This is a genomic window from Paraburkholderia megapolitana, from assembly GCF_007556815.1.
Taxonomy (GTDB): Bacteria; Pseudomonadota; Gammaproteobacteria; order Burkholderiales; family Burkholderiaceae; genus Paraburkholderia; species Paraburkholderia megapolitana.
Genome location: NZ_CP041744.1, coordinates 57,672 through 114,623, shown reverse-complemented (window position 1 = coordinate 114,623; position 56,952 = coordinate 57,672). Strand labels below are relative to the sequence as shown.

Here is a 56,952-nt window from a genome sequence, read left to right as displayed (position 1 = left end):
ATATGAAGCGAAAGGAGGACCGTCGCAGTTTGCATCGACGCGTCATCCTGTACTTGGGGAAGCGACAGTCCATCCCCAGGTAACGAGGGTGCCAGCTCAGGCGTGACAGGTGAGACGGGCTCGACAGCCGGCGCCGGATCCAGCTTCCCAAAATACACACTCATCTCACGCCGCATGCGCTGCTGCTCGGCGGTGACATAAACCGTCGTCGTCTGCACCGATGCGTGCCCCATCAGCCGCTGCGTTACATCCAGCGGCACACCGCTGGCCACCGTCTGGGTGCCGAACGTGTGACGGAACGCGTGCGGCGATGTACGGGTCAGCTGTACGCGCTGAGACTCCGACAGATCCGGCATCTGTTTGAGCAACTCGCGCGTCATCCATGCGATGAGCCCACGTGCGCCACGCACCGAATAGCCGCCATGTTCGCTGCTACGATCGGCGGCGCCATCCGCGGGTTCGTGTTCGCCGTCGGCGCCCTCCTCCGCTGCCGGGCCGAATTTTCGTTGTGCGCGCGGCGTCGGCGGAATCACCAGCGGCGCAATGAGCGCACGGGTCGAACTCGCGTCACCGAAATCCTCGCCGCGGTCGGCCCAGTGCGCGGCGATCGCGGCCACGCACGCCGCGCTCGCGGGCACGATGCGCTCCTTGTCCCCCTTGCCGATGACTCCCAGCTGCCAGCTGGCCGCCATGTCCCCATCGGCCGGCAGATGCTGCAGGAAATCGCGTGTCGCTGCAGCTGCCTCGGCGACACGCAGCCCGGAGTCACCCATCAGCAGCTGCAGTGCGTGCGCGGCCCGCCAGCGCGGCGCATCCGGTCCGTCGCCTTCGCACTGACCGGAAACGAACACACGGGTGCTTGCCCACAAGGTCGCCGGAAGCGCGCGCTCGATCTTCATCGCCGTCGCACGTTTGACAGGTCGAGGGTCACGCACCGCGCGCCATGGGTTGCCGGCGAGATACCGCACGTCGACGAACCAGTCGAACGCCGCGCGCAGTGCGCGGGTCGCGTAGCGCTGCGACGAGAGGGACAGCCCGCCCGGTGCGAATGGCCGCCAGCGTCCGGAAGCGCGCGAGACCGGCGGACCCTTGAAGTCTTCACCAGGCGACGCCAGAAACGCCTTGTACGCCTCGCAGTCCTCGACGTTCAGCGACGCAAGCGCGGTGCCGCGCACGGTGACGGACCACAGCAGCAGCCGTTCGAGTTCCCGCGTGTAGGCGAGCAAGGTCGATCGCTGCTCAACGTACCGGTTCAGGTAGGCGCGGATCGCGTCGATATCGTGCTTCGCGTGCAGGTAGCAGAGCCCTGACGCGCGGTTGGTGCCGGTAGCGCCCGACAGGGCTAGCGGCAGGTCGACGCGCTCCAGCGGCGCCAGCGCGGCCCGGGCCAGGCCGTTGGACACGGTGCCGGCCGGCACGAGCGTCACACGTGAGGTCGCCGGCGCGGCCTGAATGACCAGCGGATCCACATCATTGACGTCGCTGGCGACGGTCACGCCGAGGCTCGCTTCGTGCCGGCGCAGCCAGACGACCAGCACGCGGGCCCGCAGCAGTCCGATGCGTGGCACCGAGCGCCACCAGCTGCCGCCGCGCCGGTTGCAGAACGCAATCAGGTCGCCCAGCGTTGCGATGCCTTCCGCGATGAGGCGCTTCGCCACCAGCGGCCGGAACCACAGGCCGACCGCGTGAGTGACCGCCGGCGCTGCCGCGGCGAGCCGCGCGGCGTCCTCGACCATGCGTAGCGATACACGCGTGAGCTTCGCGCTCCCGTGCTGGCGGATCGAGACTTTCAGGTGCTCCGCCAGCACGGACGAACCGTTCAGCATCGCGAGGTGGACCAGGTCGTCGCGCATCGTGCGCAGATAGCGTTCGAGTGCGGCCGGATCGTCCTCGTAGGGCGTGGTGTCCGGATCGAAGTAGAGCCTGGCAATAGTGGGTAACTGGATGCGCTGCACATACGCGCGCAGCGCAGCGAAATCCGTGCGTGTGTAGGTTCGCGGCGGTGGCAGCTCAAGTTGCTGGGCCCGGTTGCTCATGTCGATATCGTTCCTTGCCCTGCTCCCTGCACCGCTGCGGGAAGCGGTGAGCGGGCACCCGCTGCTGTCACGCGCTGCACCCGCTCCCATGCGTCCAGATAGCGATGCATCCGCACACGGGCCAGCTGCGCATCGTGCTCGATCAGCAACCGGGCGATCGCGGCGTGCTCGTCATCCTGCAGGGTCCACGCCTCACCCTGTGCCGCGCGCGCGAGGCACGCGTCGAGCGCCATTTCTGCGTGCTGCAGGAGCGCCAGCCCGTCGTCCGGAGCATCCGGTACATTCGGGTCGCGCAGGAAATACGACAGGTGCACCACGCCCGTGAGGCAGGCGAGCTGCTCGACATCGCCGCGGCTGCTGGACAGTGCCGCGAGCGCGAGATGGTGCTGCAACTGCAGGCGGCGCACGTGTTCCGTTGAAAGCGGCAGCAACATCGCCTTCGGCATCGCCGGGCGGCCGCTACGGATTTTCAGGGGACGGGCCATCGTTACGGTTCCTCCGGATCACTTGCGGGCAAGACGCCCAGGTCTTCCAGCAACCGGATCTGTATCTCGACCAGCTCGAGCAGCTTCGTGTCCCGCGCACCCCAGCGCAGCATGTACAGCAGGACGTCCAGCGGAACCCCCTCCTCGCACCCGCCCAGGACTGCGTCGATTCCCTCGAGCAGGTACCCGATCAATTCCTCGTCCCGCCCGACCAGGTCCGTATTCCGCCTGAAAGTCACGAAGCAGTGACGGACCGCGTACAACGTATCGGATTCCGCAGGCGTCACGATGGTGAGTGCTTCGCTGAGTGGTCCCAGGGCCGGTCACGAAACGCGCCCCAGTGCGGTGACACCTCCACCGCCTCAAGCAGACTGAGTGCGGTAATGCCTTGCCGGGTCAGGGCGGCGACAGGTGCCGGTCCGCGCGCGCCGATCAGCCTCGCCAGGAACGACAACGCCGGCAGACGACCAAGCGAGCGCGCCCAGACCACAAAACCGATGTTGACCAGCATGTCGACGGTCGCCTCATGATGATGACGAACCACAGGCCGGTCGCGGACCAGGCGCAGGCTCGCAAGCACCTCGGCGTGGGAAGGAGTGAACGGGACCCCGTGTGATGTCAACATGGTGCAGTTTCAGTCTCGCTGGCCAGTGGGTGTCTTCGCACCGGGTGTGAGCGTGACGCCCCCATCCCACTCGAGCGTGACGGCCGCACCGCATGATTGGCAGGTATCAGGCTTACCGTCGTATGAGTCGTCGGCACGGTGCGTCTCGCCGCGATGCCCGCAGTGTGTACACCGATAGACGTACAGAACTTTCGATTCTGGTTCCACTATTCACTCCCCTTTTTTTCGCTCCGACCAAACGAACGCGGACCGTCATTGCCAGCGCGGGACGCCGCGCGCCGGCACTCTTCAAAACCCGTATGCATCGTCGCCCCAGCGCCGCAGCACCTGCGAATCGTGTGCTGGCAGCACGATCAGCACTCAAGGCCTAGCACGGTCGACAGGGCGCTGAGTACTACGGCAACAGCTGTGAGTCTGGCCGCAATCTTGTTCAGTCGGCCGACCTCCTGGTTCGCGCGCAGTTGCGCAGCCAGCCACGCAAATTGCTGACCCTCCGGGTCGCCTGACATCACCCCATCAGGATCTCCGTTCAGCGGATCGATTGGCACTTTCGTAGATTTTTGCCAGTACGCGGCCGCAGCCACGCCAAAGAACAGCCCGCCTATCGCGAACACAAGGGCCAGGTTTTTCATCGTCAGCATCGGTTGTCTCCATTCTGATCGGCGTGCGCCGTGGTTGCTCTGCGTCCGTCACAGGCACATCGCCGGCGACAGGAGATGTCTGTCACCAGGTGGGATGCAGCATCATCCGTCGCCTGCACCTGCAGAGGATGCATGCCGCGAGCCAGTCAGCCGCCGTTCAGCACCTGCCCGCCCTGGACGAGTCCCGCCTGCCACACGCGCCACTCGTCCGCCGAAAACACGTGCGGCTCGATCGTGCCGTCGGCGAGATGCACCTCGTAGTGCTGGTACTCGCCCTGCTCGTTCGCCATGCGGCGCACCAGTTTTTTGACGGCGATGAAGTCGTAGTGATCGCCCATGCGTCGTTTCCAGAACATGACTGCCCCCGCAGTGTGTGGTGCCAGCCGTGTGGCCGGTCAGTGATCAGAAACTTTTCTCTCGCTTCCGCTTAGCGAGCAGGCCTGTTGTCCGCGAACCGTGCCTTCCGGGGCGGTTAAGTCACCACCGTTTCAGGTCAGTCAAGGCGATCAGCCGCTCCGCATCGCCCTCCTCCTGGGAGCCACTCGTGATCGCCTGCCAGCCCTTGTAGATGCCGACGGCCCACTGCGCGAACAGGTCGCGACGCGCCCGCTCGCGGCCGTAACCGGCTTCCATCAGGGCCGCGATCTCCGCTGCGGCGGTGTCGGTAATCTCGCGGTAGCTCCAGACTCGGTCGCTCATGGAAGTCCTCGTGGCGTCATGGGTGCGGCGCTGCGCGGGATACACGGTCGCGTCGGCGGGTAGATGCGCGGGTAAACCCTTAAATTAACCAGGTTAAAGTGTGGCGTAAAGTGGTCTACCCCTATTCTATGGCATTAATCGTAATGCCGCTAATAAGACTTAGCGGCATTGCATAAATTAGGGTCAAATCATCAGGGGCGAAAAAAAGCCCGGCGACGAACGTCTGCCGGGACTCAACTTCTACGCCGGGGACGACGCAGAGAGACCAGACTTCATTTTACCCTGCCCTGCCGGCCGCGGGGATGCGCGGAGCATGTTCACGAGATAGAGGCTCATCGGTCTACCTGGGCTGCTCAGTCTTCGAGCGCCCAGGCGATCACGTCGGGATCCAGTTCGAAGCCTTCGTCGATCAGCTCGCGGAAGAACGCCTTGTTTTCCGCCTCCTCTTCCTCGAGCGACGGGCGGCCCTGCGCCTTGCGTACGGCCGCCATGGTGGCCATATCGGCGTGCAGCTCCGAGGACAGCGCCGCGAGTTCGAGCGCCACCAGATGACCCGCTTCTGCAGCGATGTCCTTGTCGAAGAAATTTTTCATGACGAAGCTATCGGCGCCTGGTCCGGAAACTTGAGGCCGGCATTGCAGCGACCGTCCTGTGTCGAGCGCGACGGTCAGACCGTGATGACGGCGCCCGGTGCAATGCGCGCCGGCGCCACAGCTACGGGGAGGACGATCTCCCGAAACGGCTGTGGGGCCAGCGGTGGTGGGAACGGATAGGGCTGGGGCGGAAGGCCGGCCAGCACTGCAGGCGTGGCTGGATCGAGCACTTCGTGCAGTCCGCTCCGGCCGTTTCCCAGGCTGGCGAAGTGCGGCTCGATGAGTTGCCAGCCACGATCGTCCTGCGACTCGTAACGACGGTAGATCCAGTAGCAGATGCTGTCTGCGAGCTGGATGAGCCGCGATGCTTTCGAGTCGAGAAACATGGGCACCTCCGCAAAATTGCGGAGTCGTCCATTCCCATGACCAAGGTGCTTGAAGGTGCGGTGCAGGGCCTGCATGTTCGCCTCTTCCAGGGCCTGCTTGCGGTCAAGCACAAGGATCCCGCGCGCCTGCTCGCCGCGCTTCTGGTACTTGTAGGCCAGAAAGTCGTCAACCTTGGTGGCCAGCACCTCGAAACAATAGGGAAGGATGTCGGCCGTCCGGAGCATCTGGCTTTTCTCGATGACCGCGGCAAAGACACTGGCCTTGATCTGTGGCCCCTCGAGGAGGCGAAGGACGTCCGCCGCGCCCTGCGCACGGTCGGCCGGACTGAACTGCTCCCAGCCCTCCTTGCGGTTGCGCATTGGCGCCGCGTGCAGCTCCAGATACTGGCCGCCGACCTGCTGCTGGTACCGGTCGGCGATTGCATCCATTTCGCGCTCGAGCCAGTGAGTCTGCCTCTCGAACACGGTAACGCCACCGAGGACAAAAAATTTCGTGGTCTTGTCCCCCGGCGTGCCCGACTCATCGAGATACGACAGATACATATCCTTCTCCGGCAGCACAATTGAAAACGGGCCGCATAGAGCGGCCCGTCGAATTCGGTAAGCCAGGTGGAACAATCGTCCAACACGCTGAAGAGGTCAGCGCTCCCGACTCACGGGTAATAGTAACAAATGCAAGAAAAGGAGTAAACCTTCTACCGACATCGCTCGCGCACGGGTAGCCGTTACATCCTTTCCGCCCCTCTCTCTATAGACAAACCGGCGCGCATTCGCGCGCTCTTGGTGGGCCGAGAGCACATTCAGTATATAACCTTCCCTTTTTGCGAGCGTAGGGTGTCGATATCCGGCACGCCCCTTTCCTCGTACCATATGCGCCGATCCTTTACTCAACGACGGAAAAATCAATGAGGCGATTTGTGTTTTTTGCCGCGTGTCTCACGGTAGGTAGTATCGCGGTCGGCATCTGTGGCTGTAGCTCAAAATCCGACGCGACTAGCGATAACTTCGCAAAAGTGATCGATAGCGACCTGTTGGCCAAGAACGTGTATCTGTGCTCACCCGATCTGGCGTTTCCGGTCAAAGATGGTCAAAACCTGAGAGCGCTGTGGCCCGACACCTTCGCTGCCCTTGAGGCTCTTGAGCACGCCGGTAAGGTCAAATCGGAAATGGTGCCGGCTGCTGACAGTGGGGACGCACTGGACAAGTCTGGCCGAGTGAGGTCATGGACCCCGGTCGACGAAAGAGATCCCCTCTTCGTTCACCACATGGAGCCCAATCTGGGCGCCTCGGGCAAACATCTCGTTGGCCAATACTGCTATGGAAAGAAGCGAGTAGAGAAAGTCGTGAAATGGGAGGGGCCCGGTGAAATGGGTGGGTCGACGATCGCGATCGTGTACTACACCTACAGACTGGACAACCTGCAATCGTGGGCACTGGATCCCGCTTTGAAAGGCGAGTCTCGCCAGGTTCGCAGTCAGGTCGACGGTCAAGGCAAGACGCTCCTCACCGTTCCGTTAGTTCTGACCAGCGAAGGGTGGGAAGTGCAGGGGGGCTGACTTTCCTTTGTGCCGATGCCGCGCTCCCGCCTCATTGGCCCAGTGGGCTCAGATGTTTCTCGAAAATTGCTGCTGCGGAAATCGAGCCGTTCAAAACGGACAATGGCGTCGCGCGTGAGATAGCCGAACGCTGTGGGGCGCAGGGTCAAATTTCCGTTCGGCCCTCGCTCATTCAGAAGGCCCCAAGCAAGTGCTCCCTATACCTCTTCGGTCAAGTCCATCGTCACGAACTCCGGCAGCGACCATCCTCTTCGCCACCTATCCCTTGGCGTTATATAGGCTGGCGAGGGTCACGCAGTGAGTCATGGTTCCTTAGACATTCCATGGAACTCGCTGATCCGTGGTCTCACTTCATGTCGCCTTTTGGGGGCGTGGCGACTCAAAGTCGCACTTCAAGTCGCTTTTCTCGAAACGGGTTATCGCCATTTCCGTGCAAGATCTGGCGGTTTGGCCGCATCAATCCGTATTGGTCACTCGTTTGCGTAACCACCGACCATCCTGAAATGAGGCAATGGCCGGGCTTTGTGCAAGCAGTTCTGCGCGCAGCGGCTGACAGACTTTGGGCGAGAAGGACGACAACCATAGGGGGCAGCGAGGCGGAGTTGAATATAGCGATAGCAGTGTCCCTAATAGGGACATTTTCCCGGTCCGCTCACCTTGGTGTCGAAACCATAGGGCGCGTCTCAAGAGTGTCCCTACCAGGGACATTCTTCGCGTCGATAAAAAAACGCCCGCGCGAGGCGGGCATGACAGACTAGCTGGGACGCTTCTCAATCGTCCTCTGTGAAAAGCTTCGTGATCAGTGTCCGGATCTCCCTTTCTTTGTCCTGACTGAGCATTCCCGCTTTGATCTTCACCGTGAAACCCTGCGCATCTTTGGTTATCGACCCAGCCTGATTCTTGCCGGCAAAAATCTTTTCAATGTTCCGATCGCTGAGTACCCCGGCTTTGCCTCCGCTCTCGATCCCACGTTTGATCGCCTTTGCCAGCTTCGTTTGATCGAGTTCTCCCGCGACCACTTCCGACCACAAAGCCCTTGCGATCTCTATTGCTTGATCGTCCCGGTCTCGTAACACTGACACAACGTCCTCAGCCGCGTTAGCGCCGAGCAGACGCGGCTGACTGTCCAAGTCTCTGAGCACAAACTCCGGTAAGCCAGCGAACGCTAAATAACGGTACAGTTCCGATCGAGATATCCCCAGCGATTCAGCCATTCGCTTGCGATTGGGGAACTCTTTCTCCGTCTCACGGATAGACCGCGAGATTTCATAATCAGTAAGATCGTCCCGCACCACGTTTTCCACTAGAGCCAGCATCGCCATATCAGCATCGGAAAGTTCGGCGAGCACGACCTTGATCGTGTCCTTCCCGATCATCTTGTGGGCCCGCCAACGACGTTCGCCCGCTACGATCTGATACCCTGCTTCAGCCAAACGCACCACAATAGGTTGGATCAAGCCGGCCTCTCGAATCGACTCCGAAAGCTCGGTCAGCTTCGCCTCGTTGAAGACACGACGAGGTTGCCACGGATTCGGTACGATGTCCGCAACCGGCAATTCCGACGATGCGCCACCTTTCTCTAACTCCGCAATTCGCTTCTGCGCAGAAGCAAGGGCCGCAGCCATGCCCGGCGCGGTGCGAGGCGTTGCCGGCTTCTCCGAATGAGCCTCCAGCGGAATGTCTTTCGCCGCACGCAATTCCGCGGTCTGACTCATCATCCGTTCTCGCAGATTGCTCATGCTTCCGCCCTCCATTGCGACACGAACTGATCGTCGATCCACTTACAGTACTCCGTCAACGGTTGTTTCACACGCGCCAGAGTCTTTGCCACGCCGTCCGCACGCGAAAGATCAAAGACGGTCGAGAACGCAAGCGCTCCATTGCTCATCACAGAGCTGGCCGGGATCTCAACCGTGGAGAGCCAGTCAGCATATGCCCTTTGCGCCCAAGATCTGACCACAGGGGCCGAGGACGTTGTGGCGTAATCGACCTTCGAAAGCAGCACAGAAATGAATTCGTAGGTTTTGTCGAGTTCATGTTCAACAAAGCCTGCCGCTATCTCTGAGAACAGCGACCAGAAGGACACCGACGAAATGAAGTCGAGGCTCTCAGGGACTAACGGCATCACCATCGCGTCTGCAGCCATCAGCCCGTTGAGTGTCAGGTAGGAGAGCGACGGTGCGGTGTCCAAGATGATGTAATCGTACTGCGCGCGCAGAGGCTCAATCCCCCGACGCAAGATCGACCAGAACTCATACTTCGGATTATCCTTCTGCGCTGTCGGCAAATGAAATTCCGCGTCGTGGAGGTAGTTGTGCGCCGGGATAACGTCAAGCCCGTCCCAATAGGTGCTCTGTACCTTGGAACTCAACCCTCCCTCTAGCGTCGGCTCGTAAATGAAGGGGAGCACCGTGTCTTCCCATGTCACGTCCTTTTCTGCATAGAGACCACAAAGCTCCGACAAAGACGCTTGCGGGTCCAGGTCGATCACAAGAACTCGCCGCCCCCGAAGGCTCAAACCTTGCCCAATGCACATCGTGGTTGTCGTCTTGCACGAGCCTCCTTTGAAGTTCGCGGTAATCAACACCCGACCCCGGTGACGGCCCTGCCCTGACACAAGTGCGGTTTGATAAATGCTCGAAGCCTGCTTCACCCAGTTGCGGGCCTCTGCAAGAGTAAAAATTCGTGCGCGCCCCGTGCCATGGGCCTGACCAGGCGGCAAGTCGCCGCCTTCCTTCGTTGCCAAATAGTTAATTTTCTGGCGATCGACGCCACACATCTCGCTCAGTTCACCGATCGTGAAGACAGGTGAAGTTTTGCGTGGGCGCGGTGCTAAGATCTGGTCGCGAAGCTCGTCTGTCATGACAGACAGGCGATTGGCGAACTCTCCAAGCTCAGAGAGCTTCACGTGCCGCTCAACAGCTGGCAACTCGCTCATTTTCATTCGAAGGCTCCTTTCGGATTCAACGGTGAGGTCATTTTTCCATACTCACGGTATGTTTCTACGGTTTTGAGGCATTCCAACCACGAACCGTAGAATACTCTTCAGACCTTCGAATGACCACTCAAATGCTGCACGGATTGGTATTTCAGTGTTTACGCACAACACCCGAGACATATCAATGACTTAGCACATGGCGAAAGGCCATCAATTAGAGGTGCCTTTGAAAGGTGAGGCGAATTGTGTTGGCTTCGGCAGCACGTATGACCCTTGAGACGTTCTATTTCGCACAATTCGCCTCACCATAGAAAAGCCATCGCAGTCCTTTCCTGTCCGCCTGTCGAGCCTGATTCAACGCTGCCAACCTCGGTCAAACTCACACATAGCCGTCGGCAGGATAACTGCGCGTTCAAATTTGTCTTCTTGCTCCACTGGGTTCGTTTGTTTTTTAAGAACAAAAATCAACCACGAACAAACCAACAGCGATAGAAAACATGTTAAAAATCAACGTGTTGAACCCAAATGGTGAGGTGTGCTGTGTTGGAGGTGCTGTGAATTGAGCGTAAAAGTGAGCCGTTATCCCCGGCAAGGTGAGGAAAATGGGCGACTTTGGTGAGGCGTTTGGGCGGAAGGTGAGGGAAATTGGCGACAGGTGAGGTGAATTGTGCGACGGCTGGTTCGGAAAGGTGAGGTTCCTTGTGTTGACAGTTCACCTACTGCTAGTTATGGTACCGCCAACCGACACAAACGGATTTAACGCTCGGAGGCTGCATGGCGGAAGCAGGGCAAATGGCAACGTCGCAGCAACTGGCGTTGGCCCTCTTCGAAGACGCCGACGGCGAAGGGTTATCCGTCGACAATTCTCGTTCTGACGTTGGCTTTGCGCGCAACAACATTCTAATCCGCATCGTTGACCTCGGCGTGGCCGCGCGACGCCTGATAGACGCGGCATACTTCATAGTGGCTTCCGATGTCGCTCAGCGTGATCTCTACGACGTAGAACTGGACTACTTCAAATGGCTGATGCGGTACTCAAGCCGGAACAACACGCATCTCGAACAGGTGATCACTGAAGCCCAAAAAGCGTTGATTCAAGCGACCTCAACTACCGACGCAGGTGATGATCGTCCTTTTGGGTCCACACAGTTGATCGGTCGAATCTCGTACCAGGGTGGACGGTTCCAGTTTCGAGTGCCGCCGGATCTCATTGGGCTAATACGCGGTCCGGGCAAGTCGCACTGGTTGAGCCTACGCATAACGTCAATGTTCACGCTGTCCTATGCGCGCGTGATGTATGACCATCTGTTGCCCTTCGCAGAGGACGGCCAGACAGATTGGATCCCGCTCGACGAGCTACGGGGATGGCAGGGCGAGATGGGCGCAAACGCGCAAGTGTTCAAGTATTTCAAACGTGATTGGCTCGATCCGGCCGTGAATCAGATCAACGAGGTCTCGGACGTAAGTATCAAGTACGAGACGCGTACGATGCAGGGTTCGCGCAAAATTGGCGGCCTTCGATTTCGCATCGTTCGGAAAGACCTTGCCGAGCGAGTCCTGCACACACACGAGCATGCGCAGGCGATATACCAGACTTTGAAGCACGAGATAGGTCTTTCTACGGAACAGTTCAATCTGATCGCGAATGACCGCGAGACCTACACTGACGCTCGGCTCGAGCAGGCGATCGATCGGACGCGACTGAGTCTTAAGCTGGGCAAAATTACAAAGAGTCCGGCCGGTTTTTATATGCAAGCGCTCAAGCAAGGGTGGGTCGTCTCTGAAGCCGAGCGCGAGATGATGCAGGTTCAGCAGGGCCTCGCGCTTCGCGAGAAGCAGGAGGAGGACACCAAGGCGGCAGCGGAAACACGTATGGCGCTGCAGACGGCCGCGTTGGAGGTGAATGCCAACGAGCGTCTTCGAGGTGAAATGCGCCGTGGCTGGGAAGCATATGAAACCGCCACGCCCGAGCAGCGCGACGACTGGCGCCGCCTCTACAAGAAAACGCCCGCGGGAAAGCTAACCCTCCGAAGGCTGAACATTGATCCGATGGCAGATCTGACAGCTATCACGTTTGAACAGTACCCGGAACTGAGAGACGCGTTCGCGGGCTACGTGTTTGCGCAAACGAAGCAGACGGCGAACAAAGGCGGCGGAGAGGCCACGCGTTAGGCTGGTGTCGGCGCCCAAGATTACCCGCGGGAACGCTGCGCTAATTTCCGATGAATACAATGCGGCTCCGCCGCCGGAGAGGATGACGGATCGCACGTTCGTCAGTCGCCCGACGTTGTTCTGCATTTCCTTCACGACGCGCGCCACGAGTGGCCTCGACTGCTCCAGGTACGGTGCGAGACCGATGTTCCTGCCATAGAAGAATGGTGCTCGCTTGCGCATGGTCTTGTCGATACGTTCGATGTCGTCGACCTGTTCGCCTTCATCGCGGGCGATCAGGCCGGCGATACGCTGGTAGATTTGCGAACCGCCACCAGGTACCCCGTCGCTGCGCCTGTCGTCCATCGAGAACCCGTTAACGTCTAGCCAGTCGGTCGTGAAGTAGCCGACATCGACCACGAGGTGGGCACTGTCGCGACCGAACTCGTTTTGACGGTTGGTCGACGCCAGAATCAATGACCTCAGCGGTTGCGGAACGACCACGACTTTTTCCACCGTGCCGCATGTTCCATGCCGCGCCGAAGCACATCGCGCGCATCCTCGAAGTGATCACGGGCAAGACAGTTCAACCCGTGCACAAACATCCCAAGGGAATTCTTGTCAGGCAATGGGCCTCGTCGTTGCCGCGACTGTACGCGCTGTTGGCGTTGCTAAAAGTTTTCCGCATGGCGCTAAACGAATCCGCGAATCTCTGGATAAATTGCAAAGACGTGGGAATTTCGTTGGTCGCGAATTTGCTTCAGCAAAACGAGGTGATCGGTTCGGTCGGTGATGCGAAGCACTAGTTGTAGCTGACCGAAGACCAGCATGGCGCGGCGGCGGACAACTGGTGCAAGGTCGGCACGACAAGGCGGTCAATCGCCTGATGTGCGAGCTACCTGGGCCTACGGCAACAGCTAATGTATTCAAGGGAGAAGTAATGGTTGCAATCGTCAGCGGCAATAGTCTTGGTCTGAGCTCCTTGTCTACGCTGGGTCAACGCGGACAACTGGGCACGGCAGGGCAGGGTGGCTCGACAATTTCCACAGAATTGGAGGATGCGCAAATCGTTGATCGGCAAGGATTTTTAGAAACAAACCGCCAGATTTTGCACGATTCGGACGATTACCCCATCAACCGGATGACGGTCTTAACCTGAAAAGCTGCGCTAAAACACGGGTATTTTCCGGACCGGATCAAAGTGATCAGTAAGACCTGCGCCTGGACCCACGTTGCCCGTCAGAGCTGCATCCGTTTGCGTAGCATCCGGCAGGCGGCCAGTCATTACGTCGCGCACGCCATGACTGTCCCTGTGTCCAAAAAGCATCGAATCCCGCCCAGTTGACCCGACCCTGCCCGACACCGTGTTATCCAGCATCAATCTTTTCGACTGACCGAAAGCGCGTCGCGCCGGTTTTCCTTGCCTCGCCGAGGCATCGAAGAGCGCCAGACGTCGTGTGGAAGTCTCGTTGGGCGTTAATTTTCCGGAAAGAGGAATGCTGAAGCTGCTGTAAAAAATGTCCTGACATCGTCGACCAGGTTGCTCATGTTGTGCCTCATCGTCTATCTCACCACCATGTTCTTCTTCGTGGCGGCCTTTCCTAGATGAACTGCACCCCAAACGTTGGTAAGCGCGAATTTCGACACACTTGAGATTCTCGGCTCGAACCTCGAAGTCGCTCAGAACGGCATTTCGTCGAAGTGAAGCGTTGCGTGCTGACGTTTGACACTCTTCAGCCAGCTCTTGAGTGTCCTGATCTCTTCGAACACCAGCAGGTCTTGTTTCAGGTCGCGTACGCTTTGCTGAATTCCTGCGATGTCACCGGCGAGATTGCGTACGACGGTGTCAGGAGAGATGTCGATGAATGGTGGAATTCCATAGGCGTGCCTGAATCGCGCTTCGACATGCAGGATTTCCTGATCCAGTTCGCCGAGTTGCTCCTTCAGGATCACTTTATAGTGCTTCAGCCGGTCTTCGCTGATATTGTTGATCGCGCTCTGATCGATGTGTTCAAGTTCGAGCTGCAATTCCAGCAGTTGCAGCAGATTGTTGTTGCCATAAGCCTGGTTGGCCCGCTGCATCAGCGCGGTCTTGCGCTGGCGCTCGTGGGGATCCGGTTCACGATCGGGATGAAGGGCACTGGCAAGTTTGCGATAGACCTCGCGGATGGACTGGCTTAGCTGCTCCTGCTCCTGCTCCTGCCGCGCCTGCGCGGCGAGCTGCCTGGCCGACTTTTTCCGTTTGGCACGGCGCTCCTCTCGCGCCTGATTTTCGGCAGCTTCCCGCGCCTGTTGCTCTTCCATTTTCGCGTGCGCGCGCTGCAACAGATCTTCCGGTGAGCTCATGTCGATATCGTCGCCCAGCTCCGCACCGAGCATCGCCTCCAGCGCAGACTTCATGTCCTCAAGTTCGGCCGCCGCTTCGCTGTCGAAGTCGGATTGACTATGCCGGTTGTAAATGGCCTTCAGTTGCGCATCGTCCTGCTCTTCGATCAGATCGCCCGCCAGGCCGGTAATCAGCACCGAGATCGTGCGGCGTTCGGATTTCGTCAATCCTTTCTGGTCGAAGGCCTGCTCAAGGCAATGAACCATCTTTACCTGCAAATCCGTGCAGATCTTCTCGAGTGGAAGGAACTCGTCGGTATATTTTTTCTGGAAGACTGGCCCGACCACCTCCCACGCACCGAGATGGTGACGCCGCTTTTCAATCTGCCGGATGAGTGCGTTGAATGCCTTCTGGCCTTTCGACAGGCTGGTCTTGTTGTGGGCCGGGGCGATGCTCACGGACCTGCGGTTCGTCCTGGTCATGGGATGGTTTTCTCCGATTACTGCGCGAAGCGACGCAAGGCGATATTTTAACCAGGCTCCCGGACCTGCTCCCACTGCAGACAAACCCACACACCGTCGCGCTATTACGCGCCGACATCTGCGACGCGAGCGGCGATGATGACTTCACAGGGGTAAGCGTGGACGCACCGCGAAGTTGTCGCAACGACGACGCCCGAAGCATGCAGGGGGCACGCGCAGGGTCTTGAGCAGTGCACTTTCCTGTATCAGGGCGTGTTCGTCGAATCCTGCGGCTTCGCGTCCCGCAGGGGTTTCTGTGGGTTGAAGTTGAACGGCAAGAGATCGCTGACGTCCGCGTCGGGAGCACGCTGCGGCAATTCGGTCAGCACATGCAGCAGGTACGCGTATGGCTCGACGCCGCAGGCGCGGCACGTCAACATCAGGCTGTACACCATCGCGCTTGCTTTCGCGCCAGCAACCGTGTCAGCGAACAGCCATGCAGACCTGCCTGTACAGAATGGTCTGATGTCACGCTCGATAACATTATTGTCAACGGGGGCACGCCCGTCGCTCACGTAGCGACAGAGATACATCCACTGGTTGCGTGTGTATGAGATCGCCTTGCCCAGCAGGCTTTCTGGCAGAACCTGCGGCGCCTGTTCGTCCAGCCACTTTCTGAACGCTTCGAGTAGCGGCACGCTGTGCTGCTGGCGCAGCCGGTAAGTGTAGTCAACGCGCGTCTCGCCTTCGGGCAGATCGGCTTTGGCCAGCGCCTCGACCTGATACAGCGCCTTGAAGTATTCCAGTGCCTGCGCGGCACGGCCGCCGGGTTTCTTCATGCCCTTGAGCGCGTCGACGAAGGCCCGACGGGCGTGAGCCAGGCAGCCGAAGTGCGTCGGGCCTTCGAGCGTGCGCCAGGCGGCGTATCCGTCCGTCATCAGCAGGCCTTCATAGCCGTCGAGGAACGCTTGAGGATATTCCTGCCTCCGCCCCGGCTGGTAGTCGAACAGCACGACTGGCTGCGCACTGTCTTCGGCACTGCGGTAGACCCACATATACGATGTGCTCTGTGCGGCCTTGCCGGGCTCCTTGAGCACCTGCACCGTTGTCTCGTCGCCATGGATCAATGGCTGCGACAGCAGCGTCCTGCGCAGTGCGTCGTACAGCCGGCGGTAATGCAGCTCTGCGGGCCGGATGATCCAGTTCGCCAGCGTGCCGCGTCCGACTTCGATGTCCGCACGCGCGAGCGCGTGAGCCATCCGGTACAGCGGCGTACCATCGACGTACTTGCCTGCGGTGACGGTGGCGATCATCGCCGCACTGGCATTGCTGCCCGGTAACGGCTGCGCGGGCATCGATGCGGTGATCACCGGCGTACGCTCAGCATGGCGTTCGCAGTGACGGCACGCGTACTTGAAGCGCACGTGCTGCAGCACGGACGCTTTCACCTCGATATGCAACTGTTCGCTGACCTCTTCGCCCATGCGGTGAAGTGCGTGTGCGCAGCACGGGCAGACCTTCTGGTCTTCGGGCAGGTCGTATTCGATGCGCTGACGTGGCAGGTGCGCCGGCAGCGGTTTGCGTCCGGGCCTGTTTCGTGCCGGCCCGGGTACATCTGGCAGGCCAGTATCGGGCAGCGCGACCGTGTCATCGGCATCGCCGGCGTCATCGTCGTCCGTGGCGGCAATCTGTTCGGCTTCGTCGAAGACGCGATCCCCGAGCTTCTCGCTGCTCGGCGCGAAGCGCTTGCTCTGCGCCAGGCGGAACTGCTCCTCCAGCTGGGCAACCCGTTCGCCCAGCTGCCGGTTGCGTGTCTCGAGTTCACGGATATAGGCCTGAGCGGCCGGCGGCAATCGGGAGAAATCGTCTTCGTTCATGCTCCCAGGATAGCGAAGGACTGCGTGCGATGGGTTTACGGGAATTTGTAACCGTTCACCTGCCCGTTGTTTTACCGGGAACGCCCCGGCGTTCAACTCGCGTGGCGGTACCGCCGTGATGGATGGCGGCGCACTGCGTCGACGTCAATGCCCTCAAGGAGCCAATGTAGTTGTTCGGTCGTCAACTCGATCACCGCCTGTGGCCGGCGTGGCCAGACGAAGTGGTCCTGCTCAAGGCGCCGCAGCATCAGCCAGAAGCCGGTGCGCTCGTAGAACAGCAACTTGACCCGGTTGCGCCTGCGATTGTGGAAGGCAAACACGGCACGCGCAAACGGGTCGAGTTGCATGGACTGCTCGACCAGTGCCACCAGGCTGTTGATGCCGGCCCGGAAGTCGATCGGCTCACGATGCAGGAAGACCTTCAGGTCCGCCTCGAACCGGAACATCAGCACGCTCCCAGTGCGGCAATCATCGCGCTCACGAGAGCGGCATCGTGTCCTGAACATTCGAGCTCAAGCTTCACGCCGTTGGGCAATCTGGCCGACAGTCGCGCACCCTGCGTCGCCGGTGACGACAGGTCAGCGCGATCCAGTTCAGGCGTGGGCCGCGCAACAGGTGCCGTCGCCGGGACCGGCGCCGCGTCATCGATCGCGACGACCGGCACGAAAGCCGGGAATCCGACCGCGGAGTTGACTCTCGCGCAGGCAGTTTGCTGTTCGCGCAGCCGAACCCATTTGCGCAACTGGTTGGCGTTCACCCCAGCCTTCAGCGCGAGGCCAGACAGCGATGCACCTGGCTGCAGGCAGGCGTCGACCAGTCGCCGCTTGCCTGCCGGGTCGAAACTGCGCTTGCCGCCGACACCAACACGTGTCACCCGCAAGGGCAAAAAGGTCAGGTCATTCTCGGTCATGGATTGCGTCCGCAAATTTGGGGTTGCGGACGCAATCGTGGACCTTCTCAGGCACGGAAGCTAGGTGGGCGAAAACTCGCGCTTACAAACGTTGGACATGGATTCAACCTTTGGGGTGGTTCGGGTGTACCGCATTTTTGTTAGTGTGGCCGAGCGATCCGCATTCAGAAATTCATTCGAATCACCAACCGCGCAATGAACCACGCGACACGCAGCACGTACCAGAAGCCGGTTGCCCACACGAGTCCGACCCAGGCGATCAGCAGGAAGACCCCGGCCGTATCCGTCGACCACGGCGCAATCTTGACACCCACGATCAGCGAGCAGACAAACAGCACACACAGCAGTGCACGCTGGACCAGAAATGGCAGCGCATGGAAACGGCGGTACCACGGAAGGATAGCTTCGAGCATCGGTTACTCCTTTCGGCCTTTCAGAAACTCGAACAGCCAGTCGCCACAGTACCAACCTGCCGCGCAACATGCACCGAAGGCAAGGACCCCGATCGCGTAGTGAAGCATGACATTGATCACATCGCTCCCGGGTGTGAGCAGCGCATCAAACAACCTGTGCATTTCCATCTTTTTCTCCTGTTTCGCATTCGGGTCGGGGCGCGAGGCTCAACACCCTGGATGCTGTGATTCATCTTCGCAGGTACGCAGTAAAGTCAAGTTCCCACCGTCCTTAATCGAGAAAACCGCCCAGCTGGTCCGCGAGCGCGTCCGGGGATATGCCAAGCTCTCCGGTAGAAGCGTCCGGCACTTCGAGAATGTGGACATCGTTTGGAGTCGGGATGGTTTGACCGGAGCTGTGGCGCGGATCCAGCGCGACCATGGCCGTTCCATGCGCAGTCTGCATACGCTGCAGCAGGGTGGCTTCCGCGAGTGACCGTAGTTGCATTGCCCGGGCGCGTGGCGAACTGAATGGTGCGAGTGCAGCAAACAGCAGCGGCGATACAAGCGGATTGACGATGACGGTCATCCGGATTTTCTCGTCCATGGCTTCACCCGTTGCGGCGATCGCGGGCAACGCTTGCCTCACCCACGGCGAGGAAGCCACGTGCGTTGGCAAGACACGGTGAATCGATGACCTCAATGAGTACCCGCGGGAACGCTGCACGAATCTCCGATGCATACAGTGCGGCTCCGCCGCCGGAGAGGATGACGGATCGCACGTTCGTCAGTCGCCCGACGTTGTTCTGCATTTCTTTCACGACGCGCGCCACGAGCGGCCTTGACTGCTCCAGGTACGGTGCGAGATCGATGTTCCTGCCATAGAAGAAGAATGGCGCTCGCTCGCGCATGGCCTTGTCGATACGTTCGATGTCGTCGACCTGTTCGCCTTCATCGCGGGCGATCAGGCCGGCGATACGCTGGTAGATCTGCGATGCGCCACCAGGTACCCCGTCGCTGCGCCTGTCGTCCATCGAGAATCCGTTTGCGTATAGCCAGTCGGTCGTGAAGTAGCCGACATCGACCACGAGGTGGGCGCTGTCGCGGCCGAACTCGTTCTGGCGGTTGGCGGACGCCAGAATCAGCGACCCCAGCGGTTGCGGAACGACGACGACCTTTTCCACCGTGATGTTGCCTTGCCCGAAATCGAGGGTTCCGCAGAAGCGCTCTTTCAGCGCGGCCTCATACCGTTTCAGATTGTGCACGGGCAGGCCGAGCACGAGGCGCTCGATGCGTGTCACACCAGAGAAATGCAGGGCACCGGCCAGCAGCGCCGCGTAATTGTCCGAGAGCCCGAAATCGTCGGTGAGTGCGCGACCTGTGTTGCCGTAGGCAGCCGTCAGCGACACGTCGGGACCGACTTCGTAATCAATCCGGTCGATGGTGATGCTCACGACCTTCCGTGCGGCGAGCACATGTTCGCCGTACGTCGACAGCGCGCGGCTCGCCGCGAGTGGTGCGAGGGATGGGAACATGCCCGTGGCGATCGTGCCGCTCGCTGCTCGCCATGCGTATTTCGTGTTGCCGTAGCCGACGTCGACGGCGAAGACCGGGGTTTTCAAGTTTGATTCCTCCAGGTGTGGACCGGAAAAGGCAAAGTCACACTTCAAGTTCACCATTCAGGTTCACTGGTCAGGTGAGACGTTGCCATGCGTCGTCAGTCACATGCGAAGTGCGACTTTGACCCGGTCCAGTCTATCGACGGCATTTCGAAGTCAAGTCCTGAAAGCGGGGCACTTAAGGCGAGCTTTTGGTGCTTTCACACTGGCGCGAGTGACTATTCTGGATAGACCTACCGCGTCACAGACGCATCGAACCGAGGGCCCATGGCCCTTCGTCCCTTCTGATTCTGGCCCACTGCGGCCACATTTCATGAAACTGATCGCGCCACACGCTGACGCGGTCTTTTTTTCAATCAGATCAAGTCCACACCGATCCAGACTGAGGATGGTGGACAGTGCGACATCCATACGATTGGCGGGTGTCCGCCGCTATGTTTGCTAATGAGAGGGTGTGGAGACCGGACAACCGGACACTCCGCGCAGCCTCAACGGCAATGGACGCGTTCCTTCAGCACACGACGCTGGGTGCGCTCGCGAAGCCCGATACACCGCGGCTGAGTCGAGCGTGCTTTGGAACGGGGGAGTGGATGCGGACCGGCATAGACCGGCTTCCGCGGCTCCCTGAACGGAAGAGATAACGGTAGGCGCAGCCGTAACCACAAATGCGCAACAGAAATTACCCGGCAGGTCCATACCGCACGTCATGCGACGCGCGGCGACGACGCGAGAGCGTCGGGCCGGCGAGGGTAGCCGCGAAACTGCGGTGGTAGCAGTCGATGCCAGTGGGGCCGCGCGAAGCGCCCTGCGACGGGATCGATTACGCAGTGGGCAGGACAGTCGGAGCGCACATCTTCCGTGTGCCGGGCTGATCAGATTGAATCGCTAAAGGCAGGAAGTCAGGACCCCACGCCGGGGGTAACCGGCGATGTCGCCTGGTAAGCGGCGTGAAGCAGTACAGAAGGGGTCCATGTGGTGGACCACGCGGAGCGCGCCAGGTAGGGGCGTGCGCCAGCGACGGACCGGGCTGTCGATCCCGGTGATACAGGACATGGAAACGAAGGGTAACGGACGATGGCGATGGTATTGAACGTAAGGGAACTGGTACGCGGATACGGGTTACCCCCGGCATTGACCGATGCGTTGCTCCGCATCTTTGACAGGCACGTGCAGGAGATACACAGCCGGACTCGGCTTAGTGTGAAGTCGCTGTCTGCGCTGACGCAGGAACGACGGACCGGAGCGCTCTGCAAGGCATTTGTCGAATTGCGGCGTGGCGGATTCGAGATCCAGTCTCCGTGGTCTCTCAAGGAGAAGCATGTGAGATGGCTGGTGCAGCATTGGGTGTCGCTCGGTCAGGGAGGAGGCACGATCGAGAACAAGCTGACTTACCTTCGCGCGCTAGCGTCATGGATAGGGAAGAAGGATCTCGTCGGCACACTGGCCGACTACGTTGACCGGAAAGAGAAAGGACTTGTACGCTCGTATGTGGCGATCGAGGACAAGTCGTGGATCGGTCACGGCATCACGGCCGCACAGAAGATTGAAGAGATCGGCCAGACGTGTCCCTATGTTGCGGTTCAGCTCAAACTGCAGGCAGCATTCGGTCTGCGCGTGCTGGAAAGCTTCATGCTGCGTCCGCTCGAGGCGGCGCGCAATCCGCAGACACTGGGCATTGACCGCGGCACAAAGGGCGGCCGCCCGCGGGAGGTGCCGATCCAGGAGCGCATCAATGTGCTGGAGGAAGCTGCGCGACTGAGCAACGGGGTGACGGGCTCGACAGTACCGGCAGACCGCACGCTGAAACAATGGCGGGACTGGTACTACTACGTGCTGGAAAAGCACGGCGTGACGAAGTCGGGACTCGGTTTCACGAGCCACGGACTGCGGCATCAGTGGGCACATGAACTGTACGAGACCGTTACCGGAACGCCCGCACCGATCAAGCGATCTGATCTTGTACCCGATGCCGCGTTGCATGAGGAAGCGCAACGTCGCGTCGCGGAGGCGATGGGTCACAGTCGCATCACCAAGGCGAATGCGTACCTCTCCACATTAAAAATACAACAGCGCCTTACGCGGCCCCCGCGCCCTCGCGCGACGACGTTACCCAGGCGCTCGATAGAGCTTCCGGCAACAAGACACACGCAGCGGCCGCGCTTGGAATTTCACGGCCTGCGCTGTACCGCATCCTCGCACGCTGAGGAAGCCCATCCACGCGATATGGCTCCGGGATCGACAGGTGTCGTCCCGGCGCTCGATAGACCGATGGGTAATCGTGTTGCAGGGAAGATCCATGCGTCCAGTGAAATGAGCGGTGAATCGGTGAATTGCTCACGATACCGGGCACTGTGCGGGGTAACGTTTGGGCACGATAAAGTCTCTCCCATGTTCCAGGCAGCGCCGGGAATGGAGTCCCTTCAAGCCGGTCCAGTGTTAAATGCGGCGCGCACTGCTAGCGCATCGTCTGCGCGCCCTGGTGACCGGCCTATCGCCGGTGAACGCCAACCGACAGTTGTTCAAAGTAGTGAACAGGACGCATTGCGAGATATTTTCGGGCAGACCGTAGTCGCCCAGGGGATACAGCAGCATCAAACTCAAGGAGTCGGGCACATCGAGTTCCCATGTCCTGGCGAACCCGTTGCTGCTAGGTGACGCGTGACCAGTGCGATAAGCGTGGCGGGCCGTGCCGGTCCTCGTCTTCGTTACCGCGAGAGCGCAACCGTGATTCACTCGGGTTCGAGGTCCGTACCGGCGAGTGGGAGTTCCGGTTGACACACGATGTAGCGAAGCGTCATATCCGTGAGATCAAGGGGCGTTGTCATCTGCGCGACGGACAGATCGCGAAATGTATTCATTTCTGCCCCAGAAACAAAAAAGCTGCTCCCGAAGGTGCAGCTTGCAGTGGTAACGGGGCAATGCTTCACCCGAAGAAGAGGCTAGCGGCGGCGAGTGCCGCGCTCGCGGTCCGCCTTGCGACCGTTGTGATCCATGACCAGCGCAAGAGCACACAGCACGACTGTCACGCCGAGTGCAAAAAAGCTCCAACCCATGCTCGCTCCCCGTCCATAGAAATAACCCCTATGCCAAACGATAGCATGAACCCGAGGACCAGGTCCGCCTCGCCTAGATCGTTCACCCACGACCACTGTCGCGGCCGAAAGGATAAGGCCAGCGAGGCGGGGTCCCATTAACCGGTTCAAGATCTGATCGTGTGCGAACACGTTCGCGACCGGATTGACGCTGTGAGGGGGCATCGTGCACAACGTGAAAGACAACGACGCGTGCTGGCGGGTCGCCGAGTGCGACCGTGAAGCGCGACGGCCGGCTCTCCCGTTTCGCACTGGTAGATGAGTTCGTTAAAGACAGTCTTGTAGGTCATTGCTTTGCTCCGTTCACTCCGGGTATGCCGCCCCCGACGGGACGACTCTTCCAGACTAAGGAGGCAGTTGCGAAGTCAAGGCAGCGCGACCACCGACGTGGTTCGCGCGGAAGGCAATGTCGCTCTGATCCTCGTGACCGTACGTGGGCTGACCAGGCCGAGGAGGGATGCAACATCGGCATCGCTGCGGCCACCGAGCATCTGGCGCCGTGCGTAAGTGTTGCGCAGGGTTCGCGGGTTGCCTCCAGAATGATCGATTCCTGTCAGCGCAAAAACACGTGCGAGCATGCGCCCAAGATACATATCGGTTAGCTGGCCACCGCGAGGCGACGGGAAAAGCAGGACATCGTTGCCGCCATCGGTGTGGACGTTTAGCCAGGCTGCAAGCGCTGGCACACCGAAGTCGGCAACGGGCACGCGTCGGGCGGGACGCGCACCGTGCCGGGTCACGTCGAAATGTGACCGTACACGGTCGACAACGACGTCGGGGCGGCGGGCAGACCTGAGTTCAGCCGGCGCTACGCCAGTGGCCAGTAGAAGCGCCGTGATCGCACGCTCGCGCTGCTGCGTGAAGGAGTCGGCAGTGCTGGGTCGAACGAAGGCCTCGAGGCGCAGGGCATCCGGTTCATCCAGAAACGAAAGCCGGGGGTCGTCCTCAGGCCATGAAACGGCGTAGGCAAGCTCCGCCGCCGGATTGTGTTCGCGCAAACCGAGCTCGATCAAGTGTCGGCAAACCCGCTCGATCAGTCTGAGATACCGAGCCTGTGTCGCGGAACCGGACGCGCAGCGGTTCTCCACTTCAGCAAAGAAATAGTCGAGATGTGCGGCTCCGAAGGTCGCGAGCGTTACACGATGGTGTATCAGGTGTCGGAAGAATCGTTCAAACATCGCCCTGTGCTGCACGATGGAGCGAGGCGAAAACGGCTTCCCGTCGACGCCGGCGGCCTCGTTCTGCTGCCACCGGGTATATGCCTGTAGCGGGTCATTGACCCAGACGGTTAGAGCATCCATACCTAAGTTATATACTGAATACGCAGACCCCACCAACGAAGCGAATCTCCGATTCGCCAACCGGTTTACAGGGCGAAGAGGTCGTCCCAAGTCCTCGATCTGAAGCCTCCAATATTGCATGAAGACAGACGCAGCGTCCCCGTCCACGACCCGTGTCGCGCAAGCAATCATCGGGTTCATCGCCCGGCCGAATTTCTCAACGGGAAAGCCTGTCGGGCAAACATGCACGACGGTCGTTTCAGTCGTCGTAACCCGCTCGCGCGTCGGCAACGTAAGCCCACTGGCTTGCCTCGACGGCTATCGCTTTTTCAGCGGGACGACCGGGGGCTTCGTTAGCTCGAGCAGTTCGAGTGCTTCCGACAACACCGCGTCTTCCCCAGGTGTCAGTGCACTTCGGGAGCGGGCGAGTATGTCGAGAAGCGATGTGAGCACCGCCCGCATGCGCATTTGTGTCGCGTGTGTCGAGTCGACGGTGTCGGCGAGTTCGTGCAGCCCGCGCAACGCGTTGGCCCGGCCGGTCTGCGTACCACCCTCTATCGTCGCGAGCAGGATTGGCATGAGCGTCCTCCATCGCGGGGTCAAGTCTATGAACTCTATCGGCCGTGCGCCGGCGGCCGTGCGCTTGCGGCGTGGTATCGCAATCTGCGTGTAGTCCGGACTCACAGTTGCCTCACCCGGTCAACGCCTGTGTGCGAAATTAGCGCCCCTGACGAGACACCTCCGGCCGAAAGCCCGGGAGGCAGGCTGCAGGTGCCGCCCGGCGCATGGCCACGGCCCGGCAATGAGGTGTCGATATTGGCGGCTACACGATATCTGCGTCGTACCTTTGCGATATCGTCGCCGTCTACCGGCCATGACTGAAGTACGCGGATACGCTCTGATCTGCATCCGTCCAGTTTCGCAGGCTGACTCCCGAACTCCGGATTCACCAGTTGGGCCTTCACCAGCTGCGCCGAGAGGCTTTCGCATATCGCTCGGCCTTCGTGAGCGATTGTTAGGGGAGGTGACAGCTCCACTTCGCCCGCGCGGGAAGTACTCGCGCCGTAGACGATCAGGCAGGCGGAAACGGCCAGAATGGCCAATACCACGGCGCCGCCTGCAATTGCGTCGGGCAAAAGGCTGAGCGCGCAGGCGACGATGGATGCAGCTGCGAAGCAGCTCACAAGCGTCGCTCCCAGGTAAATGGTGGCCGCGCGATATCGCCGCTGACTAGGCTGATAGTTCTTCATTCATCGACCTCACGCCGGAACCCGACGCCCGTCATCACCGGACGCGCCCCGGTTGACGCTTATAACGTAGCCAAGCGACATTGCTTCAGCACCATCGAGAAATTTCCTGACGGTTGGTGTTGCTAGATGCTGTGAGGTGCAGGTAACCACAGTCGATGCCTCGCTCGATCCCAATCTCGTTAGTCTCAAAAAGAAGACCTATAACAGACCACAAACAGACTTTAATTAGACAATGCGTACCCTATGGATCGCGCCAGGTCTTGTCAAGTGCGGGAGACAGCGAATTCTGCTTTCGGGTCGAAGATTTTCGTTGTACATTTGCAACGTTCGAGACCGCGCTGAAAGCTTGCTCCGCGCTGGTAGGCGCAGAAATGATGCGCACTGGATGATTGGATATAAGCCGTGAGTGTGCGAATAGACTCAAAATATTTTTCAGGATGATCACTGAAAGCCAGACGTATTCGCTCCATCATCCACGATCCGCATAGAGGGATCAGAATCTATGCAAACTGGATTACAATTCATTTATGGATAATTCCGAGCAATACGCGCAGAAAATTAGAGAGATCCTGAATAATCGGGATATCCCGACCCGACAACAGAATAAATTTCTCGCAGAGCTGCTGGACCTGCACTACACCTCTGTTCAGAAAAAAATGAACGGCCAGAAGGCGTGGACCCGTGAGCAATTACAAGCTATCGCGCGCCATTTTCATGTACCTTTAAGTACCTTGATTGATTATGGTGGCAAAGAGAAATGGAACGCCATTCTCAGATTCAATGATCGAACGCAACGATGCAATATCGTTCGGGGGGATGTGACGCCAACACCCCAGCACGAGAATTTCGTCGCCGTCCAGAGAGGAGACGCATGGATCGTAGTGCCGGGAAACACTATTTCAGAGCATGTCGAGTGCTACACGATCCGGAATATTGAGATTCTCCCGCCCCCGCGCATTGCCGTCCTGGACGACGAACATGAGATAACAAAGAGCATCTCCACCAGTTTCAAGGCGCTGGGACTCGATGTCGAGGAATACAATTCTCTCGATGCATTCATCAACGACGCAGAGAAATCGACATTTGACGGTTACATAATGGACTGGGTTCTTTCGAGAACCACTACCGCAGAGGCGGCAGTCAGGCATGTGCGGGAGGTCTCGGAGAATTTCGCTCCCATTGTCATCCTGACCGGGGAGATCGAGACGCATGTAATCGACGAGTCGGACCTGGCCCGGATTGTCGAGCTTTACGAGGTTGTTGTGCTCGAGAAACCAATGCGACCAAAGATACTGGCAACGACCTTCTTTTCGCTATTTCTCAGCCACGACGTCAAACCGGGGGCTCACTCCTGACAGGGTGAGTTGCTAGACATTCACGCAACCGGGATTCTGACAGTAACTTCCGTCCCTTCGTGAATTTTACTGCTCACCCGGATATCCCCGCCCATGATGTCCACGAGAAACTTCACCATGGCCAGTCCAAGGCCGACTCCGCCGATCCCGCCGGTGCGCTCGGCCCTGAAGAATGGATCGAAGATTTTCTCCTGTTCTGCGGCCGTCATCCCAATTCCAGTATCGGTGACCCTGATCTGCAGGCAGCGTTCGTGTGATCGGGGCATCACCACAGAGGCCGAAACAGCAACGTTTCCGTGTGTAGTAAATTTAACGGCATTCCCGATGATATTCTCGAGAATCTGTTGAAGCCCTTGTTTATCTACCGTGAAATCCTGATTCTGGATCTCTGCGTCAGCCAGGATGCTGATCCCCTTTTCGTCGGCCACTGCTCTCAGGCTCTCGACAACGAACAGGACCATCTCGTGGACATCAACGCTCTCCCGTATTAGTGTTACCTTCCCAGCTTCCAGTCTCGAATACTGATTGAAGGTTGTCATTCTTGCCTGAATGGTTTCAACGCAACGGTCGATGGCCTTGACCTCGGTCTCTATGCTCTGACCAGACGCCAGGTCCGGTCTATCGTTGACCTTTTCCAGAAGATTATCGGCATGGCCAACTAACGACTGCAGGGGAGATCTCAATTCATGATTGAACAGGGCAACAAAGAGGCTCTTTCGCTGAATGGCATCTTCTTTTTCTTTATATGTCCTTCGATACTTCAGGCCAAGCATCATGAAAAATCCACCCCAGATCATCGTTGCAGCAGACCAGGCTATACATGTATAAATGAACAGGCGCCGCTGGTTCTGGGTCGTCTCCATTATCAGCGCGTAATGCCGGATCTGGTCGGGGTAAAGATCATTATTCAGATGAACCAACGTCTTTCTGAAATTCTCTAGCTCATCGATGACCCTCTCGCGTCCAGATATATCGCCTTGCAGTTCTGTCAGATGCATGGCGATGACGTTAAACCTGTCTCCGGTCGCCAGCATTCGCTGATAAGTGACCGGGTCTGCGGCGAGTACGTCCCCCAGTCTTGTTCCCGTTCGAAAAACGTCAAACCTTGAGCGGACGACACTCGCGGTCACCTTGAGATCGGCGAGTGCGTGCGGGTCAGGCAGGCGAACGACATCTATCATCAGTCGTTCCGTAGGGATCTGTATGCGCTCGATCGCCGAATAACTATCAAGCGATGGAGCAAGATCCTTCATGAGGCTTTCGCCTGCCGACATGAAATCAAACGCAACATACGAGATGATTGCGATAAAAACAAGCGAAGAGAGCCAGTAAATGGCCTTGTACAGAGAATAGTTATCTCTGGTCGCGCCGCGACTCATTTGACTACTATCTTTGATATCTGCCATATGAATTTTGCGTCGACGTCAGGGCCACCAAGTTCCTTGGGATGCTGATCTCTGGGGTAGATCAGGGCGAGCGGGCCGAGATTCTCTATGCCCATACGAACTCCGTTTCGCATATATGCGAAAACGAGATCGTACTTCGATATATCCGAGACAGGTATCGTATATTCGTAATCATCGAGACAGGATATGTCCAGAAATTTTCCAGTCGCGCCAATTTTTGTCAGTAAATCTCTGGCACTGAACCCGGTGAAAGTCTCAGTCTTCGTCCAGTTTGTGGACGTTCTGATAGTCGCCTGCTTGATAACAGGGATATCCTTTTCGGTTAAGTCGTAGACCTTTCTCTGAGGATCTGTGAAATTCGATATTTTCCCGGAGATCTCGACCGTGAAATCCTCAGCCCTTGCGTTATTGCCAGTCAGCGCGACCAGCGTGACAAGCACCAGGCCAACGAGCCACTGGCCCCGGTTACAGTTGACGGACATAGACATTTTGTATCCCGAACTCACCCATACCGGTTTTCTCCCAGCCGCGATTTTTGTAAAAACCCTCTGCGACTGACCCCGGATCAGTCTCCAGTGTGATCAATCGGCCCCCCTTTTCTTTTAGCCACTTCAGTGCCAGTTCAAGCAGGGCACCGCCTACACCTTTCCCCTGATGCTCCGGGACGACAAATAACGCGGCCAGATAGGGCTCTGGAATGAAAAGCGGCATGCAAAACCCAACCTCCCTTCCGTCAGCGACACACATCCAGCCGCCGCCTTGCCTTATATCTTCCAGAGCGTGGTCCCGCTGGAGATATTTCACCTGATGGCCGTGAATCAGATTTTGCGTGACGGAGAACCTGATTTCGTATGTCGCTCTCAGATCATTTTCCGTTAATGGTCGGTATGAATACACCATGATTCCTTTAGCCGTCTGAAATTATTGCCGATCCAACCGAGAGCGCTTTGGAAGGGCGGTGACCATGTTTCACCAGGCCACGTCTTACCTTTCGTGCGATCTGTCACAGCATCGGACGGCAAAAGTTGCGTGATCGGTCTGGTTCGACCCGGCCACCGTAGAGCATTGACTCAGTCCGGGCGATCGCCAGCGCACGGGATGGTTGCCTACAGACATCCGGGCGTCGCTCGCAATCGAAACGATACCTCGCAAGACCTATCTATCCTACATCGCAGACTGACCGTAGGCTACCTTGTGCCCGGTTTCGGGCTCAAATTCTCTGGCTTCCTGATTTCCGGAGAAACGCGAGGGCCGCCATGCCTCTGCGCCACGACGTGAGGTGGCGATCAGAACTTGTACGTCGCACCAATCTGGGCGAAGCGGCCGACATACGAGTACAGCGAAGTGTCATAACCCTGCTGCCAGAAAGGGCCGTCCTGACCTACTGCGTCGAACGGTGGCGCGCGATTGAAGATGTTGTTCATGCCGCCGTAGATGGTCCAATGCCTGAATCCGGTGTAGGTCACCATCAGGTTGAACTGGCTATAGGACCCCACGCTGCCGGCCTGAGGGGTCGGCGTCGGGATGAAGGTAAAAGTCTGCGTGTACGGTCCCGTGTACTGCCACGAGAGCGCCGCATTCCAGGCGTGCCAGGCCCAGCTCAAGGTTGTATTGCCCTTCCAGCGTGGGAAGCTGCCGCCGAACGGCTCGTTGAATGAAAGGTTGTTGCCAGCCGAGTTCACGGTCTGGCCACCCAGCTGGAACTTGAACGTGTCTACATAGGCCCAGTCGCCCGACAACGTGAACGTACCAACCGCAGTCGGCAACGACTCGCGAAAGGTGGTCTCAAAGCCGCTCGTATCGAGGTCACCGAGGTTCTGGTACTGGAAGGTCTCGTATTCGGGAATGGTCGAGCCCGGGTAGTTCACCGTAGACGATGGCTGGTCTATGCCGATCGCGTTGCTCACGTGAATCCGGTACCAGTCAACACCGACCTCAGTAGTGGGGACCGGCGACAACTCAAAACCAATGTTGTAGTTCTTCGTGCGCTCAGGGTGCAGGTTCGGGTTGCCTGATGTAAGCGATGTGACCGCGCCTGACTGATTGATCACAAGTGCCATGTTCTGTGACGTACTGTCTTCGACGAACGTCGGCGCGCGGAAGCCGCGATCGTAGGACGCGTAGGCAGTCAACTCCTTGACCGGTTGCCAGCGCAGCGCGAACCGAGGCGAGAATGCGCCACCGACATCGCTGTAGTGATCATAGCGGCCAGACTGACTGAAGGTCAGGGTTCTGATGATCGGAATGTCGAGCTGGTAGTACGCTGCAGCTACGTTACGCTGTCCGGACACCTCTTCCTCGTACGGGGTGAGGACAAGGCCGCTCGCGGATGCAGCGCCCTGCGCCAGGGACTCGCTCTGGTGGAAGAACTCGGCGCCAAGACCGAAGCCGACATCACCGGTCGGCAAGTGCAACAGAGTAGGGGTTGAAATTGTCGCATCGAGCGTATCAAGCTTCGAGACGCCGATGTTATTCGCGTTCATGTACAGACCGTTGAGCCCGTTTGGCGTAGCAGACGGGTTCGCGAAGTCATAGGTGCCGTTCTGGTAGATGTTGTTCAGCGCGCTGACGTTCAGCTGGTTCGAGTACGTGTTGGAAACGTCGCTTTGCGAGTGGGTGTAGGTGGTTGCCCAATTCCACTCGCCATCCGGCAGCGTAACGGAACCCTTGAGGCCGGTGGCGGCCCGCCAGTAATTGGCGTCGGTTGTTTCCGCGACGGCCCTCGGGAACGTGTAGATGAGCGGAGTCGCGACGCCGTACGGGTTGTACGGGTTGCTTGCCGGCACGATGTTGTTGAACAGGGAGAACTGCTTCGTTGCAGGGTTGTACACCAAAGAGGAATTAGTCCCTCCGACGGTGTTATTCGAGACTCCGCTGCCCTGGACGCTCGTATTGTTGCTCTCCCAGAGATCTGCAAACGCAGTGGTGGTTTCATTGATCCTGAACTGCGCATCTACCTTCGCGCTAAGACGTTGGCTCCATGGCTCTATGGAAAAGCCATTGCCGGTATAGAGCCCACAGACCGTGCCGTTTGTCTGGCCGTAAAAAACGGAGGTGAAATTAGAGCTAGCCGGCTTGACCGAGCTGCCATACGGACACGATCCCAGCGCCTGAGGGTTTCCGGTCAGGGGATTGGTCCAGTATGAAGGCGCCAGCAACGACATGCCGCCGGGCCGGTTCGTAAAGTCCATGGGTGACGTCGAATCGCGATCCGCCAGCGTCGAACCATTGTCTCTCGCGAAGCTCGCCGATGCCGTGACGTTGTAGCCGTCGGAAGTGAGATTGCCGAACCCGCCTAGCGCGCTGAACTTTGCCGTTCCATTGCCGCCGCGGCCATCGATGGAGCCACCATAGCTACTGTCGAGCTGCAGGCCCTGGAAGTCATGCTTCGTGATGATGTTGACCACGCCCGCGATTGCGTCTGAGCCGTACTGTGAAACGGCACCGGTTTTCACGATGTCGATGCGGCTGATCGCACTGAGCGGAAGTGTGTTCAGGTCAAAAAACGCATCGACGCCGTTCGAGAAGAACGCAAACGGAGCGACCCGCTGGCCGTCAATCAGGACCAGCGTATATTTTTCGCTCAGGCCACGCAGCGCGATCCCCGATGCGCCCGCCGCAAAATTGTTGTTTGTGGCTTCACTCCAGCTGTCGGCTGAGTTGGCAGTCGTGCTGCGCAGAAATGCAGAGACGCTATTGGCCCCGCTGTCACGGATGTCCTTCGCCGTGACCGTCTGGACCTGGTTGAAACCAATCCTGTCGGAACTGCGAATAAGCGAACCGGTAACCTCGACCCGCTTCAGCGTGGCTAAGGGACTCTCTGTTGAACCGCCCGTCGTAGAGGACGTAGCAGAAGGAGATGCAATGCGCGACGCCGAGGTTGCTGCCGCATCCAGCGCGGCGGTCGTTCCCGCCGGTGTCGCATTGTCGACGTTTACCTGAGTGCCTTGCGCGAGCGCATATGGGTTGAACAATGCGCCGAACGCAGCTGACAACACGATCCCAGCCCAAGGCAATGTTCTGATGGCGGGCGCCAGAATCTTTGATTTCACGATTTCCATTTACTCGTGTATGCAAGGCTGATGAATGTGTGGAGCGTTGCGGTCGCTGGCCAGCTGACCGGTATCGCACAACATTTCTTGATTCCCCGAATGGTCACAGGCTGCGAGAGGTCCAGTCGCCTCCCTGTCCGATCTTTCGATCAACAGGCCATGCTCGAGCTGGTTGACCTTGTCCGGATGAATACGGTTTTTGTTGACAGAAAATCTGACGTTGTAAAAGACACCGATATCTCTGGGCGTTTATGGTTTTATGCGAGTTGAATATCTCTACCCGTCAATGTCGGCTCCGTGAAATAGTTAAAGCTCGTATCGTACCAGTCGGGCGCGAGGCGGTTTAGGGATGGCCTCCAGAGGAACGCTGGAAAGAGATGCTGGAAAGCGCGATTATCTTGAGACAAGAGTGGATAGCGCTCGGGCATGGCGGAACCGGGAGTAGGGGTGCGCATCAAGCGGCCACGGCGCTGTTGCGCCATTTGGTTCAGGGCTCGCCTGTCCAGCTGAACGAACTAATCGGGGAGAAGGCGACGTGACAAGCGAAGTCGAGAGCGGTGTATCGCTGAAATACTCTAACCTGCCGGCTCTTACGCCCTGGCAATTCGACGCGCTGATGGTGACGGCGCGAAAGCCGATGCCAAAGCGAAGGCCAATCTCGGACCGCAGTATTGCGATGGCGCGTGCCGTCCTGCTCGACGGGGCGACGTACAGGGAAGCCGGGCTTGGGCAGGGCGGCACTGCGTCAGCCGCGAAACATGCTGTGATTACGCTCCTGCGTTACTGGAACTGGAGTTACCCGGTTCAACCTCACAATCTCTTTGCGAAGACGAACGCGTGAGAATCATCGACGTCCGCACGGCCACTGTGAGGTCAATTTTCCGAGGGAGTCTGGTTGCATCTACGTTTGACTGGCCACGAGCGCCCAACGGTTTTTCTCTCGAGACAGGCCTGGTTTTCGAACGCATTCCGAGACAGGGAACATGAACCCAAAGCACGCTAGAGAATGAAAGGGACTTCCCCGTCCCGAGGCTGCGGCGGAAGCCGCAAGTCGGCATCAGCGTGCCAAGATGAAGTCCCGAGCGTTCATCAACACCAGCGAGAGGGGAAGTCCCTTTCATTCTCTAAGGGAAACGCGATGGCAAAGAAGAATCCGCGAACGATCAATGAGTTCCTGCTCTACACGTTGGACCTGCAGCTTACGAGTCACCGCTGGTCGTGGGATGCCTGCGGCGAAGACGTGGCGGTGTTGAAGCTGTGGGAGAAGCGCCGGGCGGTGCTGTCGGACAGTACCGTTCGCATCGAGGTGTGGGCGGCCCCGCCCTGGGCGAAACCAACGAAGGCCGCGCGCAACGAGCGACGGAGGAGCATCGAGCGGCTGAAAGGCGGCGGCGCCACGTATGCTGTCCTGCGCGGAGGAGATGGTTCGGACGACAGTGATTCGCGGGACTACGACGCGGACCGCATGGTCCGGTTGAGTCATGTGCAGGTCGACCCCGACGGCTACGAATATGCCGTGGTGGACCGCGAGGTCACGGTGTCCGATTTTCTTGCGCGCGGTACCGGCGCACATGCCACCCCTGTCACCGCCGCCGAACTGACCACACTGCTCGCGTCGCTCGGTGCACCGGGTGTGATCACGAAGAACAACAACCCCTGCGCGCGCCACACGACGAAGACTTCCACGACCGGGTGGCGGCTAGGTACGAGCGGGTGGCTACGATCCTGACATACCAATCTTGATCTCAGCGAATGCGGCGATGCCTTCCCCGACAACCGAGTTCTCGGCGCCGCGACGCTCGACCGGCTACGTCATGGTGCCCGCCGCATCGTCATCGAGAGCGAGAGCTTCTGTAAGCCGAAACCGATGCCTGCGAGCGGCGAAAACCCCGTTGCAGAATCCAGTAAAAAAACGCATTCTTAAGGCCGTTCGAATCCACGTTTGACACCACTTCCAACTGGCGCCATTACGGCGATCATCCCCGGCGCCTTTACGCCGATCCGTGACAGCGTTAGACTGCGGTCGCGCCCACCCCGGGGCGCATTACGTTGGTCTCTATTGATGGGCTGCTGAAAGGCGGCCCTTTTTTCGGGCGGAATCCGGGTCCGCTCATGCGCCCTGTGACGAGGAGAGAATCATGAAAGTGATCGTAGGGAAGGCACCAGGAATAGTCCTACTCACAGCATTCGTGAGCGGCCAGGTCCATGGGCAGGTGGGTGCCGGGCTCAACGAAGCAACCACAGCGACCGCGCCGGCCGGCAAGCGACTGGAGAAGAACGTGGACCGCAGGCCAGGCTACCTGGTGCGAACGGCGATCTCGAAGGACAACGGCCTCGGCGTCTCCCCCGTCACGGTGCGCGCACACGACGGCGCCGTGACGCTGGAAGGGTCGGTGCCGGATGGGTCGCAAATCGACCCGACGGGTGCCACCGCGCCGAGCGTAACGGGCGTCACGTTGGTGAACAGCAGGCATAGCATCCCGCTGCTGCCGTAGGGCATAGCCTGCGGTACGACGCCATGCGCCCGCGTACGCTGGCGCACAGGGCGCTGGTCTCATTGTCACGGGCTGCCGAAAAACTCGCTCTCGTGCTGGTCCGGGTTTCCTAAAGCAAATCAATACCAGACCGCATAACATGAAGCGCAACAGGCAGGCGGACTCACGATCGAGGAAGCATCTCTCTATTCCTATGTCGCTGGGCTTGATGACGGAGACGCGCAGGGCTGCGTGGTACAGCAGGCGAATCAGCCAGCGACTGCGTTCGTAGTACTGCCTATCCCGTTCAGTCAGGTGCGGCCACTGCTCGACGCTCGCGAGTACGTGGTCCCACAGCGTGTGATCGAGGTAGCGCTCGACCGACGGGATCGCTTGGCTGAAGTTATTCGCCCACGGCGCAGCGCAAGCGGATTGCCGGCCAGATAGCCGGCGCTCACGAGATATGGCAGCAGACCCGAGAGGATGCCAAGCGCCTGATGCCGGCTGCGTTCGGACAGTGGCCCCTCGAACAGCCGCTGCGTGCGGTCGCGTCGTAGCAGCTCAGGATCGGCCCAGTCACCGGTCGATGCGGATCGTTGTAATCTCCGTGGTGGGCGCTCGCGTTGCTCGAGTGGTTGACGACACTTCCACTCTGGCACATCGATGCCGTTATAGGTGCAGGCGTCCATCCCATTGCTTACGATTGATGAACTTCGCGTGCATCTGACGCACGTGATTGATACCTACGTCAAAGGTTTAGTAAAGAGCGCATCATTGCTGAGTTTTGTCAATCCGATTATCCCAAGATTTTAAGGCTCCCGAATTCCACGGAAATCGATCGCCCCTCGTATCTGTGAGGTACCGTTTCACGAACTGACTTTGGCAAAACACATTTTTTAATTGACGACCGGCCAATTCTGTGCAAAACAAGGGACAGATGGTTACGCCTTTCACCACTATTTGCGCCAAATATTTCATTTATATAAACATCCGGCCTTTTATATTTCATTTGCCTTTCATTTTTTGCGGCAATACGAAAGCTAAATGAATGGGTGTGGGTAGACGAATCATTCTAATTTATTTATCGCGCATCAAAAAAAGTTTGATTAGCATGTACTTGCCAGTTTGATTGAATAAACCGCGTTCAAATTGGTAAATCTCCTAATTAAATTTCGAGCTTATAAATGAATAAAGCTAACCAACAATTTTCCGAGAAGCAACTTAGTATCAATGTTTCGGATGAGGTTTCCGCTCGTCTCGACAACTTCTTTGACGAAGACAATATGCTGCTGGAGGCGTCCTGCAGCGCCCATGAGGCGAACAATAATCTCGTCAATTTTGGCTATTAAGTAGTCACTCGGCGGTAAATTTATTTGCCGCCGAAATTATCAAATCAATTCAGCGTAAAAATTAAATAAGTATGCAGCGCCTCAGTTCGAGTCTTCGTAGCATATCCGCGGAAGCAAGTATTGCCAATGCAAAGCTTGTCGCGCGGGATTTGGGTATTACTCGTGTAACGGATGTGACGTGGCTTGATAAAATCGGCATTCCCGTATTTTCCGGAATACGACCATATGCGGCGCCGGAAGTGTTGTGCGTTCACGCTGGCAAAGGGATGCGTGCAGAGGAGGCGAAGATTGGTGCCTATATGGAATCAATTGAATTTGCGTTGGCTGATTATCGTCGGCACATGAGCCGCATTAAATACGGTTCGGTTGGCGAAATCATCTCCACATTTCCGGCGGGGATGACTTTTCCTACGCTTTGCCCGCAATGGGGTTATGCCGTAGGTGAAACCACCTCGTTGTGTTACGTCGAAGGGCGGGAGATTTTCTCGGGCAATACTGTTCGAATGCCCGCTGATCTTGTGTTTCACCCTTTTCAAGCGTCGAATCATTCTTCCCTTTTTGGCGGGACGAATACTAATGGATTGTGCTCCGGTAATACAGAGCAGGAAGCGATAATACATGGAATCTGTGAAGTTCTTGAGCGGGACGTCATTTCATTCAATCGGTTGAGAAATGAATCCCGCATGGTCACGCGGTCGAGCGAGCCGGATTCAATTCGCTCAATGCGGAAAAAAGTAGAGGAAGCAAATCTATCGCTGATACTGCGATACACTTCGAATGAATATGATTTGCCGTTTTTCTCTGCGTATGTGCTGCAACCAAATGATACGGACGCGATAGCGATAGCGGATGGCTTTGGGCTGCACCCGATTGCCGAAGTCGCCGCCGTTCGCGCTGTGGCTGAAGCGGTGCAAAGCCGGCTTTCGCACATTCACGGCGGCCGCGATGACATCATCGAACGAGTGGCGTACTTCGAGACGCACGGTCGTGATCACGAGATCCTAGCAACCTCCATGCTTCGCGCATCTGTTTCCGATAGTTCTGACCCTATAGATTTCGAAGAAATACCAAGTTATGAGCGAAGTATTACGGATCTCGATAGCGCTATGTGGCAACTTCGCCGGGCGATGCAAAAAGCGGGGTTTGAGTATTGCGTCACCGTTCCGTTGAGCGAGCCAGATTTTCCTTTTTCTGTTATTCGGGTCGTTATCCCGGGCGCGGAACATGTAGATCCCAAATCTAAGCGAGTAGGTCCCCGCTTTGCACATGCGTTGGCTAGCCAACCGGCGGCTGAAAGCTCTTTGCCCCGGGAAGACGCGTAATGGAAATTTCTCGGCTTTCATGCCATTTTTTCGTGGGACCAACTTGCCATGGCCTCGAGCTTCCTGAGAACTGGTCTGATGGACTGTGCATTCACCCACCAGTTCGTCGGGGTGATATTGCGCGACTATGCAAGAAGGATCTGGGTGGAGTCATCGTGATCGTGGACGGAACCTACCATCGCTATCCTGCCGTCGCGCATGCTGAAATCAGAACCGCACTTGAACAAGGCTGGGAGGTATGGGGGCTTTCTTCGATGGGCGCAATCCGCGCGGCGGAAATGGCATCACTTGGTATGAAGGGCTTCGGCGTGGTCTACGAAGCCTTCGCAGAGGACGAAGATTTACCGGACGACGTGGTCGCACTGGTTCACGCCGACGAACCGCCATATACTCCCGTCAGTGAGCCGCTAATCCACATCAAAGCATATCTTAAAGACCTCATTGACAACGGCTTGATCGATTCTGCGCAGTATCGTGAGGTCATAGCCAAGATCTCTTGTACCTGGTTTGGAAACCGTACGCTACCTGCCCTCCGCACGCTGTTGAGTCACTCCGGCACTGGCGCAACGCAACTAGAGGAATCGTTAAGGCGGATGAAGCATTTTCAACGCTATCGAGTCAAGTGCCATGATTTCAAGGAATTCTTGGTTGCTCGACCTTGGGTCGCGGGTCGGAAATGATGCAGAACCTTGCTGCTGGAGCCCTAGTCAAAGAGACGCTGCTAACAACGCTTGGCGGTCTACCACTCACTGGACTGGAATTCAACGCTAATTATTTGGCCTCGCTTGTCACCTTGAAACGGCAGCGCTTGGCAAAATCATCGCGGCCTGCGGGCGACTTCATTGCGCCGCGCGCGGCGCATGACGTATATCGTCAATGTGCCCGCGAAGCGGTCGATGTTCCGGATTTTTCTGAGTTGAGCGTCGGTCAACAAGCCAACGTGACTAGCGCCCTTGCTCGGATCACAGATCTATTTCCAGAATGGACGCTTTGCTTTTCGGTGCCGGTGGAGATCAGACTGTGTGATTCGATTCTCAGCTGGACCAGCAGCTTTGTGCCGCAGCAAATCATGCTGGGGCCTCGTGCATTTGAAGAAAACTCGCTCCTTGAGGAACTGTTGATTCACGAATACTCGCATGTTTGGATGGGATTCATTCGAGAAATCGCTGATATGCACGATTATCGGAATCCGGGCGTATTCGTCTTGCCGTCAGGTACTCGCGGAAAGGATGCACGCGGTGTGATTTTCGCGGGGATGTTTGCGACATCGGTGTGCATCTATCTCGAACGCAAATTAAAGTACGGGAGCGCGACAGGGGGCGAGATGCTTCGCTTGGAACACCTGCATTCATATCGACTAGGTTGCATCGAAATGCTCGATGGCAGCCCGCATCTAAACGCTTTGGGGCGGGACATCGTCAGTAGGATGAAATCATGCTTCGAAGTCAAACATTGCCAAACTAACTCAGATATTTAGAGACGCCTCGTGATTCAAATTTCCCTGCCGAGCCAACTTAAATCTTTAGTGCCTCCTTCAGCCAACTTAGTCTTAGATGGAACCACCTTACGTGCTGCGCTAAGACAACTCGTCGAACGTTTCCCGCTTTTGAATGAACAAATATTTGACGAGCGTGGCGCAATTCGCGAATTCCTCAACATCTTCGTTGAAGGCGAAGTGGTGGAAGATATGAACACACCTTTGCGACCGGGCGCCGACGTTCAACTGATTATGGCGGTTGCTGGAGGCTAGACGATGCAAGCACAACTGACCGCGGGTGAACTCGCTATGTATGCTAGGCAGCTCAAACTGCCGGGTATGACAATCGAAACGCAGCTTAAGCTTAAGCGTGCACGAGTGCTGGTAGTTGGCGCCGGAGGATTGGGGTCGCCGGTACTACTCTATCTAGCAGGCGCGGGGGTTGGTAAGATAGGCATCGTGGACGGCGACTCCGTCAGCGTGAGCAATCTTCATCGGCAGGTGCTGTTCGACCAGCGTACCGTGGGCACTTCGAAAGTTGAAGCAGCGCGCGATCGTCTGCTAGCATTGAATGGCAACATCTCTGTTGAAGTGCATCAGCTTTTCCTTTCGCGGGATAACGCGGCGGCCATCTGTGCTCAGTATGACGTTGTGGTCGACGGAACAGATAATTTCGCAGCTAAATATCTGCTAGACGAGATCTGCGGAATGCTCCAAATTCCCTTGGTGTATGCCTCCATATTCCAGTTCGAGGGCCAACTTTCGGTGTTCCATTGGGCAGCCGACCCCGAAGGACCCAAATCATACCGAGATCTATACCCTGCACCTCCCAGCCGTGACATGGCGCCAAATTGCAGCGAAGCCGGCGTGATCGGCGTTCTGCCGGGTATCCTGGGCACACTGCAAGCCAACGAAGTGGTGAAGATCATCACGGGAATCGGTGAGCCGATAAGCTCAAAATTGTTGGTGTTCGACGCATTGACCTGCAATACCCGACTTTTGAAGTTCAAACATCGAAAGTCTGCCGTGCCTGTAGAGCACATCGACGATCGATGCGTCACACCTGACTTTGAGATATCTGTCGCGGAGCTTCTTGACTGGCTCAAACAAGGCAAAGCAGTTGCGCTGATTGATGTGCGGGAACCGCATGAGCATCAAGCAGCCGCAATCGGCGGAACGCTAATCCCTTTGGCCACGCTGCCGGAGCGACTCAGCGAACTTTCCCAGGCAGCTCTCATCGTATGCTATTGCCAATCGGGGGGACGTAGCGCTAAGGCCGCGAGATTCCTCGAATCGAAAGAATACCGGACCAGCTATAGCCTTCGCGGTGGAATGAACGCGCTTAACGCATCGTTGATCGAAGAAATAGCATGCTCCATTTGAAGACGAAGCTTGGTTTTCCATTTCACGTATTCCAGATCGGCCTTGTTTGTGGGAATGCATCTGTTCAATTCCTGCGGGTGGCAACTGCATGGTGGGCGTTGGGCAAGACCGGATCACCAGCAATATTTGCCTCTATCCTCGCGACTGCAAGCGCGGCAGAGGTCTATGCCAGGCCAATGCTTGGATCACTAGGAGATCATTTCCCTAAGCTCCGAGTCGTGAGTGCAACGCAAGCATTAACCGCGTTGGCCGCAGTCCTGATCTTGATCATGTCGTTGTCAGGCACGTTCAATACGTATGTGCTTACCGGATTGCTGTTGATCTCGAGCTTGAGCTCTGCAGCGCGTGATCCGGCAGCGTCAGGTGCCGTACCGTTGCTCGTTAAGCCCGAGCAAATCACTGCGGCGGTGGGTGTGCGCATGACTACGAACTCCACTTTGATGCTTGTGGGTCCGATTATTGGAACGTCTACGATCGGAGTATTCGGCGTCGGCGCGACGTTCATACTGGCTGCGATTGCAAGCTTGGCTGGTGCAGTGTTGGTTTTGTTCTGCCATATCCACTTCGGTGTGCAATCGTCTCATACGAAGTCTGGTGCGTATTTCGAGGTTTGGTGGCCGAAGACGAAGGAAGGTTTCCGAGCTGTAAAGCGTACAACGGCAGAATTTCAGTTAGCCATCGTGGCGGCGTTGGTCAACTTGGTCATGTTCCCTTTCTTCACTGTGGTACTTCCCTCCTGGGTTAAGTTGGAGCTGAAGGCACCAGCGACTGTTATAGGGATATTTGATACCTGCTTCGGGATCGGGCTTCTTCTCGGTACCACCGTCACCGTTAAGGTATTGAACAGACAGGTTGGCCGATTTGGATCAGTATTTATAGGATTTTGCCTGTTAGGGATCGGTCTCTTGTCGACCGCGCTCATGAAGAACGAGGCAACCTGTTTTGGTTTTGCTATCTTAATGGGGAATGCATTTTCGCTCATTAATGTCAACACCAGCTCGTTGCGGTCGGCCGCCACGCCGGCTAATTTCCGCGCGCGAATGAATGCGATGGCGGTTTTTATATCGACCTGCGCCAACCCGCTGGGACTTCTGGCCGCTGGCGCTGGCGTGGAGATTTTGGGGGCAAAAACCGTGATGCTTATCGGCGGCATAGCTGTTATCGCAATTGCCCCGTTTATCACACTTCTTGCGCACACTCGCCGCGCGCTAAGCCTGCCAGAGAGTGAGATCATAGATTTTTACGAACGGACGTACCCGGCCGCCTTCCAATCAGGTCAGGTAAGCTAATGCGAGACACTATCCCGTCCGTTTGCGCAGACGTTGCCGCTTGCCTTACGCAACAGGAATGGCAACGAATCGATGAGGCATCCAGCAAGAACGACATGCTCCTCATGCAAGGGAATGAGCGCTCCTTCACGTCGGTTTTCTCGTGGAGTGGACTCAACGAAGTACTCACCTTCAGAAATCTCGATTTCCCTCGCTGCAAATTGATAAAGAACGGTAGGGCGCTGGAGCCGGCGAAATACCTGAAGGTGCGATCCGACGCGCTTGGCGAGCGCGTGCGTGGAATCAGCGTCGAAAAAATAGCATCGCAACTCGAATCAGGTGTAACGCTGGTGATTGAAAATTTGGACGATCTCTGGCCGGCAGTGCGTGGAGTGAAAATCGCCTTGGAATCTCGCCTAGGCGAGAAAGTAGGAGCCACGCTGTTCGTGGGCACGGGTCAAAGCGCCGGCTTCACTACGCATTGGGATGACGGAGATGTCCTCGTCTATCAAATACAAGGGCAAAAACGCTGGCAATTGCACGAGCCGAGTGTGATCAGTCCAATGAAAGATATCCACGGGACATTACCACCGCCGACCACGCCTCCGGTCTGGGACCGCATCATTGCACCCGGGGACGTGCTTTATCTGCCGCGTGGTTGGTGGCACACACCTATTCCGATCAATGAACCATGTATGCACATCTCGTTCGGCTTTCGGCGCAGAACGGCAATGGACTTCTTCCGCTGGCTAAGTCCGTACGTCGCGGAAAGTCCCGTGTGGCGCCAAAACCTGACCAGAGATAAGCTGCCGCCAGTCGAATCCCAATTGGAAGCGCTGCGCAGTGCGCTTAAACAGCTACTCGATGAGCCCAACCTGCTTGATCGATATCTGGAAAGTATGGGCGATGGCGTGCCAACCCCACAGCCTTTGCTCGTTTTCGACGGTGCAGGCGTGCATTGTGCCTATCGGGACAAGCATGTGGCGAAAACAGAATGATATCGAAGAAGGGATACTGAGTCAGATCTGATTTACGACGACAATCCAGCGACATCTCATTTTCGATGAATTTTGTCTAGGAAAGCGAAGTATCAATTCGCGTTGGGCCTTGCCGTGCCATCATATACGCGTAAGTTGCCAATGAATGCCCGTGGTTTGAACCACGTAGCAATTCGACATAGCTTTCTTTAGAAATATTAATGCAGTCAAAATTTAATTGAGGTATAGTTTCCTCGCACGAAATATTTCGTGCGGATTGCTAACTAATGTAACTAAGGAAATAGCAATGGAAATCATCGCAAAGTCGGAACAAGTCAAACAACAACTGATCACCCAGCCGCTGCAAAAGCTGTCCAAGAAGGATCTCATTGCGGGTCCGTCGGCTATCAATACGTTGCCGCCGAGCCAGAAGTAATTGATGGGCGGAGGTGCCGTCGCTTGGGTGGCGGCACCTCCACTCCCGTGGAGGCGACCGAGTCGACTCTGCGGGAGCTGGTTCATCGTGCCATCGACGTTCACTTGAACAGCGGCCGGTCTCGTTCCAGGTCGCGACGCCGCCTCGGAGGTCGAAGTGATGACTCTTGGTAGCAAACTGCTCAGCACTTCCGAAGCATTGCTTCTCTGACCAAGCGGTGCTCGAGAGAGTCTTGTTGCCCCACTTATTCGATCCTTTCATCTCGCCCCCGTCAGATCGCAATGGTCGGTATCTTTGATTTCAGTTGCTCCATCCTAGGGCCGGTTTCTTAAGCAGGGATTCGTTTTCGAGCACCGGTGAAGAAATGAGATATATCTACAATGCACGCCAATTGGGTCTGGGTATGCCGCAGGTCCTCGCAAGCGAGGCGCTGACTTGGCTTGGACTTATGATGGGGCACATCACAGTGATGTGGTGGGTGACGCAGTCGGGTGGGGTTCGCGATTTGTCGGTATTTGGCGTAGTCATCGCTGTAATCTCTTTGGCTACCGCGCCTTGGTTGTCGCCGCTAGGCGATAGATTTCCAAAACGTACGATGCGGGTGCTAGCGATCGGACTGTTTGCCCTCGTAGCTTTGGCGATGGAGTTGCTCGCCTGGAACAACATTTACGACTTGGCGGCTCTCATCGTGCTGGAGGCAATTGCCCTATGTGCCAATGCAATTTTCGCCTCGGTATCTTCGGCGCAGCTCATTGAATTGGCAGATACCAGTTTTCTGTCTAAGTCATTTGCGTACCAGAAATCTGCTCAGTCGGTTGGTCGCCTCGCAGGGCCTGGTGTGGCGGGGCCGTTGCTCTCGGTATCCAGTACGGCTAATGCGTTTTTGATTCAAGCAGTGGTGCTTGGTATCGCAGCGCTGCTGGCTTGCTGTGTTCCGTGGCACGCGGCTGGAGTTCACTCGAAAGAAAGGTGTTCGTGGATCGTCAATATCCGCGAGGGATTACGTGCGTCAATGACTGTGCCTTTGGAGCGCAATTGGATATTGGTCAGTTTCCTGTCTAGCCTATTTTTACTCCCAGTGTTAAACATGCTTGTGCCGTTGAAGGTGCAATCGCTACAACTGTCAGGAAAATGGTTCGGTTGGTGCGAAGCGATGCTGTCGCTGGGAATGCTGTTGAGTGCGCTTAAGGGAACGGAAATAACGGTACGCTGGCTAGGCCGTCGCCGCGCACGGATAGTTGCTGGTATCTTGCTCGCGCTAGGTTTGGTGGCTTTTGGAGCAAGCGAGAATCCTATGGTGCTCTTGGCCACTTTCTGCGTTGCCGGATTCGCGCAGTCAACGCTTATGCTCGTGGGTTTCACTCATCGCACGCTTGCCCGGCCCACGCACATGCAGGCTCGCATGGCGGCCATTGCAGGCATGAGTGTCGACTTTGCTTCCCTCCTAGGGCCCGTGCTGGCAGGTTTAGCCTTAACGCGGGTATCTGTAGGAGCGGCTTACATGGGGTTTGCGCTCTGCGGCGCGCTGCTCGCGCTAGCTGTCTCGTGGCTGCCCGGTGTGGGCACTCTATTGGATCTGGACCATGCGGCGGCGGAAGGTTGGTACGCCAAGGTCTGGCCGATGGCCTTTAACCATTCTGAACTGTCCAGCATAACCGCGGACCTGAAATGAGTAGAGAACTTATCAGTCAGTATCCGGCGCTGACTCTCAGAGAGGAGCTGGCGCGGCAAGAACCAGTCGTGTATTCAGCCAACGGCAACCGGTCATTCGACGGTGAGGCATTCCTCGCCCGGATCGAGCGAATTGCACCGCTGGTCGGTATTACGCGGGTCGCTGACATTTCACGACTCAGCCCTACGCCTTTCCCGGTCTACCAGAGCTGCCGTCCGAACCTCCATCTCAGCGCCGACTACGGACAGAATTCAGGTGCGCAAGGAAAAGGGGCCACCCAGACCCAGGCTCGTATCTCATGCCTGATGGAAGCGATCGAGAGTTATTGCGTGGAGCCACGTGTTCCGCAGCTACTACGTGCGAGCTGGGATTATCTGCGCAGGCAACGGCTAGCAGTGCGTCCCGACCAGTTCATTCAGCGTGCAGAGCACTCCCTGGGTATCGACGATCAGTTAATGTGGACCCCCGCGTATTCCGTTCGGCTGCAATGCGAGGTTTACGTTCCGGCCGAGGCAGTCTATTTTCCGTTCATCCCTTCCTACTACGACACGGGTGCCGGATTCATAAGTGGTTCCAACGGTTTGGCCTCTGGCGCCACCTACCTTGAAGCGACGGTTCACGCGCTGTACGAGTTGATTGAACGCTACTACGTTAGTCGTATGGAAGCCGGAGGTCTGGCCTTGGAGGCTCTATATGAGGATGAAATCGAAGATCCTTCGCTACGAGCCGCGTTGGGTCAAGAATCCTCAGACTACATCATTCAGCTTTATGCATTTTTTTTGCCCGGTTTAACGAACCTTCCGATGGTACGCGCCTGCCTGATCAGCGGGGATACCTTCTATTCCGGTTGGGGATGTGCGGGAACAGTGGACATCGCTGTCTCTCGTGCGGTCTCTGAGGCACTGCAATGTCGCGCGACACACATCAGTGGTAGTCGCGAGGATATGAAGATGCACACCTTCGCCTCGGCAAGCGTTGATCCTGAAGACGAGGTCTTCGGCCTTTGCATACAGCCTGAGGAACGGACGCTGCACATGGAGGATTTTCGCCGCCGAGTACACGATCATCGCTTCAGCAATCTAGGCGAGGAGCTCCGGTTCGTATTCTCATGGTTGTTCGAACTCGGTCACGACAATGTGCTCGTCGCCAACCTGACGCGACGTGGTGTCGACGTACCGGTGGTCAAAGTACTGATACCAAGCCTCGATGTCCCGAAAGAATTCAAGTGCGCAAAATTTGCCAACAAAGAGGATCGGGCGCCCTTCCATCGGCAGTACCGCATCGACAGCCACTAGGGGGCACTACATGAAGCTCAAGATTTACGGCGGTCTTAGTCTTACCCTCGAACAGGTTTGTTCCGTGCTGCCCGAAGCCGTTTCCCTGCCGCCCATTCGGCGGGGCGATCTTTTGCGTGATGTTGAAGAAGGGGTGAATGTGGTTGGGATTATCGACGGAGAATTTTTTCAGAGCATGGCCGTAACGCCCACTGAAGTGCTCGATGCTCTGCGGACCGGCATGGTGGTCTACGGCGCGGGGAGTATGGGTGCCCTCCGTGCTGCAGAGCTACATGAGTTCGGAATGGTAGGTTGTGGCCGGATCTTTGAACAAATCCGTGACAACCCTTACTTTCTCGATGATCACCTCGGTGTGACTTTCGAGGACGCTAGCAGTTCACACGTCTCGTTTCCGATGGTTGATTTCGCTGCGACCTTGGAGGCATTGGTGATGACCGGCAGTCTTGATGAATCGAGCGCCGAACGATTATACGGAGTTTATGCCAGCCTACATTTCGCGGAACGCGGTCTAGCTCGGTTGGCGGTACATCCGGCTCTCTCGAGAGAACCCCGTCTGATGCGTGCCATCAATCTAATCTCGGCCAACGTCGTGCGCCAGAAAGAGCTCGACGGGTGGGAGTTGCTGCATCGCATTCGTGATGATCTTTCGAAGGTCGTGATCCTCAATACAACCCTCAATTCATAGCTAAGGTCCTGAGTATGGTAACTCTCATTCTTCCTTCACAGATGTCGCAGCGAGCGAGTTGCGACCAAAAACTCCTACTGGAGGGGGATAGCGTTGCGGCGGTGCTTGAGGCTGCTGTGCACCTTATCCCTGCGCTTAAGACGCAGATTTACGCGAATGCACCCTTAGTCAATCGCTATTTGCGGATCTTCGTCGACGGGAACCTGTGCGTTGCGGACCCACGTGAAGCTCCGGTTTGCTCTAGTTCTGAAATCCGACTGTTGACAGCTCTGGCAGGGGGTTAGGTGACATCGAATGAGGTCTCCAAGTTGATTGCACACCAACTAGGTGCGGTGCGCCGTAGTAGCTCCACGAATCAGCGAGTTCAGATTCAAGGACTGCTACGAGAAATACCGCATCATTCTCATGATGCACTATACCGCTGCAAGATTTGCTCTCTCGCTGTGGATGAGCCGTAACTAGAAGTTGAAGAACTACCGGAGAATACTGAATAATGAGTCATCTAGTCCGACTCCTCGAACAAGCCCGCCGCATGGTGCACGAGGTTGACGTTGCCACGGCCAGTCTTGACGCAACAGCCCGCGTCATCATCGACTGTCGCGAGCCGGAAGAGTCGCGCACAGGTGTAATCTCGGGCGCCCTGTGCATCCCCCGCGGGTTACTCGAGTCGAAGGTTGAGCGACTAGTGACAGACAAGGGGCAGTCGATCGTGGTCTACTGCGCCTCAGGAATCCGCAGTCTACTGGCCGCCAAGACTATGCACGAGATGGGGTATAGGCAGGTAGTCAGTCTCGCTGGCGGCATCGAGGCCTGGAAAGCTGCCGGAGGCCAACTCTCGCAAATGCACGAAGACTTCCAATTTGACCGCGAACGTTACCTAAGCCAACTGAAGCTACCCGAACTCGGCGAAGCTGGCCAAGCACGCTTGAAGCGTTCGAGAGTCCTCATTATCGGTGCCGGCGGACTCGGTTCTCCGGTGGCGTTGTATCTTGCAGCAGCCGGAGTAGGGACGCTCACGCTGGTGGACAACGACACGGTGGATAAAAGTAATCTGCAGCGTCAAATTCTGCATACCACCGACCGCATTGGACTTGCGAAGGTCGAGTCCGCTTGGATTGCCCTGCGCGCACTTAATCCAGATGTGAAAATCGACAGGTTGCAACGCCGTTTCGACTTTGCTCTGGCTCAGCGGGTCGTGCCTGATCACGATATAGTTATTGATGGGACCGATAATTTCGCGACCCGCTATCTTGTAAACCGCGTGTGCCATCGTTTCGGTAAGCGCTGTGTCCACGGCTCAGTCTACCAATGGCAGGGCCAGGTGGCGGTCTTCGGCGGCGAAGGGCCGTGCTACGAATGCGTTTTCCCAGTAGCGCCAAGTGGCGAGATGGCTCCGAACTGCGCAGAAGGTGGTGTGCTCGGCGCGGTGACTGGCGTCGTCGGAGCGGCGATGGCCAGCGAAGCTCTAAAGTTGTTGTGTGGTATCGACGGCGGGCTTATAGGGGCTATGGCGAATTTCGACCTGAAGAGCATGGATTTTGTCCGCTTGAAGCTTGAAAGGGATCCCCATTGCAAGTGCTGTTCGATGCCAAGGGAAGCCGCGCCCATGGAGTTACCGGGTACAAGCGTTGCCGCTTGCGTAGTTGAAGGTCGCTGAAGTCATGCGAGCGGTGTAGAGGAGGTCCGAAATGCTCTGTGTGAGGGCTGTTTTGTCCGCGCCAACTGAATTTTGAGCCGCCAGGGGCGGCGGTCGCCGAGCGAACCGGACCGTTTTGCTCCCGCGCGGCTCCTAATCGAGGCGGCCGCAATCTGCCCGCTGGGACAGTACGGTCCCGCCTTCGGGCTGCTGGACTTTCATGCGGCAGCTTACTGCCGTTCCGCCGCACTGGGCGTGGAGTTCTGCTGACACGGCCCGCAACACGACGAAACTCCGCGCCAATCCGCATTTACATCGTTTCGTAATAATTCGTTTCTGCACTCACACACGGCTTTTTTGTGCGTAAGCGCCATGAATATGATATTTTATCTGGCCGCTTGGCGGCATGTAAGCCTTATTCTCACACTTCATAAGGGTATGGAAAATGACGCTTAATCCGGAAGATATCAAACTCGTTTTGCCCGAAGCAATCGTTGTACTGTCCCAGCACGAAATCTTTTCCTGAAGTAGTTTCACCGCCGTAAGTCGCAACACTAGTAGTCGCAACGATTAAGTGCGGTTGACTGGCCGATCTGTAATCTGTCGGCCAGTTCACTCGGACTCTGTTACCCACCACCGTACGAGGGCATCGTGCTGGCCGAACATATCTTCGGGAACATCAGTCTGGATGTATTTTCAAAAACCTATTTAAATAAAAAGCATACGGTCTTGCAGGGCGCAAGCCGACTTCCAGATCTTTGGAATCTCAAGATACTTGACGATTACCTGAATTCCCACGAAGGGCGGCTGCATGAGTTTGTAAAGGGCTCCAACGACGGACGTCCAGTCGACATACCACCGACCACCGATCGGGAAGGTCCGACGCAGAAAAGCTTTATCCGGTCTGCACTCGCCCAGGGCACGACTTTCAAAATCGCTGAACTGGAGCGGCGCACACCTGTCTTCGGAGCGATTTGCAGGGAAATTGAGCGAGTCTTTGGCGGAAATGCGGTCGCCAAATTTTTCCTGACGCCGCCTGCACGCAAAGGTTTCTCGCCACATTTCGATCACGAGTCTGTCTTTGCGATCCAGCTCGTCGGCACCAAGTGCTGGACCATCTATCCGCGCTCTGTCGTGAACCCCAAGCGCTCGATGGCTCGCCTGATCACTTCAGAGGAAGCCTCCGAACCCATCGACTCGTTTGTGCTTGCACCCGGCGATGTCCTTTATTTGCCTCCCGGCACACCGCATTCAGCGAAATGCGAAGAAGGTGCGTCGCTACACGTCAGTATTGGTCATCTTGCCTGGACGCCTAACGACGTAATTCAGTTTGCCGTGAACAGCCTTTCCTTTGTCGAACCTGCATTTAATGCTCCCCTGTATTCCTCCGAGCCATATTGCGGAGTCTTGCTGCGAGAAGCCTTGAACAGGTGTATTCAAACTCTCCAGGAATTGAATCCTGACGAGTCCTTCGCCAATTTTTGCAATTCCATGAATTCCGTCCGACCCGCTGTCAACGACCGTGGAATAAGCAATCTTTTTTCCCTGAGCGGTTTGAGCGAGAATTCCCTGATAACGTTAAATCGTTCCAAAATCATCAGGAAGACCGTCACGGACGAGAAATTACGACTCTACATCTCTGATATAAGCAATGTGCTTCAAAATCCCGAGAAACAATCACCTTTTCTCGAGCTACCAAAAATGGTTGAACAGGAAATTGATCATATCCTGGGCCTTACTGAACCATCCGCCATCAGGGACCTTCCCGGAGTACTTGACGTAGCCTCGAAACTGGTATTGGCGAAAGAACTCGTTCGCAATGGAGTGCTGGATGCAATCTAGATCGTTCCGGCCAATTTTGATCGGGGATATTTTTGCGAACTTTGGTTCATGGATCGATTTCCTTGCCATCCTGAATCTGAGCGCCTACCAGTTCAAGGCATCGTCCTATGACATGGCCTGGCTCAGTTGTGCACTACTGATTCCCGGCATCGCTTTCGCACGCAAGGTAGGGCGGATTTGCGACAGACATGATGCGAAGCGAATCCTCTATGCGGCCGTATTTCTGCGCATCATCGGCACTCTGGTGATCCTTTTCGCGAACCGCTACGTTGAATTCCTGTTTTTCGTCGCAGCTCACTCCGCTGCCAGCGCATTCATTGTCCCCGCCATAAATACACTCACCGCACGAACGTCGCCGAGCGATCTGCTGGCAAAGCGCTTTTCTCTACTTAGTGTCACAAACAATAGCTGCAAGATTCTGGCTCCCACGATCGGTGCGGCGGCAAGCCAGTACTTTGGAGAACATAGTGTCCTTGTCGTTTCGGCCGTACTAACAGGACTGGGTGGGATCTGCTTTCTCTTCGCAACAAAGGCAGGGGTCAAGGATGACGCCGATCCTGCAGAAAACGAAAAGGAGACAGGAAAACAGTCGGCATCGAACCAGGCATCGCCGATACCGTTGCTCGTCATAGTCGGTATATACGCGTTCCTTGGAATGGCCGTCAACAATCAGATGCCGCTCATCCTTAAGGATCTGGGTTTCACAAAGCATGTGATCGGGTTACTGGTTTCCTCGGCCGGTGCTGGGGGAACGATCGGCGCGCTCTATCTCGTGAAAAGGAGCAATGGCGCCTCGAAGAGCGGGCGATTCCAGGACATGATTTTTCCGCCACTCGTCTCTTCGGTCCTGTTTATCCTGATCGGACTGATACTTCGCGACCACTCCAGCTGGAACACGATAGCGCTTTGCGCGTGTTTTTTTGTCTCTGGTCTTGCTGGGGCATCGTTCGCAGTTACATCGAATGTATACATGAGCCGGACGTTCACCAGGAATCTTGGAGAGATCAGCTCCGTACGCCAGGGTGTTCAGTCAACGGTCCAGCTCGTGGCCCCGGTTGTCGGAGCATTCCTTCTAGGCCGCTTCAGCTCTCCCATGGTTTTCATCATGGATGGCTGTCTCGTCTTCCTTTTGCTGAGCGGATCATTTTTCTATAGCACAAGGTACTTCGGGGCATCAGCTTTGAGAAAACCAGCAGGATAATTTCAGGAATGAACATGCGACCAAGTCCGAGTACGCTTAGCCGATATATGAATGAAACCGCACTGGGAAATCTGTCAACGTCAGAATCGCCCAAAGCGCATTTCGTGGAGGCGGATCTTCATGACGTTCTGCCGAAGATTAGTATAATAGAGAAAGATCTGTACTCCTTCTTTAAGAAGTTTTCGCACGATACGCAAAAAATTCGTCTCTTTAGTAATCGCACAGAAGTGTCTGACGACGTGTCGTCTTTCCTAGGAAATTACGACAGCTTGCTGCAATTAAGTCGCGATCTGAAATTAACATTATACTTGACGGACTTGCACCAGCACGTCGCCTATCTTGGTGAATTCGCCGCCATGATGGGTAATTCACTGGATGCAGACATCACCATCAGTGCCTTCGTCAGCCCGGAAGACAGTGCCTATACACCGGTGCATTACGATTACCACGACGTTTTCGCGTACCAGATCGCAGGCGAAAAGCATTGGAAATGTTTCGATTACTCCGGGAAACCATCTGCGAGCCTGAACGGTTATCAGATTGATGAGGCACTCATCGGTGAGGAGCATCTCAAGGGCCTGGTTGCGCCCGGTCACGGTGTATTTATACCTACAGGCGTGCCGCATCAAGCGTACACCCAATCTGCTTCGTCCATACATTTCTCAATCGGAATCAGGCGAAATCGCAGCGAGGAAATGGGAGCAGCGTTATTTTCGTCAACGTGGCGCCGCGTACTTTCCGAAAACAAAACCCGCAAACTATCACCCTTTAGCATGACCAGGCTGGTTGCGGAAAGTCTCGCACACGATGTTTCAGAAAGCGATCTGGAGCTCCTGCACAACAAATGGAAAATCGCAAAAAGCAGCAGATACAAGCGTGTGCATTCAACTTACAACCCCGATACCAATGCCAGATTTCAGCTCACTCCTGGGAGTTTGTATTTTTGCGAAGAAACAACTGAGCATTTGATAGTCAGTTTTCCAGTCGAATTCAAGCAGGGCGTTGAGATCGACATTGGCTCGTTTTCACCGGGGAAACTGCAACTCCCAAAGGGCGCCGTCGCACTATTCGATCTTCTGCAAAAATCGCCCGATGGCTTTTCATTTTCCCAGGTTGCCGACCTGTATGGGGAAGCGACGAGCCATACGGTGCTTGCGATTTTGATACAACACGCAATTATTCGTCAGTTTAACGATTAGAGGGCGACACAGACATGGAAACGCTTTCAAAGTACGTTTTCGGAACGGCTTCACCGTCTGAATTTATGGCTGGCGTGATCGGCAGGCACTACCACATCTATCGGGACGCAAGTCAGCTCTGGAGAGACGTCTCACTCGTCGATATGGAAAGATATTTGAACCAGTGCGAGGGGCATCTGCATACGTTTATCCGCGTCCTCGACAAAGGCAACGATCTTCACATCCCAACAGAAGCTCGATTTACGCAGGAAACGCAAAAAGCGTACATTGACCGCGCATACGCGGGTGGGGCGACAGTCAAGGTGGAAGACTACGATAGCCGTCATCCGGTCGTCGCCGCAATGTGTCGGGAGCTCGAAGCGTTTATCGGTGGTAACGTGTATGCGATGTCGTTCCTGACACCGGCCGGACAGCGTGGATTCCCCGTTCACTTCGACGTCGCCGACGCACTGATAATCCAGCTTGAGGGGTCGAAGCACTGGAAGATCTACGACAAGGTGATCGACTCACCGACACACGCACTCAACTATCGGATGTCTCAGAGTGCCGAACCAGCGCCCATCGATGAATTCGTGCTGAACAAGGGTGACGTTCTGTACATACCGAGTGGTGTGCCGCACAGCGCACTATGTACGACGGAGCATTCGCTTCATCTAAGTGTCGGTCTGAACGTATGGAAGCCATACCAGCTGCTAAATTTCGCAGTATCCCTTCTGACAGAATCACTGTCATCGTTACGCTCGCCAATCTATAAAAACGACGCCGATAATGAGCGCAGGATTTCAGCGGCCATAGATGAATTTTGCTCGAAATTAAAAGACGTTGAACCACGCAAGCTACTTGATTCATTCGAGACATCATTCAATGCAAATCGTCCGGAAGTGAATGGTCAGGCAATGACTAACTTTTCTCTGGCGCAAGCAATAACACAAGATACCCGGGTGAGTCGGAACCATCTCAAATTTGCGAAATTAAAAAAATCCGGCGATAAAATGAGAATTTTTCCTTCGTCGACCATACGGCCTGGCAAATCACTGCTTCCCGCGTCGGCGTACATAGAAATCCCGGACGTTGCGGAAACCGAGATCGTAGCGTTACTTGAATCTTCTGCACCTTTAAAGATTTCCGATATACCCGGGGGGCTCGACATTCCCTCCAAACTTGTACTTGTACAGCAACTTCTGAGGCAAGGAATCTTGTCAGTCGCAGCACATTGAGCTAACAGGAAAGCGTTTAAAATGTCACCTGCATCCTACAATAGCGACTACGTCTGGCTTCTTAAGAAGATTCTCACGAACTCCATTTATGAACCGGATATGCCGGCGGCGACCAGGGAAGAGATCAGCCGTTGCGCGCAGATTCTGGAGCGCGTTCAGGCCGAGACGCCTCATGTACTGGCTATTTATCCATATCTCACGCCAGGCTCGCTTGCCGAAATTTTTGTGCGCGCGAGGCGCAGTCGGAATGTGCATACCTATGTGCCCATGAATGGACTGGACAATGTCGAGCAATGTCTTCTGCGTATCGCAGCTGACAAAGTCGATGGAGACGTTGTCGACGCCGGCACTCTACGTGGAGGCATGGCAATCTTGATGCGCGGCATATTGAAAGCCCTTGGCGACACCTCGCGGCGAGTTGTAGTAGCGGACTCGTTTGAAGGGCTGCCACCGCCGGGCATAAAAGACTCAATTATGGATAACGAAATCTGGTACCGCTTTAAAGACGAGGCGCCCGAATTTTATCTCGACTGTAAATGCTCACTCGAAGACGTACAGGATAATTTTCGAGCTTACGACCTGTTGGACGATCAGACAATATTTCTTAAAGGCTGGTTCAACGACACGTTACCATCATTTAAAACATCTGCGATTTCGCTCATCCGCCTCGATGTCGACTGGTATCAGTCTTGCCTCGACGTTCTGGAAAATATGTACCCGTTGTTATCACCTGGGGGATATGTAATCGTCGACGATTATCGCCTGCAGGGCTGCCGCGCGGCCATTGACGAATTTAGAACTCGGTGCAGTGTTAGGTCGCCGCTCGAGGTTGCCGATGAAGGTAGCGGCGTTGTCTATTGGCGTAAGCTCAATTAGGGGCCAACTGGTCGCCAGCAGGTGCGGGCCGTACTCGAGCCTATTTAGGCGGTCTATCCTGATGACGGATTTGGGGGCAATCTTCCGATCCGTGCAAAATGTGGCGGTTGATTTCCAAATATCCTTACCGATCGATGCTTAGCGAATTCGCCGATTCGGCAAGAACCACGGGGCTGCTAAGCCTTGCTACAGGACGCCCCGCAAGCATCCACCGCCAGATTTCGCATGAAAGGTACGGTTACCCCTTTTCACGATCATCGCTAGCAGAGTTTGTGAGCCTCAACGACACCTGCCCCATGCCTCCATCCTTTTCATACAAAGAAGCGTTGTACAAGTCGAGGGTGTGTCCGTTCATAGTAGCTCTCGGCCTCCTTGGTATCCTCCAGGAAGTGCCATATCCCTTTGACCTTTAGTGACATTGCAATCACAAAAACAGAGATCCCACAATAGAGCATCCACATCGAATCAAAACCGAATCTAGAAATGAACGTACCAACAACGACGAAGGCGACCGAACTACTGAGTTGACCTATCATTAAAGCCGCAGCTGTCAGCCGGATACGACCGCCTGTGGGTATCGAAACAGTCTGCCGATCCACACCTACCAGGGACAAGGTGGCGATGAATGCACCCGCCGCGAACAGTGCGCCCGTCAGGGCTACCAGGTTAGACATCAAGGTTAGTGAGGACAACGACACAAAGAGCGCTACCCAGAGTCCGATGAATTTCTGACGCTGTCGCACGCCGTTCGCTATCAAGCGACCAAACAGGAGAACACCTGTAACGGCTCCGCCGGCAAATACGGCGTTAAACAGACCCGCGCTGCTGTCGGGAAGATGATTGGCCCGGATGATTGTAGGAATGACCATCGGCACCGTGGCGACTGTCGCAACATTCAGAGAAAAATTAACAATGGTCAGAAAGCGCTCCGGCGGCAGCGCTAGCTTTAGGCGAACGCCGTAGACGATTTCCTGGATGCGCTGCCGAACCGTTCTGCGCCTGTCAACCGCTATCACGCCCCCGCGAGGCAGACTCATCGAGTAGCCTAAGCCCACCAATCCGATGAACGCTGCAATAAGCAGAACCCCCGGTGCGACGAAATACAACAACGCTGCTGCAGCGACCAGCGGTCCTGCAACTCGCCCAATAGTAGAAAAAACTCTACGCACCCGGTACGCACGGGCAACGCGATCACGCTCCACAGATTCAGCTGGATAAACGCCGAGCAAGGGCTGAACTGCTGCGAAGGAGCAAACACCGCCTACATCAATAACCGTAAGTAACCATAGCGAATAGGAATTCGAGAGCAGGATAACCCTTGCAATACCGCTAACAAAGATTCCGAAGCATCCCAATTTTAGCGCGCTGGCCCGGTGCATTTTCTCGACCCTTGCGGCCAGCAGCGGCATGGCCACAATGGCGGAAAGGGCAAGAACAGTTTCGTAAATAGTTAAATCAAGAGAGCCGCCATGTTTGATAATAATCAGTGGCACAGTGGCGTTCCATATCCCAAGGTAGACCGCCAACGCTGACTCTAGTGAGAGATATCTCGAAAATACGGTCAAGGGTTTACTCATTTTTTGCTCACACCCACCATACGGTGAGCGTGAGCAGTTGCGAAATGAAATTTATGCCGCGACGAAATGATTTACTTTGAAGCTTTGCGCGTTTACGCCGAACTTCGAGAACAGTTTATCGTGCATGGAATTCTTGTAGACATCCCGATGTTCGTCGAAAAAAGCCTTGTCGAACCATCTTACGCCAAAGTACAACGTCAATCCACGGATGCCGTTCGGGCTTTGCCAGTCGTACTGCACCTCTTCAACCGGGCGGGCGTTCAACCGCTCCGTAGACTCCTTGACTGCGACGATACAGCGGTCAAGGCTCTCCCTGTTCTCGAATGTAACCTCGCATTGCGTCAAAGCGATCATCGGCTTGTCGACCTGACGTTCATCATCAACCACCACTTCGTATTTCTGCTTTTCCATTTCAACTCCAATACTAAGGTTCAGTTGGATCTCTCCACAATCCAAACGGACATGTGGGGTCAACGCATCGAGGAAGATCGAATGAATGCGCTTGATTAGCATAATCAGCAAACAATATCTGGTCAATAGTTATTGGTGTCGATAGTTTGATGAATGATTTGTGTAACTAACGCATGGAACATCTCTTGTGGTACTGGGGGCGAGAATTATCTCTTGCTCCTCAATCGGAAAGATGCAAACGGCATAATTTGACAAGCAGAGGAAGAGCGCTTGACAGCGCCGTGAAGATTATCGACGCGCGACGGCGAAGCTAATATCATCAGCGACCCGTGTCTTCGACGCGGTGTTGAGCGGTGGGCGGGAAAACGCATGTCCAATATGGGAAAGCCACGGTTGCCCGATGGGCCATATTTTTTGGGTGTTACGCCCATTCGTCGTAGCCGATCGGCCGACTGAACACCTGCTGCTCCGGATAGGAGCATCGACACCCCGTTGAAAAACTCTGAGGTCTTTCAAAAAATCAAC

General features: G+C 56.5%; 55 protein-coding genes and 5 pseudogenes (1 of these 60 cut by a window edge). 28 read left to right on the top strand and 32 right to left on the bottom strand.

Going from position 1 to position 56,952, the window contains the following annotated elements:
- The 9 genes from FNZ07_RS13305 to FNZ07_RS13260 form a co-directional block, all read right to left on the bottom strand.
- Positions 1–2,036, bottom strand: partial view of a site-specific integrase gene (locus tag FNZ07_RS13305; RefSeq protein ID WP_091020261.1) — the 5' portion only. Its footprint begins 253 nt before the window's first position; only the first 2,036 of its 2,289 coding nucleotides appear in the window; its start codon is at positions 2,034–2,036; its stop codon lies beyond the left edge, outside the window.
- Positions 2,033–2,521, bottom strand: a complete 489-nt coding sequence (locus FNZ07_RS13300) for a hypothetical protein (protein ID WP_091020259.1) — start codon at positions 2,519–2,521, stop codon at positions 2,033–2,035. Before FNZ07_RS13300 ends, FNZ07_RS13305 begins: the two co-directional genes overlap by 4 nt.
- A 2-nt stretch (positions 2,522–2,523) precedes the next feature.
- Positions 2,524–2,808, bottom strand: a complete 285-nt coding sequence (locus FNZ07_RS13295) for a hypothetical protein (RefSeq protein ID WP_091020257.1) — start codon at positions 2,806–2,808, stop codon at positions 2,524–2,526.
- Complete coding sequence (locus FNZ07_RS13290; protein ID WP_143098179.1) at positions 2,805–3,146, bottom strand: hypothetical protein; 342 nt, start codon at positions 3,144–3,146, stop codon at positions 2,805–2,807. Before FNZ07_RS13290 ends, FNZ07_RS13295 begins: the two co-directional genes overlap by 4 nt.
- Positions 3,147–3,499: 353 nt before the next feature.
- Positions 3,500–3,787: a hypothetical protein gene (locus FNZ07_RS13280; RefSeq protein ID WP_091020251.1), complete on the bottom strand. Its 288-nt coding sequence runs from the start codon at positions 3,785–3,787 to the stop codon at positions 3,500–3,502.
- A 146-nt stretch (positions 3,788–3,933) separates the two neighbouring features.
- The gene (locus tag FNZ07_RS13275; protein ID WP_143098178.1) at positions 3,934–4,143 is read right to left on the bottom strand and encodes a hypothetical protein; all 210 of its coding nucleotides are present in this window, start codon (positions 4,141–4,143) and stop codon (positions 3,934–3,936) included.
- Positions 4,144–4,264: 121 nt separating this feature from the next.
- Positions 4,265–4,486, bottom strand: a complete 222-nt coding sequence (locus FNZ07_RS13270) for a hypothetical protein (protein WP_091020246.1) — start codon at positions 4,484–4,486, stop codon at positions 4,265–4,267.
- 353 nt (positions 4,487–4,839) lie between these two features.
- The gene (locus FNZ07_RS13265; protein WP_091020244.1) at positions 4,840–5,079 is read right to left on the bottom strand and encodes a hypothetical protein; all 240 of its coding nucleotides are present in this window, start codon (positions 5,077–5,079) and stop codon (positions 4,840–4,842) included.
- A 74-nt stretch (positions 5,080–5,153) separates the two neighbouring features.
- The gene (locus FNZ07_RS13260) at positions 5,154–6,008 is read right to left on the bottom strand and encodes a DUF3800 domain-containing protein (protein WP_091020242.1); all 855 of its coding nucleotides are present in this window, start codon (positions 6,006–6,008) and stop codon (positions 5,154–5,156) included.
- Positions 6,009–6,370: 362 nt separating this feature from the next.
- On the opposite strand from FNZ07_RS13260, the gene FNZ07_RS13255 reads away from it, so the two are divergent.
- Positions 6,371–7,021, top strand: a complete 651-nt coding sequence (locus FNZ07_RS13255) for a hypothetical protein (protein ID WP_091020240.1) — start codon at positions 6,371–6,373, stop codon at positions 7,019–7,021.
- Between the two features lie 770 nt (positions 7,022–7,791).
- Here FNZ07_RS13255 and FNZ07_RS13250 read toward each other — a convergent pair.
- Both FNZ07_RS13250 and FNZ07_RS13245 read right to left on the bottom strand, forming a co-directional pair.
- Positions 7,792–8,760 (bottom strand): ParB/RepB/Spo0J family partition protein, encoded by a 969-nt coding sequence (locus tag FNZ07_RS13250; RefSeq protein ID WP_091020238.1) that lies wholly within the window; start codon positions 8,758–8,760, stop codon positions 7,792–7,794.
- Positions 8,757–9,965, bottom strand: coding sequence for a ParA family protein (locus FNZ07_RS13245; RefSeq protein WP_091020235.1), 1,209 nt, complete (start codon positions 9,963–9,965; stop codon positions 8,757–8,759). The genes FNZ07_RS13250 and FNZ07_RS13245 overlap by 4 nt, the downstream gene beginning before the upstream one ends.
- A 768-nt stretch (positions 9,966–10,733) precedes the next feature.
- Between FNZ07_RS13245 and FNZ07_RS13240 the strand changes: the two genes are divergently transcribed.
- On the top strand, positions 10,734–12,131 hold the full coding sequence (locus FNZ07_RS13240; RefSeq protein WP_091020233.1) for a replication initiation protein: 1,398 nt from the start codon (positions 10,734–10,736) through the stop codon (positions 12,129–12,131).
- A gap of 54 nt (positions 12,132–12,185) precedes the next feature.
- On the opposite strand, the pseudogene FNZ07_RS34495 reads toward FNZ07_RS13240, so the two are convergent.
- Positions 12,186–12,530: pseudogene (locus FNZ07_RS34495) on the bottom strand (PRTRC system protein D); the annotation flags it as partial.
- 104 nt (positions 12,531–12,634) lie between these two features.
- On the opposite strand from FNZ07_RS34495, the gene FNZ07_RS13230 reads away from it, so the two are divergent.
- Together FNZ07_RS13230 and FNZ07_RS13225 are read left to right on the top strand one after the other, a co-directional pair.
- Positions 12,635–12,916, top strand: a complete 282-nt coding sequence (locus tag FNZ07_RS13230) for a hypothetical protein (RefSeq protein WP_091020231.1) — start codon at positions 12,635–12,637, stop codon at positions 12,914–12,916.
- Between the two features lie 134 nt (positions 12,917–13,050).
- Positions 13,051–13,269 carry a hypothetical protein gene (locus FNZ07_RS13225; protein WP_091020229.1) on the top strand — a complete coding sequence of 73 codons (219 nt, stop codon included), beginning with the start codon at positions 13,051–13,053 and terminating at the stop codon, positions 13,267–13,269.
- 521 nt (positions 13,270–13,790) lie between these two features.
- Here FNZ07_RS13225 and FNZ07_RS13220 read toward each other — a convergent pair.
- The 8 genes from FNZ07_RS13220 to FNZ07_RS13190 form a co-directional block, all read right to left on the bottom strand.
- Positions 13,791–14,918, bottom strand: a complete 1,128-nt coding sequence (locus tag FNZ07_RS13220; protein ID WP_091020686.1) for a J domain-containing protein — start codon at positions 14,916–14,918, stop codon at positions 13,791–13,793.
- A 245-nt stretch (positions 14,919–15,163) separates the two neighbouring features.
- A complete protein-coding gene (gene tnpC / locus FNZ07_RS13215) occupies positions 15,164–16,774 on the bottom strand; it encodes an IS66 family transposase (protein WP_091020683.1) in 1,611 nt (536 codons plus the stop codon).
- Positions 16,775–16,866: 92 nt separating this feature from the next.
- Complete coding sequence (tnpB, locus tag FNZ07_RS13210; protein ID WP_170275755.1) at positions 16,867–17,220, bottom strand: IS66 family insertion sequence element accessory protein TnpB; 354 nt, start codon at positions 17,218–17,220, stop codon at positions 16,867–16,869.
- Entirely contained in the window at positions 17,220–17,684 is a 465-nt protein-coding gene (gene tnpA, locus FNZ07_RS13205; protein ID WP_091020679.1) for an IS66-like element accessory protein TnpA, read from the bottom strand. The genes tnpB and tnpA overlap by 1 nt, the downstream gene beginning before the upstream one ends.
- 164 nt (positions 17,685–17,848) lie before the next feature.
- The gene (locus FNZ07_RS13200; protein ID WP_091020510.1) at positions 17,849–18,097 is read right to left on the bottom strand and encodes a hypothetical protein; all 249 of its coding nucleotides are present in this window, start codon (positions 18,095–18,097) and stop codon (positions 17,849–17,851) included.
- 3 nt (positions 18,098–18,100) lie between these two features.
- A complete protein-coding gene (locus FNZ07_RS33625; protein WP_170275754.1) occupies positions 18,101–18,265 on the bottom strand; it encodes a hypothetical protein in 165 nt (54 codons plus the stop codon).
- A 103-nt stretch (positions 18,266–18,368) separates the two neighbouring features.
- Positions 18,369–18,683, bottom strand: a complete 315-nt coding sequence (locus FNZ07_RS13195) for a hypothetical protein (protein ID WP_143098191.1) — start codon at positions 18,681–18,683, stop codon at positions 18,369–18,371.
- A gap of 4 nt (positions 18,684–18,687) precedes the next feature.
- On the bottom strand, positions 18,688–19,698 hold the full coding sequence (locus FNZ07_RS13190) for a PRTRC system protein D (protein WP_091020514.1): 1,011 nt from the start codon (positions 19,696–19,698) through the stop codon (positions 18,688–18,690).
- A gap of 1,071 nt (positions 19,699–20,769) precedes the next feature.
- Here FNZ07_RS13190 and FNZ07_RS13185 point away from each other — a divergent pair.
- Positions 20,770–21,899 (top strand): annotated as a pseudogene (locus FNZ07_RS13185) (integrase domain-containing protein).
- A gap of 525 nt (positions 21,900–22,424) precedes the next feature.
- Here FNZ07_RS13185 and FNZ07_RS34285 read toward each other — a convergent pair.
- The 4 genes from FNZ07_RS34285 to FNZ07_RS13170 all read right to left on the bottom strand — a co-directional run bounded on the left by FNZ07_RS34285 (position 22,425) and on the right by FNZ07_RS13170 (position 25,317).
- Positions 22,425–22,553, bottom strand: coding sequence for a hypothetical protein (locus FNZ07_RS34285; RefSeq protein ID WP_281250587.1), 129 nt, complete (start codon positions 22,551–22,553; stop codon positions 22,425–22,427).
- 599 nt (positions 22,554–23,152) lie between these two features.
- Entirely contained in the window at positions 23,153–24,088 is a 936-nt protein-coding gene (locus FNZ07_RS13180; protein WP_170275753.1) for a tyrosine-type recombinase/integrase, read from the bottom strand.
- Between the two features lie 297 nt (positions 24,089–24,385).
- Positions 24,386–24,646, bottom strand: a complete 261-nt coding sequence (locus FNZ07_RS13175; protein WP_091020520.1) for a hypothetical protein — start codon at positions 24,644–24,646, stop codon at positions 24,386–24,388.
- Between the two features lie 101 nt (positions 24,647–24,747).
- A complete protein-coding gene (locus FNZ07_RS13170) occupies positions 24,748–25,317 on the bottom strand; it encodes a hypothetical protein (protein ID WP_091020523.1) in 570 nt (189 codons plus the stop codon).
- Between the two features lie 527 nt (positions 25,318–25,844).
- Here FNZ07_RS13170 and FNZ07_RS13165 point away from each other — a divergent pair.
- Entirely contained in the window at positions 25,845–26,672 is an 828-nt protein-coding gene (locus FNZ07_RS13165) for a helix-turn-helix domain-containing protein (RefSeq protein WP_091020525.1), read from the top strand.
- A gap of 20 nt (positions 26,673–26,692) precedes the next feature.
- On the opposite strand, the gene FNZ07_RS13160 is transcribed toward FNZ07_RS13165, so the two are convergent.
- From FNZ07_RS13160 to FNZ07_RS34490, 5 genes and pseudogenes are all read right to left on the bottom strand, one after another.
- The gene (locus FNZ07_RS13160) at positions 26,693–28,078 is read right to left on the bottom strand and encodes a sensor histidine kinase (RefSeq protein ID WP_091020527.1); all 1,386 of its coding nucleotides are present in this window, start codon (positions 28,076–28,078) and stop codon (positions 26,693–26,695) included.
- Positions 28,048–28,566, bottom strand: a complete 519-nt coding sequence (locus FNZ07_RS13155) for a putative pterin-binding protein (RefSeq protein WP_143098192.1) — start codon at positions 28,564–28,566, stop codon at positions 28,048–28,050. The genes FNZ07_RS13160 and FNZ07_RS13155 overlap by 31 nt, the downstream gene beginning before the upstream one ends.
- A complete protein-coding gene (locus FNZ07_RS13150; protein WP_091020531.1) occupies positions 28,544–28,978 on the bottom strand; it encodes a GNAT family N-acetyltransferase in 435 nt (144 codons plus the stop codon). Before FNZ07_RS13150 ends, FNZ07_RS13155 begins: the two co-directional genes overlap by 23 nt.
- A gap of 386 nt (positions 28,979–29,364) precedes the next feature.
- A complete protein-coding gene (locus tag FNZ07_RS13145) occupies positions 29,365–32,130 on the bottom strand; it encodes a TonB-dependent receptor (protein WP_091020585.1) in 2,766 nt (921 codons plus the stop codon).
- Positions 32,131–32,251: 121 nt separating this feature from the next.
- Positions 32,252–32,367: pseudogene (locus FNZ07_RS34490) on the bottom strand (GNAT family N-acetyltransferase); the annotation flags it as partial.
- A gap of 298 nt (positions 32,368–32,665) precedes the next feature.
- On the opposite strand from FNZ07_RS34490, the gene FNZ07_RS13140 reads away from it, so the two are divergent.
- The 4 genes and pseudogenes from FNZ07_RS13140 to FNZ07_RS13125 all read left to right on the top strand — a co-directional run bounded on the left by FNZ07_RS13140 (position 32,666) and on the right by FNZ07_RS13125 (position 34,625).
- Positions 32,666–32,971 carry a hypothetical protein gene (locus tag FNZ07_RS13140; RefSeq protein WP_091020535.1) on the top strand — a complete coding sequence of 102 codons (306 nt, stop codon included), beginning with the start codon at positions 32,666–32,668 and terminating at the stop codon, positions 32,969–32,971.
- A gap of 297 nt (positions 32,972–33,268) precedes the next feature.
- Entirely contained in the window at positions 33,269–33,859 is a 591-nt protein-coding gene (locus FNZ07_RS13135) for a hypothetical protein (protein ID WP_091020537.1), read from the top strand.
- Positions 33,781–34,054: pseudogene (locus FNZ07_RS34625) on the top strand (ATP-binding protein); the annotation flags it as partial. The gene FNZ07_RS13135 and the pseudogene FNZ07_RS34625, both read left to right, overlap by 79 nt.
- Before the next feature lie 214 nt (positions 34,055–34,268).
- Positions 34,269–34,625 (top strand): BON domain-containing protein, encoded by a 357-nt coding sequence (locus FNZ07_RS13125; protein WP_143098193.1) that lies wholly within the window; start codon positions 34,269–34,271, stop codon positions 34,623–34,625.
- A gap of 213 nt (positions 34,626–34,838) precedes the next feature.
- Here the strand turns inward: FNZ07_RS13125 and FNZ07_RS34070 are convergent.
- A pseudogene (locus tag FNZ07_RS34070) lies at positions 34,839–35,197 on the bottom strand (site-specific integrase); the annotation flags it as partial.
- 591 nt (positions 35,198–35,788) lie between these two features.
- Here FNZ07_RS34070 and FNZ07_RS33620 point away from each other — a divergent pair.
- The 18 genes from FNZ07_RS33620 to FNZ07_RS13040 all read left to right on the top strand — a co-directional run bounded on the left by FNZ07_RS33620 (position 35,789) and on the right by FNZ07_RS13040 (position 54,439).
- Positions 35,789–35,953, top strand: coding sequence for a hypothetical protein (locus FNZ07_RS33620; protein WP_170275752.1), 165 nt, complete (start codon positions 35,789–35,791; stop codon positions 35,951–35,953).
- A gap of 71 nt (positions 35,954–36,024) precedes the next feature.
- On the top strand, positions 36,025–37,275 hold the full coding sequence (locus FNZ07_RS13115; RefSeq protein ID WP_091020539.1) for a YcaO-like family protein: 1,251 nt from the start codon (positions 36,025–36,027) through the stop codon (positions 37,273–37,275).
- The gene (locus FNZ07_RS13110; RefSeq protein WP_091020541.1) at positions 37,275–37,955 is read left to right on the top strand and encodes a TfuA-like protein; all 681 of its coding nucleotides are present in this window, start codon (positions 37,275–37,277) and stop codon (positions 37,953–37,955) included. Before FNZ07_RS13115 ends, FNZ07_RS13110 begins: the two co-directional genes overlap by 1 nt.
- The gene (locus FNZ07_RS13105; protein ID WP_091020543.1) at positions 37,952–38,752 is read left to right on the top strand and encodes a hypothetical protein; all 801 of its coding nucleotides are present in this window, start codon (positions 37,952–37,954) and stop codon (positions 38,750–38,752) included. The genes FNZ07_RS13110 and FNZ07_RS13105 overlap by 4 nt, the downstream gene beginning before the upstream one ends.
- Positions 38,753–38,761: 9 nt before the next feature.
- Complete coding sequence (locus FNZ07_RS13100; RefSeq protein WP_218161350.1) at positions 38,762–39,025, top strand: MoaD/ThiS family protein; 264 nt, start codon at positions 38,762–38,764, stop codon at positions 39,023–39,025.
- A 3-nt stretch (positions 39,026–39,028) separates the two neighbouring features.
- Complete coding sequence (locus tag FNZ07_RS13095) at positions 39,029–40,135, top strand: ThiF family adenylyltransferase (protein ID WP_091020546.1); 1,107 nt, start codon at positions 39,029–39,031, stop codon at positions 40,133–40,135.
- On the top strand, positions 40,123–41,424 hold the full coding sequence (locus FNZ07_RS13090) for an MFS transporter (RefSeq protein WP_091020548.1): 1,302 nt from the start codon (positions 40,123–40,125) through the stop codon (positions 41,422–41,424). The genes FNZ07_RS13095 and FNZ07_RS13090 overlap by 13 nt, the downstream gene beginning before the upstream one ends.
- Before the next feature lie 95 nt (positions 41,425–41,519).
- On the top strand, positions 41,520–42,401 hold the full coding sequence (locus FNZ07_RS13085) for a JmjC domain-containing protein (protein ID WP_170275751.1): 882 nt from the start codon (positions 41,520–41,522) through the stop codon (positions 42,399–42,401).
- Between the two features lie 286 nt (positions 42,402–42,687).
- A complete protein-coding gene (locus tag FNZ07_RS34280) occupies positions 42,688–42,816 on the top strand; it encodes a hypothetical protein (protein ID WP_281250588.1) in 129 nt (42 codons plus the stop codon).
- Positions 42,817–43,180: 364 nt separating this feature from the next.
- A complete protein-coding gene (locus FNZ07_RS13080; protein WP_143098194.1) occupies positions 43,181–44,488 on the top strand; it encodes an MFS transporter in 1,308 nt (435 codons plus the stop codon).
- Entirely contained in the window at positions 44,485–45,783 is a 1,299-nt protein-coding gene (locus tag FNZ07_RS13075; protein WP_091020554.1) for a YcaO-like family protein, read from the top strand. Before FNZ07_RS13080 ends, FNZ07_RS13075 begins: the two co-directional genes overlap by 4 nt.
- 10 nt (positions 45,784–45,793) lie before the next feature.
- Positions 45,794–46,468, top strand: coding sequence for a TfuA-like protein (locus FNZ07_RS13070; protein ID WP_091020556.1), 675 nt, complete (start codon positions 45,794–45,796; stop codon positions 46,466–46,468).
- A gap of 493 nt (positions 46,469–46,961) precedes the next feature.
- Positions 46,962–48,125 carry a ThiF family adenylyltransferase gene (locus FNZ07_RS13065; protein WP_091020558.1) on the top strand — a complete coding sequence of 388 codons (1,164 nt, stop codon included), beginning with the start codon at positions 46,962–46,964 and terminating at the stop codon, positions 48,123–48,125.
- Positions 48,126–48,755: 630 nt separating this feature from the next.
- A complete protein-coding gene (locus FNZ07_RS13060) occupies positions 48,756–49,946 on the top strand; it encodes a JmjC domain-containing protein (RefSeq protein ID WP_170275750.1) in 1,191 nt (396 codons plus the stop codon).
- Positions 49,936–51,147, top strand: a complete 1,212-nt coding sequence (locus FNZ07_RS13055; RefSeq protein WP_170275749.1) for an MFS transporter — start codon at positions 49,936–49,938, stop codon at positions 51,145–51,147. The genes FNZ07_RS13060 and FNZ07_RS13055 overlap by 11 nt, the downstream gene beginning before the upstream one ends.
- 47 nt (positions 51,148–51,194) lie before the next feature.
- Entirely contained in the window at positions 51,195–52,346 is a 1,152-nt protein-coding gene (locus FNZ07_RS13050) for a JmjC domain-containing protein (RefSeq protein ID WP_170275748.1), read from the top strand.
- 14 nt (positions 52,347–52,360) lie between these two features.
- Positions 52,361–53,563, top strand: a complete 1,203-nt coding sequence (locus FNZ07_RS13045; protein ID WP_091020565.1) for a JmjC domain-containing protein — start codon at positions 52,361–52,363, stop codon at positions 53,561–53,563.
- A 21-nt stretch (positions 53,564–53,584) separates the two neighbouring features.
- Entirely contained in the window at positions 53,585–54,439 is an 855-nt protein-coding gene (locus FNZ07_RS13040) for a TylF/MycF/NovP-related O-methyltransferase (protein ID WP_091020567.1), read from the top strand.
- 311 nt (positions 54,440–54,750) lie between these two features.
- Here the strand turns inward: FNZ07_RS13040 and FNZ07_RS13035 are convergent, their stop codons facing one another.
- The gene (locus FNZ07_RS13035; protein WP_091020569.1) at positions 54,751–55,932 is read right to left on the bottom strand and encodes an MFS transporter; all 1,182 of its coding nucleotides are present in this window, start codon (positions 55,930–55,932) and stop codon (positions 54,751–54,753) included.
- A gap of 135 nt (positions 55,933–56,067) precedes the next feature.
- Complete coding sequence (locus tag FNZ07_RS13030) at positions 56,068–56,427, bottom strand: hypothetical protein (RefSeq protein WP_143098196.1); 360 nt, start codon at positions 56,425–56,427, stop codon at positions 56,068–56,070.
- Between the last annotated feature and the right edge of the window lie 525 nt (positions 56,428–56,952).

Coding starts and splice junctions, on each gene's coding strand:
- FNZ07_RS13230 (WP_091020231.1), top strand. CDS start 12,635: ATGTTCCATGCCGCGCCGAAGCACATCGCGCGCATCCTCGAAGTGATC.
- FNZ07_RS13135 (WP_091020537.1), top strand. CDS start 33,269: ATGGCAAAGAAGAATCCGCGAACGATCAATGAGTTCCTGCTCTACACG.
- FNZ07_RS13245 (WP_091020235.1), bottom strand. CDS start 9,965: ATGAAAATGAGCGAGTTGCCAGCTGTTGAGCGGCACGTGAAGCTCTCT.
- FNZ07_RS13055 (WP_170275749.1), top strand. CDS start 49,936: ATGCAATCTAGATCGTTCCGGCCAATTTTGATCGGGGATATTTTTGCG.
- FNZ07_RS13165 (WP_091020525.1), top strand. CDS start 25,845: ATGGATAATTCCGAGCAATACGCGCAGAAAATTAGAGAGATCCTGAAT.
- FNZ07_RS13155 (WP_143098192.1), bottom strand. CDS start 28,566: ATGTCTATGTCCGTCAACTGTAACCGGGGCCAGTGGCTCGTTGGCCTG.
- FNZ07_RS13050 (WP_170275748.1), top strand. CDS start 51,195: ATGAATGAAACCGCACTGGGAAATCTGTCAACGTCAGAATCGCCCAAA.
- FNZ07_RS34280 (WP_281250588.1), top strand. CDS start 42,688: ATGGAAATCATCGCAAAGTCGGAACAAGTCAAACAACAACTGATCACC.
- FNZ07_RS13150 (WP_091020531.1), bottom strand. CDS start 28,978: ATGGTGTATTCATACCGACCATTAACGGAAAATGATCTGAGAGCGACA.
- FNZ07_RS34285 (WP_281250587.1), bottom strand. CDS start 22,553: ATGAATACATTTCGCGATCTGTCCGTCGCGCAGATGACAACGCCCCTT.
- FNZ07_RS13070 (WP_091020556.1), top strand. CDS start 45,794: ATGAAGCTCAAGATTTACGGCGGTCTTAGTCTTACCCTCGAACAGGTT.
- FNZ07_RS13030 (WP_143098196.1), bottom strand. CDS start 56,427: ATGGAAAAGCAGAAATACGAAGTGGTGGTTGATGATGAACGTCAGGTC.
- FNZ07_RS13125 (WP_143098193.1), top strand. CDS start 34,269: ATGAAAGTGATCGTAGGGAAGGCACCAGGAATAGTCCTACTCACAGCA.
- FNZ07_RS33620 (WP_170275752.1), top strand. CDS start 35,789: ATGAATAAAGCTAACCAACAATTTTCCGAGAAGCAACTTAGTATCAAT.
- FNZ07_RS13240 (WP_091020233.1), top strand. CDS start 10,734: ATGGCGGAAGCAGGGCAAATGGCAACGTCGCAGCAACTGGCGTTGGCC.
- FNZ07_RS13175 (WP_091020520.1), bottom strand. CDS start 24,646: ATGCCAATCCTGCTCGCGACGATAGAGGGTGGTACGCAGACCGGCCGG.
- FNZ07_RS13220 (WP_091020686.1), bottom strand. CDS start 14,918: ATGACCAGGACGAACCGCAGGTCCGTGAGCATCGCCCCGGCCCACAAC.
- tnpB (WP_170275755.1), bottom strand. CDS start 17,220: ATGTTCCGGTTCGAGGCGGACCTGAAGGTCTTCCTGCATCGTGAGCCG.
- FNZ07_RS13270 (WP_091020246.1), bottom strand. CDS start 4,486: ATGAGCGACCGAGTCTGGAGCTACCGCGAGATTACCGACACCGCCGCA.
- FNZ07_RS13040 (WP_091020567.1), top strand. CDS start 53,585: ATGTCACCTGCATCCTACAATAGCGACTACGTCTGGCTTCTTAAGAAG.
- tnpA (WP_091020679.1), bottom strand. CDS start 17,684: ATGACCGAGAATGACCTGACCTTTTTGCCCTTGCGGGTGACACGTGTT.
- FNZ07_RS13095 (WP_091020546.1), top strand. CDS start 39,029: ATGCAAGCACAACTGACCGCGGGTGAACTCGCTATGTATGCTAGGCAG.
- FNZ07_RS13290 (WP_143098179.1), bottom strand. CDS start 3,146: ATGTTGACATCACACGGGGTCCCGTTCACTCCTTCCCACGCCGAGGTG.
- FNZ07_RS13250 (WP_091020238.1), bottom strand. CDS start 8,760: ATGAGCAATCTGCGAGAACGGATGATGAGTCAGACCGCGGAATTGCGT.
- FNZ07_RS13280 (WP_091020251.1), bottom strand. CDS start 3,787: ATGCTGACGATGAAAAACCTGGCCCTTGTGTTCGCGATAGGCGGGCTG.
- FNZ07_RS13255 (WP_091020240.1), top strand. CDS start 6,371: ATGAGGCGATTTGTGTTTTTTGCCGCGTGTCTCACGGTAGGTAGTATC.
- FNZ07_RS13300 (WP_091020259.1), bottom strand. CDS start 2,521: ATGGCCCGTCCCCTGAAAATCCGTAGCGGCCGCCCGGCGATGCCGAAG.
- FNZ07_RS13275 (WP_143098178.1), bottom strand. CDS start 4,143: ATGTTCTGGAAACGACGCATGGGCGATCACTACGACTTCATCGCCGTC.
- FNZ07_RS13065 (WP_091020558.1), top strand. CDS start 46,962: ATGAGTCATCTAGTCCGACTCCTCGAACAAGCCCGCCGCATGGTGCAC.
- FNZ07_RS13265 (WP_091020244.1), bottom strand. CDS start 5,079: ATGAAAAATTTCTTCGACAAGGACATCGCTGCAGAAGCGGGTCATCTG.
- FNZ07_RS13090 (WP_091020548.1), top strand. CDS start 40,123: ATGCTCCATTTGAAGACGAAGCTTGGTTTTCCATTTCACGTATTCCAG.
- FNZ07_RS13105 (WP_091020543.1), top strand. CDS start 37,952: ATGATGCAGAACCTTGCTGCTGGAGCCCTAGTCAAAGAGACGCTGCTA.
- FNZ07_RS13180 (WP_170275753.1), bottom strand. CDS start 24,088: ATGGATGCTCTAACCGTCTGGGTCAATGACCCGCTACAGGCATATACC.
- FNZ07_RS13170 (WP_091020523.1), bottom strand. CDS start 25,317: ATGAAGAACTATCAGCCTAGTCAGCGGCGATATCGCGCGGCCACCATT.
- FNZ07_RS13200 (WP_091020510.1), bottom strand. CDS start 18,097: ATGCTCGAAGCTATCCTTCCGTGGTACCGCCGTTTCCATGCGCTGCCA.
- tnpC (WP_091020683.1), bottom strand. CDS start 16,774: ATGAACGAAGACGATTTCTCCCGATTGCCGCCGGCCGCTCAGGCCTAT.
- FNZ07_RS13045 (WP_091020565.1), top strand. CDS start 52,361: ATGGAAACGCTTTCAAAGTACGTTTTCGGAACGGCTTCACCGTCTGAA.
- FNZ07_RS13195 (WP_143098191.1), bottom strand. CDS start 18,683: ATGGACGAGAAAATCCGGATGACCGTCATCGTCAATCCGCTTGTATCG.
- FNZ07_RS13160 (WP_091020527.1), bottom strand. CDS start 28,078: ATGGCAGATATCAAAGATAGTAGTCAAATGAGTCGCGGCGCGACCAGA.
- FNZ07_RS13110 (WP_091020541.1), top strand. CDS start 37,275: ATGGAAATTTCTCGGCTTTCATGCCATTTTTTCGTGGGACCAACTTGC.
- FNZ07_RS13115 (WP_091020539.1), top strand. CDS start 36,025: ATGCAGCGCCTCAGTTCGAGTCTTCGTAGCATATCCGCGGAAGCAAGT.
- FNZ07_RS13080 (WP_143098194.1), top strand. CDS start 43,181: ATGAGATATATCTACAATGCACGCCAATTGGGTCTGGGTATGCCGCAG.
- FNZ07_RS13225 (WP_091020229.1), top strand. CDS start 13,051: ATGGTTGCAATCGTCAGCGGCAATAGTCTTGGTCTGAGCTCCTTGTCT.
- FNZ07_RS13260 (WP_091020242.1), bottom strand. CDS start 6,008: ATGTATCTGTCGTATCTCGATGAGTCGGGCACGCCGGGGGACAAGACC.
- FNZ07_RS33625 (WP_170275754.1), bottom strand. CDS start 18,265: ATGGAAATGCACAGGTTGTTTGATGCGCTGCTCACACCCGGGAGCGAT.
- FNZ07_RS13075 (WP_091020554.1), top strand. CDS start 44,485: ATGAGTAGAGAACTTATCAGTCAGTATCCGGCGCTGACTCTCAGAGAG.
- FNZ07_RS13085 (WP_170275751.1), top strand. CDS start 41,520: ATGCTCCTCATGCAAGGGAATGAGCGCTCCTTCACGTCGGTTTTCTCG.